Source organism: Hydrogenophaga sp. GW456-12-10-14-TSB4 (assembly GCF_059424305.1).
Genome location: NZ_JBWKZH010000046.1, coordinates 1 through 47,916 on the forward strand (window position 1 = coordinate 1; position 47,916 = coordinate 47,916).

General features: G+C 65.6%; 48 protein-coding genes. 28 read left to right on the plus strand and 20 right to left on the minus strand.

All coding sequences use genetic code 11. The annotated features are described in order from the left end of the window. The first annotated feature begins 176 nt into the window (after window positions 1-176). From parA to AC07ZS_RS20320, 5 genes are all read left to right on the plus strand, one after another. A complete protein-coding gene (gene parA, locus AC07ZS_RS20300; RefSeq protein ID WP_494800339.1) occupies window positions 177-815 on the plus strand; it encodes a ParA family partition ATPase in 639 nt (212 codons plus the stop codon). Beyond that, window positions 812-1,084, plus strand: coding sequence for a chromosome partitioning protein ParB (locus AC07ZS_RS20305; protein WP_494800340.1), 273 nt, complete (start codon window positions 812-814; stop codon window positions 1,082-1,084). The genes parA and AC07ZS_RS20305 overlap by 4 nt, the downstream gene beginning before the upstream one ends. Next, the gene (locus tag AC07ZS_RS20310) at window positions 1,081-1,662 is read left to right on the plus strand and encodes a DUF2840 domain-containing protein (RefSeq protein ID WP_494800341.1); all 582 of its coding nucleotides are present in this window, start codon (window positions 1,081-1,083) and stop codon (window positions 1,660-1,662) included. The genes AC07ZS_RS20305 and AC07ZS_RS20310 overlap by 4 nt, the downstream gene beginning before the upstream one ends. After that, window positions 1,659-2,222 carry a S26 family signal peptidase gene (locus tag AC07ZS_RS20315; protein WP_494800342.1) on the plus strand — a complete coding sequence of 188 codons (564 nt, stop codon included), beginning with the start codon at window positions 1,659-1,661 and terminating at the stop codon, window positions 2,220-2,222. Before AC07ZS_RS20310 ends, AC07ZS_RS20315 begins: the two co-directional genes overlap by 4 nt. A 271-nt stretch (window positions 2,223-2,493) precedes the next feature. Next, window positions 2,494-4,452: a DUF3363 domain-containing protein gene (locus AC07ZS_RS20320; RefSeq protein WP_494800343.1), complete on the plus strand. Its 1,959-nt coding sequence runs from the start codon at window positions 2,494-2,496 to the stop codon at window positions 4,450-4,452. A 305-nt stretch (window positions 4,453-4,757) separates the two neighbouring features. On the opposite strand, the gene AC07ZS_RS20325 is transcribed toward AC07ZS_RS20320, so the two are convergent. From AC07ZS_RS20325 to AC07ZS_RS20380, 12 genes are all read right to left on the minus strand, one after another. Continuing rightward, window positions 4,758-5,762, minus strand: a complete 1,005-nt coding sequence (locus AC07ZS_RS20325; protein ID WP_494800344.1) for a branched-chain amino acid ABC transporter permease — start codon at window positions 5,760-5,762, stop codon at window positions 4,758-4,760. Window positions 5,763-5,764: 2 nt separating this feature from the next. Then, on the minus strand, window positions 5,765-6,637 hold the full coding sequence (locus AC07ZS_RS20330) for a branched-chain amino acid ABC transporter permease (RefSeq protein WP_494800345.1): 873 nt from the start codon (window positions 6,635-6,637) through the stop codon (window positions 5,765-5,767). 17 nt (window positions 6,638-6,654) lie between these two features. Continuing rightward, complete coding sequence (locus AC07ZS_RS20335; RefSeq protein WP_494800346.1) at window positions 6,655-7,371, minus strand: ABC transporter ATP-binding protein; 717 nt, start codon at window positions 7,369-7,371, stop codon at window positions 6,655-6,657. Further along, window positions 7,368-8,135 (minus strand): ABC transporter ATP-binding protein, encoded by a 768-nt coding sequence (locus AC07ZS_RS20340; protein WP_488835968.1) that lies wholly within the window; start codon window positions 8,133-8,135, stop codon window positions 7,368-7,370. Before AC07ZS_RS20340 ends, AC07ZS_RS20335 begins: the two co-directional genes overlap by 4 nt. 16 nt (window positions 8,136-8,151) lie before the next feature. Further along, on the minus strand, window positions 8,152-9,342 hold the full coding sequence (locus AC07ZS_RS20345; protein WP_494800347.1) for an ABC transporter substrate-binding protein: 1,191 nt from the start codon (window positions 9,340-9,342) through the stop codon (window positions 8,152-8,154). 43 nt (window positions 9,343-9,385) lie between these two features. Next, a complete protein-coding gene (locus AC07ZS_RS20350) occupies window positions 9,386-10,168 on the minus strand; it encodes an SDR family NAD(P)-dependent oxidoreductase (RefSeq protein WP_494800348.1) in 783 nt (260 codons plus the stop codon). Window positions 10,169-10,198: 30 nt separating this feature from the next. Further along, window positions 10,199-10,999 carry an enoyl-CoA hydratase/isomerase family protein gene (locus tag AC07ZS_RS20355; RefSeq protein ID WP_494800349.1) on the minus strand — a complete coding sequence of 267 codons (801 nt, stop codon included), beginning with the start codon at window positions 10,997-10,999 and terminating at the stop codon, window positions 10,199-10,201. After that, the gene (locus tag AC07ZS_RS20360; protein ID WP_494800350.1) at window positions 10,996-12,177 is read right to left on the minus strand and encodes a thiolase family protein; all 1,182 of its coding nucleotides are present in this window, start codon (window positions 12,175-12,177) and stop codon (window positions 10,996-10,998) included. Before AC07ZS_RS20360 ends, AC07ZS_RS20355 begins: the two co-directional genes overlap by 4 nt. Window positions 12,178-12,204: 27 nt before the next feature. Then, a complete protein-coding gene (locus AC07ZS_RS20365; protein WP_494800351.1) occupies window positions 12,205-13,872 on the minus strand; it encodes a long-chain-fatty-acid--CoA ligase in 1,668 nt (555 codons plus the stop codon). Next, entirely contained in the window at window positions 13,869-14,939 is a 1,071-nt protein-coding gene (locus AC07ZS_RS20370; protein WP_494800352.1) for a CaiB/BaiF CoA transferase family protein, read from the minus strand. The genes AC07ZS_RS20365 and AC07ZS_RS20370 overlap by 4 nt, the downstream gene beginning before the upstream one ends. Next, the gene (locus AC07ZS_RS20375; protein WP_494800380.1) at window positions 14,936-16,081 is read right to left on the minus strand and encodes an acyl-CoA dehydrogenase family protein; all 1,146 of its coding nucleotides are present in this window, start codon (window positions 16,079-16,081) and stop codon (window positions 14,936-14,938) included. The genes AC07ZS_RS20370 and AC07ZS_RS20375 overlap by 4 nt, the downstream gene beginning before the upstream one ends. 146 nt (window positions 16,082-16,227) lie before the next feature. Then, window positions 16,228-17,259 (minus strand): helix-turn-helix domain-containing protein, encoded by a 1,032-nt coding sequence (locus AC07ZS_RS20380; RefSeq protein WP_494800353.1) that lies wholly within the window; start codon window positions 17,257-17,259, stop codon window positions 16,228-16,230. A gap of 289 nt (window positions 17,260-17,548) precedes the next feature. Here AC07ZS_RS20380 and AC07ZS_RS20385 point away from each other — a divergent pair, with 289 nt between their 5' ends. After that, on the plus strand, window positions 17,549-18,247 hold the full coding sequence (locus AC07ZS_RS20385) for an SDR family NAD(P)-dependent oxidoreductase (RefSeq protein ID WP_494800354.1): 699 nt from the start codon (window positions 17,549-17,551) through the stop codon (window positions 18,245-18,247). 22 nt (window positions 18,248-18,269) lie between these two features. Here AC07ZS_RS20385 and AC07ZS_RS20390 read toward each other — a convergent pair whose 3' ends face one another. Continuing rightward, window positions 18,270-19,298 (minus strand): AraC family transcriptional regulator, encoded by a 1,029-nt coding sequence (locus tag AC07ZS_RS20390; protein ID WP_494800355.1) that lies wholly within the window; start codon window positions 19,296-19,298, stop codon window positions 18,270-18,272. Between the two features lie 473 nt (window positions 19,299-19,771). Between AC07ZS_RS20390 and AC07ZS_RS20395 the strand changes: the two genes are divergently transcribed. The 20 genes from AC07ZS_RS20395 to AC07ZS_RS20490 all read left to right on the plus strand — a co-directional run bounded on the left by AC07ZS_RS20395 (window position 19,772) and on the right by AC07ZS_RS20490 (window position 40,030). Next, window positions 19,772-20,473 (plus strand): nitroreductase, encoded by a 702-nt coding sequence (locus AC07ZS_RS20395; protein WP_494800356.1) that lies wholly within the window; start codon window positions 19,772-19,774, stop codon window positions 20,471-20,473. Window positions 20,474-20,630: 157 nt separating this feature from the next. Beyond that, on the plus strand, window positions 20,631-22,412 hold the full coding sequence (locus tag AC07ZS_RS20400; RefSeq protein WP_494800357.1) for an acyl-CoA dehydrogenase: 1,782 nt from the start codon (window positions 20,631-20,633) through the stop codon (window positions 22,410-22,412). A gap of 24 nt (window positions 22,413-22,436) precedes the next feature. After that, window positions 22,437-23,186, plus strand: a complete 750-nt coding sequence (locus tag AC07ZS_RS20405) for an electron transfer flavoprotein subunit beta/FixA family protein (protein WP_494800358.1) — start codon at window positions 22,437-22,439, stop codon at window positions 23,184-23,186. Window positions 23,187-23,206: 20 nt separating this feature from the next. Further along, complete coding sequence (locus tag AC07ZS_RS20410; protein WP_494800359.1) at window positions 23,207-24,889, plus strand: electron transfer flavoprotein-ubiquinone oxidoreductase; 1,683 nt, start codon at window positions 23,207-23,209, stop codon at window positions 24,887-24,889. A gap of 33 nt (window positions 24,890-24,922) precedes the next feature. Beyond that, a complete protein-coding gene (locus tag AC07ZS_RS20415) occupies window positions 24,923-25,864 on the plus strand; it encodes an electron transfer flavoprotein subunit alpha/FixB family protein (protein ID WP_488835980.1) in 942 nt (313 codons plus the stop codon). A 45-nt stretch (window positions 25,865-25,909) separates the two neighbouring features. Further along, the gene (locus tag AC07ZS_RS20420) at window positions 25,910-26,842 is read left to right on the plus strand and encodes a LysR family transcriptional regulator (protein WP_494800360.1); all 933 of its coding nucleotides are present in this window, start codon (window positions 25,910-25,912) and stop codon (window positions 26,840-26,842) included. Next, a complete protein-coding gene (locus AC07ZS_RS20425) occupies window positions 26,839-27,108 on the plus strand; it encodes an EexN family lipoprotein (RefSeq protein WP_494800361.1) in 270 nt (89 codons plus the stop codon). The genes AC07ZS_RS20420 and AC07ZS_RS20425 overlap by 4 nt, the downstream gene beginning before the upstream one ends. Window positions 27,109-27,352: 244 nt before the next feature. Further along, on the plus strand, window positions 27,353-29,374 hold the full coding sequence (locus AC07ZS_RS20430; RefSeq protein WP_494800381.1) for a conjugal transfer protein TraG: 2,022 nt from the start codon (window positions 27,353-27,355) through the stop codon (window positions 29,372-29,374). Next, window positions 29,371-29,871, plus strand: coding sequence for a CopG family transcriptional regulator (locus tag AC07ZS_RS20435; protein ID WP_494800362.1), 501 nt, complete (start codon window positions 29,371-29,373; stop codon window positions 29,869-29,871). The genes AC07ZS_RS20430 and AC07ZS_RS20435 overlap by 4 nt, the downstream gene beginning before the upstream one ends. Continuing rightward, complete coding sequence (gene trbB, locus AC07ZS_RS20440; RefSeq protein ID WP_494800363.1) at window positions 29,868-30,932, plus strand: P-type conjugative transfer ATPase TrbB; 1,065 nt, start codon at window positions 29,868-29,870, stop codon at window positions 30,930-30,932. Before AC07ZS_RS20435 ends, trbB begins: the two co-directional genes overlap by 4 nt. Further along, window positions 30,929-31,345: a TrbC/VirB2 family type IV secretion system protein gene (locus tag AC07ZS_RS20445; protein ID WP_488835986.1), complete on the plus strand. Its 417-nt coding sequence runs from the start codon at window positions 30,929-30,931 to the stop codon at window positions 31,343-31,345. The genes trbB and AC07ZS_RS20445 overlap by 4 nt, the downstream gene beginning before the upstream one ends. Continuing rightward, entirely contained in the window at window positions 31,342-31,623 is a 282-nt protein-coding gene (locus AC07ZS_RS20450) for a VirB3 family type IV secretion system protein (protein WP_494800364.1), read from the plus strand. Before AC07ZS_RS20445 ends, AC07ZS_RS20450 begins: the two co-directional genes overlap by 4 nt. Window positions 31,624-31,633: 10 nt before the next feature. After that, the gene (gene trbE, locus AC07ZS_RS20455; RefSeq protein WP_494800365.1) at window positions 31,634-34,081 is read left to right on the plus strand and encodes a conjugal transfer protein TrbE; all 2,448 of its coding nucleotides are present in this window, start codon (window positions 31,634-31,636) and stop codon (window positions 34,079-34,081) included. Beyond that, the gene (trbJ, locus tag AC07ZS_RS20460) at window positions 34,078-34,860 is read left to right on the plus strand and encodes a P-type conjugative transfer protein TrbJ (RefSeq protein WP_494800366.1); all 783 of its coding nucleotides are present in this window, start codon (window positions 34,078-34,080) and stop codon (window positions 34,858-34,860) included. The genes trbE and trbJ overlap by 4 nt, the downstream gene beginning before the upstream one ends. An 18-nt stretch (window positions 34,861-34,878) precedes the next feature. Then, window positions 34,879-36,249, plus strand: coding sequence for a P-type conjugative transfer protein TrbL (trbL, locus tag AC07ZS_RS20465; protein ID WP_494800367.1), 1,371 nt, complete (start codon window positions 34,879-34,881; stop codon window positions 36,247-36,249). Between the two features lie 13 nt (window positions 36,250-36,262). Beyond that, window positions 36,263-36,967 carry a conjugal transfer protein TrbF gene (trbF, locus tag AC07ZS_RS20470; protein WP_494800368.1) on the plus strand — a complete coding sequence of 235 codons (705 nt, stop codon included), beginning with the start codon at window positions 36,263-36,265 and terminating at the stop codon, window positions 36,965-36,967. Continuing rightward, window positions 36,964-37,977 (plus strand): P-type conjugative transfer protein TrbG, encoded by a 1,014-nt coding sequence (trbG, locus tag AC07ZS_RS20475; protein WP_494800369.1) that lies wholly within the window; start codon window positions 36,964-36,966, stop codon window positions 37,975-37,977. The genes trbF and trbG overlap by 4 nt, the downstream gene beginning before the upstream one ends. Window positions 37,978-37,979: 2 nt before the next feature. Further along, window positions 37,980-39,299, plus strand: a complete 1,320-nt coding sequence (locus AC07ZS_RS20480; protein WP_494800370.1) for a TraB/TrbI/VirB10 family type IV secretion system protein — start codon at window positions 37,980-37,982, stop codon at window positions 39,297-39,299. After that, window positions 39,296-39,571, plus strand: a complete 276-nt coding sequence (locus AC07ZS_RS20485) for a DUF2274 domain-containing protein (RefSeq protein WP_494800371.1) — start codon at window positions 39,296-39,298, stop codon at window positions 39,569-39,571. Before AC07ZS_RS20480 ends, AC07ZS_RS20485 begins: the two co-directional genes overlap by 4 nt. 144 nt (window positions 39,572-39,715) lie before the next feature. Further along, window positions 39,716-40,030 carry a helix-turn-helix domain-containing protein gene (locus AC07ZS_RS20490; RefSeq protein WP_494800372.1) on the plus strand — a complete coding sequence of 105 codons (315 nt, stop codon included), beginning with the start codon at window positions 39,716-39,718 and terminating at the stop codon, window positions 40,028-40,030. On the opposite strand, the gene AC07ZS_RS20495 is transcribed toward AC07ZS_RS20490, so the two are convergent. Both AC07ZS_RS20495 and AC07ZS_RS20500 read right to left on the minus strand, forming a co-directional pair. Beyond that, window positions 39,951-41,183 (minus strand): tyrosine-type recombinase/integrase, encoded by a 1,233-nt coding sequence (locus AC07ZS_RS20495; RefSeq protein WP_494800373.1) that lies wholly within the window; start codon window positions 41,181-41,183, stop codon window positions 39,951-39,953. The two genes, AC07ZS_RS20490 and AC07ZS_RS20495, sit on opposite strands and share 80 nt — an antisense overlap. A gap of 295 nt (window positions 41,184-41,478) precedes the next feature. Further along, window positions 41,479-41,991 (minus strand): OmpA family protein, encoded by a 513-nt coding sequence (locus tag AC07ZS_RS20500; protein ID WP_494800374.1) that lies wholly within the window; start codon window positions 41,989-41,991, stop codon window positions 41,479-41,481. A gap of 51 nt (window positions 41,992-42,042) precedes the next feature. Here AC07ZS_RS20500 and AC07ZS_RS20505 point away from each other — a divergent pair, with 51 nt between their 5' ends. After that, window positions 42,043-42,663, plus strand: coding sequence for a gamma-glutamylcyclotransferase (locus AC07ZS_RS20505; RefSeq protein WP_494800375.1), 621 nt, complete (start codon window positions 42,043-42,045; stop codon window positions 42,661-42,663). A 44-nt stretch (window positions 42,664-42,707) separates the two neighbouring features. Then, on the plus strand, window positions 42,708-43,343 hold the full coding sequence (gene pdxH / locus AC07ZS_RS20510) for a pyridoxamine 5'-phosphate oxidase (protein ID WP_494800376.1): 636 nt from the start codon (window positions 42,708-42,710) through the stop codon (window positions 43,341-43,343). On the opposite strand, the gene folK is transcribed toward pdxH, so the two are convergent. Genes folK through AC07ZS_RS20535 form a run of 5 tightly spaced genes read right to left on the minus strand, consistent with a single transcriptional unit; the run spans window position 43,340 to window position 47,906 of the window. After that, complete coding sequence (folK, locus tag AC07ZS_RS20515) at window positions 43,340-43,819, minus strand: 2-amino-4-hydroxy-6-hydroxymethyldihydropteridine diphosphokinase (protein ID WP_494800377.1); 480 nt, start codon at window positions 43,817-43,819, stop codon at window positions 43,340-43,342. The genes pdxH and folK overlap by 4 nt on opposite strands. Continuing rightward, a complete protein-coding gene (pcnB, locus tag AC07ZS_RS20520; RefSeq protein ID WP_494800378.1) occupies window positions 43,797-45,446 on the minus strand; it encodes a polynucleotide adenylyltransferase PcnB in 1,650 nt (549 codons plus the stop codon). Before pcnB ends, folK begins: the two co-directional genes overlap by 23 nt. Beyond that, window positions 45,443-46,111: a histidinol-phosphatase gene (locus AC07ZS_RS20525; RefSeq protein WP_494800379.1), complete on the minus strand. Its 669-nt coding sequence runs from the start codon at window positions 46,109-46,111 to the stop codon at window positions 45,443-45,445. The genes pcnB and AC07ZS_RS20525 overlap by 4 nt, the downstream gene beginning before the upstream one ends. Continuing rightward, complete coding sequence (gene hda, locus AC07ZS_RS20530; protein WP_494800382.1) at window positions 46,108-46,794, minus strand: DnaA regulatory inactivator Hda; 687 nt, start codon at window positions 46,792-46,794, stop codon at window positions 46,108-46,110. The genes AC07ZS_RS20525 and hda overlap by 4 nt, the downstream gene beginning before the upstream one ends. Before the next feature lie 17 nt (window positions 46,795-46,811). Next, window positions 46,812-47,906 carry an AI-2E family transporter gene (locus AC07ZS_RS20535; protein ID WP_494800383.1) on the minus strand — a complete coding sequence of 365 codons (1,095 nt, stop codon included), beginning with the start codon at window positions 47,904-47,906 and terminating at the stop codon, window positions 46,812-46,814. Window positions 47,907-47,916: the final 10 nt, after the last annotated feature.

Sequence of the window (47,916 nt, forward strand, 5' to 3'; positions counted from 1 at the left end):
TCTTCACCTTCGTGTCTCTGGTGTCTCGATACATGCAAACCTCGCGCCACCTCTCAACTTGTTCAGCGTAGCCCTAACAAAATCCATCTAACTGGTGGTGAGAGCGCGCTGTTTCGGTGGACAAGTGCCAAACGGCACGCAGCTGTCGCCATGCTTCGAGCAGAAGGGACCACGCCGTGATCCTCGCCCTGCTCAACCAGAAAGGCGGCGTGGGCAAGACGACGCTGGCTACCCACATTGCGGGCGAACTCGCGTTGCGCGGTCATCAGGTGGTGCTGCTCGATGCCGATCCGCAGGGCTCGGCACTCGACTGGACCCAACGCCGCAGCCAGCAGGGCCTGCCCCGGCTGTTCAGCGCCGTGGGCCTGGCCCGAGAGACCCTGCACCAAGAAGCGCCCGAGCTGGCCCGGCGGGTTGATCACGTCGTCATCGACGGCCCGCCGCGCATCGCGGCGCTGGCGCGCTCCGCGTTGCTGGCGGCCGACCGCGTGGTCATTCCGGTGCAGCCCAGTCCCTACGACCTGTGGGCCAGCGCCGAAATGGTGGCGCTGATCCGGGAGGCCCAGGTGTTCCGCCCGGCGCTGCGCGCGGCATTTGTCATCAACCGGCGCGTCAGCACCACCGTCATCGGTCGAGAAGCGCGCCAAGCGCTGGCCGAGCAGCCGCTGCCCGCGCTGCGCTCGGAGGTGCACCAGCGCATCGTGTTCGCCGACAGTGTGGCCGCCGGCCGGCTGGCCTGCGAAACCGCACCCGAAAGCGCGGCCGCACGCGAGGTGACCGCCCTGGTCGATGAACTGCTGCGGTGGCCGTCATGACTGCGGAACACCCGCCGCGCGGCAAACGCATCGCCATCGGCGCACGCCCACCCGCCAACCCGCAGGCCGATGCCTGGGTACGCCAGGGTGATGGCGAGGCGCTGCAGAAAGGCGATCTGTTCACCGCCCGCCTGACGCTGGATGTGACGCCCGCCATGCGCGCACGCATCAAGGTCTCGGCGTTCACCCAGGGCACCACCGTGGCCGAACTGCTGCGCGCTCTGTTGGAGCGCGAATTCCCGGAATCCCGTTCGGAGACATCCCCATGAACATGCACACCACGCCCGATGGCACGGTTGCGCCCAGCGCAGCGCATTCGCCGCTGCCGCGACCTCTTCCGCTGCAACACAACCCGGCAGGAACCCCGCCGCAGACCCGCGTCTCGCTGGCCTACGTCCACCAGCGGTTCAACCTCTACCTGCGCTTTGGGCAGCCCGAACGCACCTTGCAACTCGACCACTGGCGTCGCTGCGCAATCTTCAATCCGTCTGCCATCTTCTGCCGGGTGCGCTGGCAGGCGAACGACCATGGCACGACGCTGTGGCAGTTGATGGTGCTGCAGGCCGGCACGCCACTGGACACCATGCAGCGCTTACCCGGCGTGCGACCGGGAGCACGCGTGTTGCTGCACGTAGAAGGCGAACTGAAGGTGCGCGCCGTGCTGCAGCAGATCGACGCCATCGAGGCTCAAGGCATCGACGCCTGCACCGTCGCCGCCGCGTACTGGGGCACGCTGGGCAACCGCCTCGCAGCATGGACATCCGGACCGTCGGTCGCTCGACTTCAACTGCCTGCATACAGCGCCAACCGCCACGCCGCAACACGGGCAGCGAGGGACTTGCCATGAGCAGCTCGCGTGCTTCCACACTTGCGCTCGGCAGCGCAGCGGCCGTCGCATTGGCTGCACTCGCGTGGGCCTCGTTCGCAAAGCCCTTGCCGCGCCTGGTCTACAACCCATCTGACAGCGTGCCCGTGGGCTGGTACCGCATCGATCCGATGCTGCAACAGCCTGCGTCTGACACCACACCGAAGCCCGCACCGCTGCAGGTCGGCAGCATCGTGCTTGTCCGCCTTCCTGCCCACGCCGCTGCACTGGCTGCGCAGCGCGGCTACCTGCCGCTGCAGGTTCCGTTGCTCAAACGCGTGGGCGCTGTGGCGCCACAACGCGTGTGCACCATTGGCCAGGCCTTGCGCATCGACGGCCACACTGTGGCAACCACCTTGCGCGCGGACCGCCTGGGTCGCCCGCTGCACGGCTGGCCGCAATGCCGCCGCTTGCGGGCTGACGAAGTGTTCCTGCTCAGCGCAACAAATCCGGCGTCTTTCGACAGTCGCTACTTCGGGCCGGTGCGCAGCGTTGATGTGATCGGCATCGCGCATCCCCTGTGGCTGGAGGCCCAGCCATGACGGCCGCGCGACGGCAGTCGCCGCAGCCGCCAGTGCATCGCCGCACCGTGCCCGCCGTCCCGGTGTACGGCACAGGTGCACGGGGAAAGATGCAGGGCAAGATAAAAGGTCGCGGCACCCGGCCGCTCGGAAAGCCAGTCTGCACGTGGGGGTGGCGCGGCACGCGCCAATGGGTAGCGAAGTGCCGCGAGAGTGCGCAATGCCATGTCAGCATTGGTGAAAGCGCGTGTTTCACTCGCCGTACTGCGATAGCTTTGGATGGAGCCTCCCCATGAGCAGCCGCGACGAAGATCGTTTTCGCATCCGGCCTGGTGCGCCGAAACAGCGCGGCGACGCCTTCATCAAGAAGGTGCTGCGCGAGACCAACAAGGCCGGTGCCAAGCACGAAAAGTCGATCGGCAAGGCCGGCCAGCGCCCCGGCTCCCGGCTGGGGCGTGGCCACGTCGCGGCCCGCTTCGCCGGAGCCTCACTCACCCCCAATGCCCGGCGCGTGACTATCAAGGCGCGGCTGCTCAATCTGGCCAAGGCCGGACCGCGTTCGACCGCCTCGCACCTGCGCTACATCGAGCGCGAAGGGGTTAATCGCCACGGCGGTCCGGGCCACGCCTACGGCCCGACAACCGACGCGGCGGACACCGCCGCATTCGCGGAACTCGGGCGCGAAGATCGGCACCAGTTTCGCTTCATCGTCTCACCCGAAGACGCCGAACAGATCGACGACCTAAGCGCCTACACCCGACACCTGATGGCGCACATGGAGGCCGACCTGGGCACTCGGCTGAACTGGGTGGCGGTGGATCACTGGAACACCGACAACCCGCACACGCACGTCGTCCTGCGCGGCAGGGACGACACCGGCAAAGACCTCATCATCTCCCGCGACTACATCGCCGAGGGGATGCGCCACCGGGCCGCTGAACTGGCGACCGAGTGGCTGGGCCCGTGCACCGAGCTGGAGATTCAGCGTGCCATGCAGCGCGAAGTCGACCAGGAGCGGTTGACGGGGTTGGATCGCACCTTGCAGCGCGAGGCCAAGGACGGCTTGGTGATGCCGGAGACACTGGCCGTACCCCGGCTGCAACGTCAGCGACAGATGCTGATTGGCCGCCTGCAGCACTTGCAGCGCATGGGCCTGGCAACCGAACAACAATCCGGCACATGGGCCATCCACGCAGACGCCGAATCCACGTTGCGAACCATGGGCGAGCGTGGCGACATCATCCGCACCATGCAGCGCGCCATGGGCGGCAGGCAGCGCGAGCTGGCCATGTTCCAGGCCGACGAGGATGGTCGCGCCATTGTCGGTCGTGTTGCCGGCAAGGGGTTGGCCGACGAGCTGTACGACAAAGGCTATCTGGTAATTGACGGGATCGACGGCAAGGCGCACTACGTCGCGCTACCGCGGCGAGCGGACCTGGAGCAGTACCCGGCCGGGGCCGTGGTGGAAGTGAAAGGCTCGACCGGCGCGCGCACATTCGACCGAAACATTGCTGCGCTGGCCGTCGATGGCGTGTACCGTACCGATCAGCACTTGGCCGTCGCGCGAGCGCAGGCTACTCCCGAACGCCCCCCACGAGAGATGGTGGCGGCGCATGTACGCCGACTGGAAGCCCTGCGCCGCGCTGGCATCGTTGAGCGAGAGGCTGAAGGCGTCTGGCGCGTTACTGGCGACTTGGCAGAGCGAGGCCTCCAGTACGACGCGCAACGCCTCGGCGGTGGCGTGGTGGTGGATCTGAAATCGCATCTGACCATTGAGCAGCAGACCCGCGTGATCGGCGCAACCTGGCTGGACCAGCAGTTGATCGGCAGTGGCAAAGGGCTGGGTAACCAGGGCTTTGGTGGCGAGGTCAAGGACGCGCTGCAGCAGAGGGTTGATTTTCTAACCGAACAGGGGCTGGCCGAGCGGCGGGGGCAGCGGGTGATCTTGGCGCGCAACCTGCTGGCAACGCTGCGTAGCCGGAATGTAGCGCATGCCGCGAAAGACTTGGCCGCCGAAACTGGCCTGGAGCACCGGCCCATGGCCGACGGCCAGCGCGTGGCGGGTATTTACCGCCGCAGCGTCATGCTGGCCAGCGGGCGCTACGCTATGCTTGATGACGGCATGGAGTTTCGCCTGGTGCCATGGAGTCCTGTCATCGAACAACGACTCGGTATGCTGATTTCTGCGCAGGTACATGACGGCCGCGTATCCTGGCAAATCCGACGGCAGCAAGGTTTGTCTGTTGTCTGAAGCCGACAGCATATCGAACACCCACTGCACAGATCCATCTACAAGCCCTCTCGATGTAGACGACCGGAATGCGCCCGATGCAAATGCTGCGCAGCCCTACCTGTCTGGGGATCAGCACCTCGCCGGTAATCACGCCAGCGGCGGCGTTTCCCATGTAGGCCCCCTGCAGTTGGGACGGAGTGATGCCCGCATCGGCGCGGCCTCGCCGATCGCATTGGCGGCGAGCGATTTGAGGCTGCGGTCAATATGCTTGCCGAAACGGGTCATGCCCGTACCCCCGACGAAGACGGCTGCATGGAAAGCGCCTAGGGCTGGGTGGATGAGGAATTTGCACGGCTGCGCCAGAGGCCGGTGATCCAGCCGCTCAAGCCATTGGGGGCTAGGAAGACCATTGCGAGCAGTGCGAAGCCGAAGATCATCCACGGGGCGGATTGCGACAGGCTCTCGGCCAAGTTGGGCGTGAGCACGATGAAGGCGGCTCCCAGGAAGGCGCCCCACAGGCTCCGCACCCCACCCACGAAGCTACCCACCAACAGGGACACTGAGAGCAGGAAGGGAAAGTTCTCGGGCGCCACGAACTGGCCCGCCACCACGCTCAGAGCACCGGCCAAGCCAGTGAACGACGCGCTGAGGCCGAACATCTGCGTGCGCAGAGCGGTAATGTCGAGCCCGCCCGCCGCCGCCGCGAGCGGTTGGTCGCGCGAGGCGTCCACAAGGCGGCCGAACTGCGAGCCGAGGATCCGCCGAGCCAGCAGGAAGGCGCACAGCGCGCAGGCAGCAACGCAGGCCATGATGGCCCAGTCCGCCCGGTCGGCCAGCGCCCCTGGGAACACAGGCTTTTCAAGGACGATCCCCGCGACGCCGCCGGTCAGCCACTCGATCTTCCTCCACTTGAGCGCCTGCGGCGTCACTACAGCCACCGCGAAGGTTGACAGTGCCAAGTAGAGCATAGGCAGCCGCAGCGCCGGGAAGCCGAAAAGAAACCCAGTCGCGAAGCACAGCACCATCGCCACCGGCACGCCCACGTAGAACGGCCAGCCCAGCTGGTGCGAGAGCACCGCCGCCGTATAGGCACCGATGGCGAAGAAGGCGCTGTGGCCGAGCGAGATCTGGCCCGTGTAGCCGGTAAGCAAGTTCAGGCCCATGATGGCAATGCCGTAGATCAACACTTGCGTCATCACATACAACTGGTAGCTTTGCCAGCCAAAGGACCAGCCCAGCAGCGTGAGCCCGGCCGCCAAGGCCGCCCAGCGCAACCAAGCGGGCGATGCCGCCGGGCAGGTGGTGAGTGGGGTGTTCAGGGTGTTCATGCTCACACCCTCACCTGAACCGTCTTGCCGAAGATGCCGGCGGGCCGCAACACCAGCATGGCGATGATCAGAAGCATGATGCAGGTCAGCTTCAGATCGTTGCCAACCACATATGCGCCCAGCAGGTTCTCCAGCACTCCGATGGCGAAGCCCCCGGCCACGGCCCCCACGGGGCTGGCAATACCACCCAGCAACGCACCCGCCAGCGCGTAGATCAGCGGGCTCATCATCATCGACGGCTCCAGGAACACGATGGGCGCGGCCATCAGCCCTGCTACGGCACCGGCCACCGCCGCAAGGCCCCAGCCTACGGCCAGCACCTTGTTGGTGCTGATGCCCGATAGCTCTGCCGACGGCGCGTTCACCGCCACCGCACGCATCGCCAAGCCGAAGCGGGTGAAGCGAAAGAACACGAACACCGCTGCCAGCTCGGCAAGGGTGAAGAGCAGAACGCCGACCTCATGGGCAGAGAGAAAGGGCTCGGCGCGGCGGAGGACACCACCGAACGGCGTGGCGGACTCCTGCATCTCATGTCCGAACAGCCAGCCGACCAGGCTATTGAGGATGATGAGCAGCGCGATGCTGGCAGCAACGACCGAGAGCACCGGCTTGTGCCGCAGGGGCTGGAAAATGACCCGCTCCAGTACGAGCCCGAGCAGGAAGGCACCCACGACAACGATGGCGAAGGCCACCCACCACGACACGCCAGCCTGAACCAGTGCCCAGTTCATGTAGGTAGAGAACATCGCCAATTCGCCCTGTGCGAAATTTATGGACGAAGTGCAACGGTAGATAAGCACGAGCGCGATGGCGAGGCTAGCGTAGATGCCGCCTGCCGCTAGGCCCGAGGCGATCTGGTGAAGGAATGCTTGCATGGTGAATCTCTGGTGGATTAGTGGCCGAGGTAGCTGCGACGAACAGCATCGTCTTCGCGAAGTTCGGCGGCGGTGCCTTGCGCGGTAATGCGCCCGCTTTCGAGCACATAGGCCCTGTTGACCAAGTTAAGCGCGACTTGGGCGTTCTGCTCCACGATGAGCGCCGTGAGATGCTCGCTTTCCCGCAACTGATGCAGGAGTTCGTAGATTTCCTGCGTCACGCGCGGAGCGATGCCGAACGAAGGCTCGTCCAGCAGCAGCATCTTGGGGCGCATCATCAGCGCGCGGGCGATGGCCAGCATCTGCTGCTCGCCGCCGCTGAGCGTGCCCGCCGTCTGCTTGGAGCGGCTGGCCAGCTTGGGAAACAGCGTCTGCATCCGGGCGATGTCCTGCTCGATGCAGTCCTTGTCGCGGCGGTGGATTGCACCTACGCGCAGATTCTCCAGCACCGTCAGATCCGCGAAGGTGCCGCGACCTTCCGGTACGTGCGCGATGCCCAGCGAGGCGATAGCGGGCGCGGGCATGTCGATGATGTCCCGGCCCTCGAAGCGCAGTGCGCCCGTGGCCGTCACCTGCTGGTGGCTGATCGCGCGCAGGATGGAGGTCTTGCCCGCGCCGTTGGCGCCGAGCAGCGCCACCATCTCGCCCGCCTGAACGTGCAGATCGATGCCATGAACCACCGCCGTTCGGCCGTAGGCCACCGCAAGGCCACGCATTTCAAGTCGTTGGGTCACAGAACACCCCCCAGATAGGCGTCGATCACGGCGGCGTCGTTGGCGATATCCTCGGGCGAGCCCTGGGCGAGCTTGCGACCAAAACTCAACACCGCGAGGTCGGAGCAGGTCTTCATCACGAAGCGCATGTTGTGCTCCACGACCACTATGGTCAGTTTCAATTCCTCATGCAGGCGCAGCAGCACCTCACGCAACTCGTCCACCTCGCCAGCGGTGAGGCCAGCGGCGGGTTCGTCGAGCAGCAGCAGCTTGGGCCGCGTCACCAGCGCCCGTGCGATTTCCACGCGGTGCTGGATACCCACCGGCAGTTCGGCCACGCCCCGGTCCGCATAAGCGGACAGCCGCAGCGTGGCCAGCGCCGCGTCGGCCGAGTGCGCAATCTCCTCCTCGGCCGCGCGGACGGCGGGCGAGCGCAGCGCGGCACCCAGCATGGAAACGGGCAGCCGCGCGTGCGCGCCCACCATCACGTTCTCGCGTACCGGGAGAGACGGGTAGAGCGCCACGTTCTGGAAAGTGCGGCTGAGGCCCAGCCGGGCGACGCCGTGGCGCGGCAGGCGCGTCAGTTCGGTGCCACCGAAGCGCACGCTGCCGCGCGTGGGCCGGTACAAGCCGCTAATGCAGTTGAAGCAGGTCGTCTTGCCGGCCCCGTTAGGCCCGATCAAGCCAAAGATGCTGCCCTCGGGTACGTCCATCGAGAAGGCGTCGAGCGCAACGACGCCGCCAAAGCGGATAGTCAGATCGCGTACGGAAAGAATGGGGTTCATCGCTGCGCTCGCCTCGTCAGGACGGCATCACCTTCCAACTCGTACCGTCGAACTGCTGGATGCGCATGTCCGGTATCGGGTGAGGGCGGGCGTCGCTGGTCTTGATGCGCAGGCCCGGCAACATCATGGGCAACTCCATGTCCAGTCTGAGCGACTGCCGCATGATGTTTTCGCGCGAGAGGTCTTTACCACACTGCTTGAGCAACTGCACCACCGTTTGTCCAATAGAAGCACCGAGTACCGCAAGGTACTCCTTTGCCGCGCCTTTGTTGTATTTGTCCATGAAAGCATGCCAGGCCTGGAGCCCGGAGTCGTCCTTCCAGGTCGGATCGCCCGGATCCTTGAGGAACGCGGCGCTCATGACGCCCTTGACCTTGTCCAGCCCCACCGGAGTCAGCACCATGGGCACCGAAGATGCACTCGGGTTGATGTAGATCGTCGGCCGCCAGCCGATGTCATGGGCCTTGCGCAGCGACTGGAGGGTGGCTTTGGGCGAACCCCACGCCACAAGAACGTCCGCGCCCGAGGCTTGCATGGAGACGATCTGCGAGTCCACCGTCGGATCGGACACCTCGTGCGATTCTTCGCGCACGAGCGGCTTTCCGGCGGCTGCCAGAACCTCCTTCATGCCGCGCAGCACATCCTTGCCTGCATCGTCGTTCTGGTAGAACATGGCGATCTTCGCGTTCGGCCGCGTCCGCAGAATGTGTCTGGCCAAAATGCGCCCCTCGTCGGTGTACAGGGGCAGCCAGCCCATGCTCCAGGGGAACTTGGCCGCATCGTCCAACCACGTGGCGGCACCGGACGTAACAAAGAGCTGCGGTACTTTGGCGTTGTTGAGATAGCTGCGCGCCGCCAGCCCGGTGGACGAGCCTATCTGACCCGCAATGAAAGCCACCTGCTCACGCTCCACCAGGCGGCGCACTTGCTCCAGGGTTTTCGGCGGGCTGTAGCCATCGTCGGCCAGCACTAGCTTGAGCTTGCGCCCATTCACGCCACCTTCAGCGTTTACCAGATCAAACCATGCAGACATGGCCTTGCCGACGGCGCCATAGCCTGCGGCCGGGCCGCTAAGCGGGAGGGTCGAGCCGATCTTGATCTCGCTGTCCGTCACGCCTTGGATGCCCGCGCCCTGCGCGCGGGTCAGACCAGAAACGCCCGCCAGCATGGCGCTGGAAAGCATGGTGATGAATTGTCTTTTCTGCATGATGTCTCCTGTTGTGGTTGGATGGGTCAGGTAAATTGATACGTCAGCGCGGCGCCATCCGAATGGCACCATCCACACGAATGGACTCGGCGTTCATGTAGCCGCAAGTAACGAGAAATTCGACGGCCTGCGCGAATTCACCGGGGTCACCCAACCGCTTGGGAAAGGGCACGCTGGCCGCCAGCGCCTGTTTGACGTTGTCTGGCAGGCTCAACAGCAACGGTGTACCGAAGATCCCCGGCATGATGGTGTTGATCCGAATCCCTTCGTCCATCATGTCGCGCGCGATTGGAAGGGTCATACCCACGATTGCAGCCTTGCTGGCCGCATAGCTGGCCTGGCCGACCTGGCCGTCCTGCGCGGCGGCCGAAGCGGTGTTGACGATGGCGCCGCGGTCGCCATCGGCGAGCGGCGCGAGCGTCAACATACCCGCAGCTGACTTTGCGATGCAGCGGAAGGTGCCCACTAGGTTGATCTGAATGATGCGATTGAAACGGTCTGCCGCGCATGGGCGGATTTCGCCGGTTTTCTTGTCGCGGCTGACAGTCTTGACGGCATCGGCAGTGCCGGCGCAGTTGACCAGAATGCGTTCCTGCCCGATCGCGGCGCGGGCCTTGGCGAAGGCTGCGTCCACCTGCTCCTCGGACATCACGTCCACATTGCAGTAAACGCCGCCAAGCTCGCTTGCCATAGCCTGGCCGACGGCTTCGTTCATGTCGAAGATGGCGACTTTGACGCTGTGGCTCGCCAAGAGTCGGGCCGTGGCAGCTCCCAGACCGGAAGCCCCCCCGGTGATGACGGCAGAAATGTCGGAATTCAGTTTCATGGCTTTTCCTTGATAGAGGACAGACAGGCGTTATTGGCCAGTGAAATTGGGGGCACGCTTGCCCAAGAATGCCGCTTGCCCTTCCAGGTTGTCGGCCGAACGCAAAACGACGAAGAAATTGCGCTTCTCATGCTCCAGGCCCTGCGCGAGCGGCGTTTCAAAGCTGGCCAAAGCCGCGTCTTTCGCCAGAACCACGGCCAGTGGCGAATTGGCCGCAATCCGGCTGGCCATCGCCAACGCCGTCGGTAGGGCTTGGCCGTCGGCCGTCACTTCGGCGACGATGCCGACGTCGCAGGCTTTGCGGGCGTCAATGAAATCGCCGGTCAGCAGCAGGGCCATCGCCTTGGACTTGCCGATGGCATGGATCAGGCGCTGGGTACCACCGGCGCCGGGAATGGCGCCCAGCTTGACTTCCGGCACGCCGAACTTGGCGGACTCGCCGGCGATCACGATGTCGCAAGCCAGCGCCAGTTCCGTGCCGCCGCCCAGCGCGACCTTTTCGACCGCCGCAATGACAGGCTTTGGAAATCTCCCCAATTCCGAAAAGAAGTCCCAACCCGTCGGTCCGCGATCGCCCATCAGTGGCGCGGCGCGCAGCACCTCGAACGCCGTGATGTCAACTCCTGCGCAAAACACGCCCTCGGCACCGGTGATGACGACGGCTCGCACAGCATCGTCGTCGCGCAGTTGCGCAAGCTGTGCGCGCAGGCCATCGAATACCGTGCGGTTCAAGCTGTTCTTCGCACGGGGGCGGTTGATGGTCAACGTGACGATGGCGCCTTCGCGGCTGACGAGCACTTCGCTGGATTCGCTCATGTTGGCCACGCTCATGCCAGTCGCTCGACGATGGTTGTGTTGGCCGTGCCCGAGGCCTCGCAGATGGTTTGCAGGCCATAGCGGCCGCCCCGGCGCTCCAGCTCGTACAGCAGGTCGGTGAGCATGCGCGCGCCGGTGGAACCCAGCGGATGGCCGATCGCCACCGAGCCGCCGTTGACGTTGAGGCGATCGTCCGGAATGCGGAATTCCTGCTGGAACATCAGCGGCACTCCGCCAAAGGCTTCGTTGACTTCAAACAGGTCAATGTCGGCCAGGCTCAGACCCGATTCCTTCAGCGCCTTGCGGGTGGCATCGAGAACAGCGGTGAACTGGATGACGGGGTCGGCTGCCGCCACGGCAGTGCTGACGAAGCGCGCACGCGGCACCAGGCCATGCTGTTTGGCATAGGCGCGGCTGGCGATCAGCAGCGCAGCGGCTCCATCGCTGATCTGCGACGAGTTGGCGGCCGTGGTGGCGCCGTCTGCGGCAAACACGGGCTTGAGCGTGGCCATCTTTTCGGGGTTGGGGTCCGCGCGCATGCCCTCATCGGTGGTGATGATCGGGCTGTCCGGGTCGGCCGGGTCCTCGTTCAGTCGCACCAGTTGGTCTTTGACGCGGCCAGCCTGCGATGCCGCGATGGCGCGCCGATGGCTGCGCACGGCGAAAGCGTCCAGGGCCTCTCGCGTAAGGCCGAAGCGCTTGTTCATCAACTCCGACGAGACGCCTTGCGGCAGCAGCGGGTTTTCCTGGTAGCGCGCCAGCTCGCGCGGGCTGTATTGCGAGCCCAGCGGCGCGCCGGGCTTGAACGAAGGCGGCATGGGAGCCTGCGACATCGACTCCACCCCGGCACCGATAACCAGTTGGTAGGCACCAGCCTGGATACCGTGCACGGCAAAGCTGACCGCTTGCTGGCCGGAGCCGCATTGCCGGTCAACCGTCACAGCCGGGACGGATTCGGGCAGTCCCGCTGCCAATACGGCATGACGTCCCAGGTTGCCGTGCTGTTGATCCCACTGCAGCACGCAGCCAACGATCACATCGTCCAGATCTGCGGGGTTGACGCCGGAGCGCTCGACCAGTTGGCGTAGCGTCTCGCCCAGCAGATCGACGGGGTGCCATTTCTGCAAGCGCCCACCGCGCTTTCCCACGGGGGTGCGCAGAGCACCGACGATGACGGGTTCTTGGTCATTCATGTTGTTCTCCTGTAGCAAAAGGGTGGCTCACTCTGCGTAGCGGCCCGCATGCTCGGCGCGTATGCGCTTCTTGTCGAGCTTGCCGACGCTGGTCTTGGGGATGGCTTCGACGAACAGGACCTGATCGGGCAACTGCCACTTGGCGAAAGCGCTGGTCAGGTGTTCCTGCAGTTGTTCCTGGGTTGCCTGCTGGCCAGGCTTCAACACCACCAGGGCCAGCGGCCTTTCCTGCCACTTCGCATGAGGAATGCCGACCACCGCGGCATCACGCACGGCGGAATGGCCCATGAGCAGGTTTTCCATGTCGATGGAAGAAATCCATTCGCCGCCGCTCTTGATCACGTCCTTGATACGGTCAGTGACCTTGAGGTAGCCGTTCTCGTCCACCGTGCCGACATCGCCCGAGCGCCACCACCCGCCCTCCAAGAAGCGATCGCCAGAATCGGGCATGTCGTGGTAGCTGGTCGTGATCCAGGGGCCGCGCAGGCAAATCTCTCCGGCCGACTGGCCGTCGTGCGGCAGGTCCTGGTCGTTGGCATTGAGGATGCGGATGTCCACGCCGGTCAGGACCAGGCCCTGCTTGCGCTTGAGATTCCACCGCTCGTCCTGGGTCAAGCGTTTACTCAACGTGGGCTTGAGACGGTTGACGGTCACCAGCGTCGTGGCTTCGGTGGCGCCGTAGGCGTGCACCACCTCAGCGCCCGTGAGGTCGTAGAAACCGATCATCATCGACAGCGGCGGCTCGGAGGCGCCAGACAGCATGCGCATGCGGCCAAAGTCCGGCTTGACCGGCATCGTCTCGATGTACTGCAGCATCGGTTGGAAGATGGCCGGCGCGCCATTGGTGATAGTCACACCCTCGGCGATCATGGCGTCAACCAGCGGCTTGGTGTCTTCGGCAGCGTAGCGGCCCGGCAACACGATCTTGTCGGCCAGCAGCGTGGCGGCCTGTGGTAGGCCCCAGCACTGCCCGTGGAACATGGGCGTGATGAGCATGACGCAGTCGTCCAGCGTCATGCCCAAATTAGTGGCCATGGCCGTGGAGTGCAAGTAGATGCCGCGGTGCGAGTAGTACACGCCCTTGGGCTTGCCTGTGGTGCCGGTGGTATAGCAGGCGCTGTAAGCCGAGGTTTCGTCAATCTCGGGCCAGTCGATCTTCGTGTCGGCAGCGGCCATCAGGTCTTCATAGTGCAGCAGCGGCTTCAGCGTGGTCTTGATCTGGTCCAGCGGCTTGTCGGTCATGACGATCCAGCCCTTGATCTGGGGGGAGTTCGCTGCAACGGATTCGGCGATCGGCAGCAAGGACTCGTCCACGCAGACGTAAGACACCTTGCTGTGGCCAACCACATAGCCCAAGTCCTCAGCGCCCAGGCGCAGGTTCATCTGCAGCATGACCGCGCCCAGGCCGGGGATGGACCAGTACAGCTCGAAGTGGCGCCGACTATTCCAGTCTAGGATGCCGACCCGGTCGCCCGGCTCGACGCCTAGTGCGCGCAGTGCATTGGCGCTGCGGCAGACGCGCGCGTAGCACTCGGCATAGGTGTAGCGATCCCAGCCGCCATCGGGTGTGCGGTAGACGATCTCCTGGTCCCCGTGGGTGCGCGCGGCGTGCCGGATCAGCGTCGTAGTGTTGAGCTGGCGCTCGTTACCCGTGGTGGACGGGCATCCGCGAACGAGCTGGGTGGTAGCTGTCATTTCTTTGTCTCCTGAGTGGTTGCGTTGAGAGCCTGGAACCGTGGGGCCGGAGCCGCTTCGATGGCGCCGGAGGGGGTGGATTGGTAGATGCCCCTTGCCGCGTTGTGCGGATGCCGAACTGACTCGGCCAAGCTGAGCACAGGCGCAAAGCAGGCGTCGCTGCCTTCGAGCAATTCGCACCAGTGCGCCCGGGGCCTGCTGCGGATGAGGGCCACGATGCGTTCCTTCAGCGCTGGCCACTTCGCAGTTTCGTACTGCTCGGCAGGGTTGACGTCCGTCAGGCCCAGCTTTGACAGCAGCAGTGCGTGGAATGCGGGCTCTACCGCCGCGAGGCTGATGAAGCCGCCGTCGGCGCAGGCATACACGTCATAGAATGGCGAATCGTGAAACGGACTCGGCTGCGCGCCATCGATCTGCCCATTGGCGCGAATCCAGTGCACCAGCGTGCCCAGCATGGCCACGATGTCGACTATGGCCGCGTCCACGACCCTGCCTTGACCGGTGGCGCGCGAATCGACCAACGCGCAGGCGACGCCAAAGGCAAGGCCCAGCGCCCCCGCCGCGTCCCCGAGTACCGAGGGCGGCACGATAGGCACCTGCCCCCTCCGCGCAGACAGCGACAGCAAGCCCGTCAACGCGACATAGTTCAGGTCATGGCCAGCGGCCTGGGCGAGCGGGCCGTCCTGGCCCCAGCCCGTCATCCGGCCGTAGACCAACCGGGGGTTGCGCGCAGCGCATTCGGCGGGACCGAGGCCCAGCCGCTCCATCACACCTGGGCGATAGCCCTCGATCAAGGCGTCGGCCTGGGCGATCAGCGCCAGGGCGCGCGCCTTGCCGTCGGCCGACTTCAGGTCGATGACCTCGACCGTCTTGCCGCGGTGCAGCGGATTCTTCGCCGCTCCGCCCAGCAGCTGCGCTCCAGCAGCCTGCTCGGCCCGTGTCAGCACGATCACCTCGGCGCCCATGTCGGCCAGCATCATGGCGGCCAGCGGGCCCGGCCCGAGGCCCTCGAACTCCACCACGCGGATGCCGTTTAGCGGCGTCCGCAGCGTGTGCGGCGCGTTCACAACTTCCTCGCGATCAGTTCCTTCATGACCTCGTTCGCGCCGCCGTAGATCTTCTGCACGCGCGAGGCCGCGTACATGCGCGCGATCGGGTACTCGGCCATGAAGCCATAGCCGCCGAACAACTGCAAGCATTCGTCGGTCACACGGCACTGCTGTTCTGTGCACCACCACTTAGCCATGTACGCGACCTCGTCGTCGAGCGTTCCGTCCAGCAGCCGCTGCGTGCAGTCGTTGACGAAGGTGCGCACCACGTGGGCGATGGTGGCCAGCTCGGCCAGCTTGTGGCGCGTGGTCTGCATGTCGAACAACGGCGCGCCGAAGATCTTGCGCTCCTTTGTGTATTCGATGGTCAGCTCCAGGGCTCGGTCGATGACGGCCGCCGCTGGCACCGCGATGGACATCCGCTCGTAGGGCAGCTGGCTCATCAACTGCTTGAATCCATGGCCTTCGACGCCCCCCAGCAACTGGTCAACCGGCACACGCACCTCGTCGAAGAAGAGTTCGGCCGTGTCCGACGCCGGCATGCCAATCTTTTCGAGTAGGCGGCCCACGCGAAACCCGGGTAGGTTTTCGGTCTCCACCACGATCAGCGACAAGCCCCGGCTCCCCGCTTCGCCGGTGCGCGCAACCACGATCAGCAGGTTGCAGGTGAAGCCATTGGTGATGAAGGTCTTGGCGCCGTCGATCACGTAGTGGTCGCCATCGCGACGCGCGCGGGTGGCGATGGCCTTGAGATCCGTTCCACAGCTTGGCTCGGTCATCGCGATGCCGGCCAGCATCTCACCGTTGTTCAGCTTGGGCAGCCAGCGCTGCTTCTGTGCCTCGGTGCCGAAGTCCATGATGTAGTGCGAGGCGATGCTGTGCACCGTGACATTGTTGGGCATTTCGGCCTTGGTCAGCTCGTCCTGCACCACCAGTTGGTAGGCGATGCTGGCACTGGCGCCGCCGTAAGCCTCGGGCATTTCGGGCAGCAGAAAACCCATTTCGCCGAAGGGCCGCCAGGTTTCGCGCGGGATGTAGCCCTGCTCGCGCCAGCCAGGCAACTTCGGCGCCATTTCGGCGGCGATATAGCGACGAACCTGGTCGCGAAAGGTCTCAATATCGCTGTCCATCCAGGGTTGGCGGTGCAGTTGCGGCAGCATGGAAGCGCTCCTCAGAAAGTTGGTACGGTGAAGGTTTGAAAACTTGGCCAGCAATGTGGCCCCGGGTCATGCCCGCACATCCACAAGGGGGCAGCGAAGCGTCGAATCTCTGCGTTCTCAGGCTGTCTAGGGCATATGGTCGGTATTTAGCCCGTGCGCGTCTTGCCCGCCAGTGCATGGCAAGTTGACTTTGCGTGTGCAAGGGAAAACCCGGCCGACTCGACCATGGCAATGGCGGAGCCGTGAGCAGTCATTTCCCGTGCATCGCTGGGCGACACCCCAAAGCGTTGTTTGAACGCGCGACAGAAGTGGCTGGTTGAGTTGAAGCCCCAGTGAAAGGCGATCGTCGAGACCTGCAGATGCCGGCAGGCCGGGTCGACGAGTGACCGCCAGCACGCTTGCAATCGGCTTTCCAGGATGTGGCCGACCACCGTGGTATCGCCCTGCGCAAACAGCGCATGAAGGTAACGCAGTGAAATGCCGTGCGCCGCGGCGATGCGTGCCGGACTCAGGTCATCCTCTTGAAAATGCTGGGCGATGTAGGCCAGTGCTCGTTCGCGCAACGCGGCCATGGCCGTGAATCGAGTGGTGCTCTCCGGCTCTGGCAACGCGAGGTCCAGAAGCCCGATCACCATGCGGCATAGGGCGACGTGGGCAGAGGGCGGCACGGCGCCGATCTCCTTGGCCAACCCCATCAGGTGTTGGCACAGCAGTGAGCCCACGCCTGTGTGGCTGTCAATTCGGCAGGCTGCGGGCGGCCGCTTGCGGCCCGGTAGATGCTCACGCATGAGCTGCCAGGGAATCATCAACGACACGCTGTGGGTTCGTTCCAGCACCTCATAGGCTTGCCGCTGATCGGTACGCCAGAGGAACATGTCGCCCTCGCAGATTGGCGCGTCCCAATGCTGCAGCTGCACTCGGCCGCCCAGGTTAAGCTGCAGCCCCAGGCAGAACTGATTGTCGAATGGCGAATGCCCAGGAGGAGACTGGGCGACACAAGGACCAGTGACGGTGCATACCAAGGAGGCCCCGGCGAATTCGTGCCCCCGCAACTTCGTCCGGAATGCAGCTGCCTTCGCCGGGGAGGAAAGACTCCAGCGCTGGAAGGAATCCTTGAGGATCGCTTCCGTCGCATCTATCCTGCCCTCAATGGGCGCACGGTCGATGGACCATTCCATGGGTGACTGTTGCTGCACTTATCGTCTCCTGAATCTGCTCTTGGACGCCGCAGTCCATCGGGACCGGAGCGTCGACACCGTGGCGTGCATTCGTGCGGCGCTCAGGGTGCCCAAGGCATAAAGGCAATCGTAGGCAGCGGTGCTTGGCGCGGCAATGACGGATGGTCTCGATCAACTGACAAGGCGCCTCTTTCGGCGGATGTGGGGGGGGCGAGGCAACCCCGCAGCCGAGCGACCCTGCGCTGACCTCCCGGCATCGACGGCGAACTGAAGATGCAAGGAGACGATGATGGATCTGGGTGCAATGCTGGCAGGCAAGCGAGTGCTGGTCACGGGGGCCTCGTCGGGCCTGGGCGAGAACTTCGCCCGGCTGGCTGCTGGTTGCAAGGCCAAGGTGGTGATTGGGGCGCGGCGCAAGGCGCGGCGCGACAAGCTCGCCCAAGAGCTCGAAAAGCTCGGCTCGCCTCAGGTCTCGATGCTGGAAATGGATGTGGCTTCCGAGCAGTCCATCGACGACGCCTTGTCGCTCACGCTATCGGCGTCCGACTTCGACTCGCTGATGGAGCCCAACGTGCGCGGCGTGTGGCTGGTGGCCACGCGTGCCGCACAGCGCTGGGTGGATGCGGGGCGGGGAGGCTCAGTCGTCAACATCGCATCGATCCTGTGCGAGCGCGTGATGCTGGGCGCCATGCTGTATGCCACGTCCAAGGCTGCAGTCGTGCACATGGCCAAGAGCCTGGCACTCGAATGGGCGCGCCACGGCATTCGCGTCAACGCCATCGAGCCGGGCTACATCGACACCGAGATGACCGATGCCATGTGGGATACCGACCATGGCAAGGCGCTTATCAAGCGCATCCCGATGCGCCGCCCGGGTAAGCCGGAGGAGCTCAACGGTCTTTTCCCGCTGTTCGCGACCGAGGCCGGGTCGTGGATGACCGGCGCCTGCGTACCAGTGGATGGCGGGCATCTGTGCTCGCCGCCTTGAGTGCGAACGCGTCGAAGCAGTGCTACGTCTTTTGGGTGCGGGAACGATAGACACCTGGCGTGCTGCCGGTCCATGACTTGAAGGCCCGCTGGAAGGCAGTGCTGTCCGCGAACCCCAACTCGGCGGCGATGGCGCTCAGCGCGGCATCGGTGCTGGTCAACCGAATGATCGCCATGTCGCGCCGTAACTCGTCCTTCAGCACCTGAAAGGACCTACCCTCCACGGCCAGATGCCTCTGCAGTGCGCTGACCGACATATGCAAGCGCTGCGCGGCAATAGTCAGATCGGGCCACTCTGGGTACGCTCGCTGCAATAGTGCGCGCACCCGCGCGCTAGCCGTCCGCTCAATCAGGCGCGGGCCGATCAGGTTGCCCGGTGCGGCGTGCAAAAAGGTCTGGAGCGCGGCGGTGTCACGGCGCATCGGCTGCGCGAATGCGGATGCCTCGAACCAGATCGCCGACCGCGCCTGCCCGAACCGCAACGTGCCTGAGAAGATTTGGGCATAGTCCGCAGCACACGGCGGTGTCTCGAAGGCGAAATCGAGCCCTCTGGGCACCAGCCGACCGCCGTGCAGCCATACCAGCAGACGCCAGAAGACGCGCAACAGCAGCCCTTGCAGGAAGTCGGAATGTTCGCCCGCAGCGCAGCGCACGTCCAGCGCAGCACCCTTGAGCAAGCCATCAGAGACGGGCACAAGCGACAGGTCGTCCTGCAGCAGGGTGAAGGATGCGCTCAAGCGCTGCAAGGCGGCTGCCAGCGTCTTGGCCCCGAGCGTAGAGCGAGCCATCAGCGCAAAGCTGCCGCAGCGGAACGGCCGACCGTGTAGATAGCCTAGGCATTCGTCGTCCAAGCTGTCCTTCACAGCACTGAAGAGTGCGATGTATTGCTCCATGGTCACACGCGACTGCTCCAGATGCAGCAGCGACTCGGCGATGCGGGCCTGCGCCAGAACGCCATCCAGCCAGGACTCGGTGGCCAGTCCTTTGCTGCGCGCGCCGTCGAGCAGGCCATGCACGGCGAAAACAGGAACCGTTACGACGGGTTTCAACATAGTTAAAGGGAGCAACGATAGCTTGCGCTGAATTCGAATTTACACCAAGAAAGCGGCCCGCAAACCGATGGAACGTCGCTATGCCCCCGATCATCTTGCGCTTAGCACAAGCTATGCACTACCAAAGTCATGGCATGGTTTGGCGATGGAATGACTCGAAGCCTTCACCGAACAAGTTCGACTCGGGATGCAGCCAACAAAGCGCTACTCATGATGCATCGCGTGGCCGCTCGCCACCCTTTCATGCGAACGTCCGACCGCTGTCAGCCGGGTTTTGCCTTGTACATACAAAGTCAACTCGCCATGCACTGGCGGGCAAGACGCGCACGGGCCGAGTGCCCAGAATACCGCTTGTTAGTACACCCAGGAGACGCCCCATGGACGTTCGGCATCGATGCATTCGCACGAATGCTTCTTTAGCAACGGCATGTCGGTGTGCTTACCCGAATAGCTCAGCAACCAGGAGAGAGTGAATGTCTGTCTGCGCAGCGCCTTTGCGCGACATGTTGATTGATGCGGTGATCCGCGAACGTCGTTCCGTGCGTGCCTTTCTGCCGACCCCCGTGCCGCAAGAAGCGGTAGCCGAGATTCTGTCGGTGGCAGCCAGCGCGCCCAGTGGCACCAACACCCAGCCGTGGCAAGTTATTGCTGTGGCGGGCGATGCGAGGAAGCGCTTGTGCGACCGTGTACTGCACGCCTTTCACCATGAAGAGGGAGAGCACCAGTCCGAATACGACATTTACCCGGCCGAGTTCTTCGAGCCCTACCTGACCAGGCGGCGCCGATGCGGTTTTGCTCTCTACGCCGCGGTCGGTATCTCCAAGGGAGATACGGATGCCATGCGCGCTCAACATGCACGCAACTTTGCCTTCTTCGATGCGCCGGTCGGTTTGATCTTCACCTTGGACCGGCGCATGGTCCAGAGCAGTTGGGTGGACTACGGGATGTTCTTGCAGAACATCATGTTGGCGGCCCGCGCACGAGGCCTGGATACATGTTCGCAGATGGCTTGGAGCCTTTACCCGCGCCTTCTGGCTGAAGCCCTGCAAATCCCAGACAGGCAAATGGTGCTGTGCGGCATGGCACTGGGCTATGCCGACCCCGCGGCCGTGGTGAACCGCGTGCGCACAGAGCGTGAGCCGGTCGACAACTTCGCACGCTTCAGCGGCTTTTAGAAATCTTGTCATACCAAGTACTTGCGTCGAAAGCCGCCTGATGAATTCAGCCGCCCTGAAGCGGTTGATCGACCGGGCCTTGTCCTAGTGGGTAGGGTCAAGCATGGATGTATGCCTTATGGGGCTGACGGGTTGAACCCACAAAGAGGAGTAATCAATGTCTACCTACGCCGCGCCCTTGCGCGACATGCTGTTCACGATAAGGGAAGTCGGTGGCCTGGATGCGATCTGTGCCCAGCCCGGCCATGAAGAAACCACGCTCGACCTAGTCGAGGCCATCCTGCAGGAGGCTGCCCACTACGCCACCGGCGTGCTCGACCCGCTGAACCGCACAGGCGACGTGCAGGGCGCGCGCTGGCACGACGGCCAGGTCACGTCAGCCGATGGCTTTCGCGAAGCCTGGGCCAGCTTCTGCGGGAACGGCTGGAACGGCATGCCCGCTGCCACCAAATGGGGCGGCCAGGGCCTGCCCACGCTGGTGTCCACAGCCGTGCTGGAGATGTGGAAGTCGTCCAACCTCGCGTTCAGCCTGTGCCAGATGCTCACGCTGGGCGCGGTGGAAGCCATTGCGCACCATGGCAGCGACGCACTCAAGCGCCGCTTCCTGGAGCCCATGGTCGCGGGCCGCTGGACCGGCACCATGAACCTCACCGAACCCCAGGCAGGCTCCGACTTGGCCGCGCTGCGCAGCCGCGCCGTGCCCGAAGGCGACCATTACCGCGTCAGCGGAAACAAGATTTTCATCACCTGGGGCGAGCACGACATGGCCGAGAACATCGTCCACCTCGTGCTGGCGCGCCTGCCCGATGCACCGCCAGGCGTGAAAGGCATCTCGCTGTTCCTGTGCCCGAAGTACCTGGTCGACGACGACGGCTCCCTGGGCGAACACAACGACCTGGCCTGCACCTCCATCGAGCACAAAATGGGAATCCACGGCAGCCCCACGGCGTCGATGAGCTTTGGCGACGGCGGGGGCGCGATCGGCTACCTGGTCGGCGAGCCGAACCAGGGGCTGGCCTGCATGTTCACAATGATGAACCATGCGCGGCTGAACGTTGGCCTCGAAGGCGTGGGCATCGCCGAGCGCGCATACCAGCGCGCACGCGCATACGCGCTGGAGCGGGTGCAAGGCAAGCCACTGCTCAGCGGCAGCACCACCATTGCCGGCCACCCAGACGTGCGGCGCATGCTGATGGACATGAAGGCCCGCACCGAGGCTATGCGCGCACTGGCCTATTTCTGCGCCGGCCAGATGGACCGAGCCGCAGGCCACGCCGACGCGCAAGAGCGCGAACAAGCACTGGCCCTGGTCGGCCTGCTGATCCCGGTGGTCAAGGGCTGGTGCACCGACAGCGCACAGGGCATCACGTCCGATGGTGTGCAGGTGCATGGCGGCATGGGCTACGTCGAGGAAACCGGCGCCTCCCAGCACTTGCGCGACGCGCGCATCACGACCATCTACGAAGGCACGACGGGCATCCAGGCCAACGACCTGATTGGCCGGAAGCTGGCGCGCGAGGGCGGGCGCACGCTGAAGGCGCTGCTTGGCCGCATCGACCGCGATGCGCGGCGGTTGGCCGAGATGCCGGATGCCGCGTTGGCGCGGATCGGAAGCGTGTTAGCGGCTTCGGCACATGCGCTGGAGGAAGCGGCCGACTGGCTGCTGGCCCACGACGACCAACCCGCGCAGTGCGCGGCGGGCGCCGTGCCCTTCTTGCGACTGGCGGGCACGGTGATCGGCGGCTGGCTGTCGGCGCGCATGGCCGAAGCCGCCACTGCGCAACTCGCGGCGAGATCGGGCGATGCGAGCTTTCTCGGCGCTAAGCGTGCCACGGCCAGCCACTACGCGGCGCATGTCCTGGTGCAGGTGCCGATGTTGCGCGACATCGTCACGGGCGGCGCCGCCAGCACGCTGGCCCTGGCGGATGATCAACTCTGAATGATCCTGAAAGGAGGATCTCCGATGAAAATCCTGGTTCCCGTCAAGCGGGTGGTTGACTACAACGTCAAGGTCCGCGTCAAGAGCGATGGCAGCGGCGTGGACATCGCCAGTGTCAAGATGAGCATGAACCCCTTCGACGAGATTGCCGTCGAAGAGGCCGTTCGGCTCAAGGAGAAAGGCGCGGCAACGGAGATCGTCACCGTCTCGTGCGGCGTGTCCCAATGCCAAGAGACGCTGCGCACCGCCATGGCCATCGGTGCCGACCGCAGCATCCTGGTCGAGTCCAATGAAGAACTACAGCCGCTGGCTGTGGCTAAGCTGCTCAAGGCTCTTATCGACAAGGAACAACCCGGCCTCGTGATCCTGGGCAAGCAGGCCATCGACGACGACTGCAACCAGACCGGCCAAATGCTGGCTGCCTTGGCCAACCTGCCCCAAGCCACCTTCGCCAGCAAGGTCGAAGTGGCTGGTGACAAGGCCAAGGTCACCCGCGAAATCGACGGCGGCCTGGAGACGCTGGAAGTGAGTCTGCCGGCGGTCGTTACCACCGACCTGCGCCTAAACGAGCCGCGTTACGTGACGCTGCCCAACATCATGAAGGCCAAGAAGAAGCCGCTGGAAACGATCACGCCAGCCGATCTGGGCGTCGATGTGGCCCCGCGCCTGAAGACCGTGAATGTCGCCGAGCCCGCCAGGCGTGGCTCGGGGATCATGGTTCCAGACGTGGCTGCCCTAGTGGACAAGCTGAAGAACGAAGCGAAGGTCATTTGAATCTTCAACCAGACCAAAGCATGAGCCCCCAAGACATCTTGAACCGCTATGGCCCGCGCGAAGCGATGGAATACGACGTGGTGGTCGTCGGTGGCGGGCCGGCCGGCCTGTCCACGGCCATCCGTCTGAAGCAGCTGGCCGCCGAGAAAGGCAGCGAGATCAGCGTCTGCGTGCTCGAGAAAGGCTCCGAGCCGGGCGCGCACATCCTCTCGGGCGCCGTGATGGACCCCAGGGCCATCACCGAACTCTTTCCCGACTGGAAGGAGATGGGTGCGCCGCTGAACCAGCCGGTCACACACGACGACCTGCTGGTCCTGACCGAAACCGGTGCCCAGCGCACCCCCGAATGGCTGATGCCGCGCAACTTCCACAACGAAGGCTGCTACGTGATCAGCCTGGGCGCGGTCACGAAGTGGCTCGGCGAACAGGCGGAAGCCCTGGGCGTGGAGATCTTCCCCGGCTTCTCGGCCGCCGAAGTTCTGTACAACGACGACGGCTCTGTCAAAGGTGTCGCCACCGGCAACCAGGGCGTGGGCAAAGACGGCGAGCCGATGGACAGCTTCCAGATCGGCATGGAGCTGCACGCCAAATACACCGTGTTCGCCGAAGGTGCCCGCGGCCACCTGGGCAAACAGCTCATCGCCAAGTTCAAACTGGACGAGGGCAAGGACGCGCAGACCTTCGCCATCGGCATCAAGGAGCTGTGGGAAGTGCCGGCCGACAAGGCCAAGCCCGGTCTGGTCGTGCACACGGCCGGCTGGCCGCTGAACGACGACGCCTTCGGTGGTGGTTTCCTCTACCACCTCGAAGGCAACAAGGTCACACTGGGTTACGTCATCGGTCTGGACTACCAGAACCCCTGGATGAGCCCGTTCGAGGAGATGCAGCGCTGGAAGACCCACCCGGCCATCAAGGCCCACATCGAGGGCGGCAAGCGCCTTGGCTACGGTGCGCGTGCGCTGAACAACGGCACGCCGCAGGCCCTGCCCAAGACGGTGTTCCCGGGCGGCGCGCTGGTCGGCTGCGATGCCGGCTTCCTGAATGCCGCGCGCATCAAGGGCAGCCACGCCGCCATCAAGAGCGGCATGCTGTGTGCCGAGGCCGCCTTCGAGGCCGTGACCGCCGGCCGCCAGTCCGACGAGCTGACCGGCTTCGAGACGGGCTTCCAGGCCAGTTGGCTGCACGAGGAGCTCTGGACCTACCGCAACTTCAAGAACTGGTTCAAGAAGGGGCCGCTCATGGGCAAGCTCATGACCGGCGTCGAGCACTGGTTCCTGCCCAAGGTCGGCGTGAGCGTGCCACCCTGGACGATCCACAACACGACCCGCGACCACACCAAGCTGCGCCCGGCCGCCGAGATGCCGCAGATCAGCTACCCCAAGCCCGATGGCGTGATCAGCTTCGACCGGCTCTCCAGCGTGTTCATGTCCAACACCAACCACGAGGAGAACCAGCCGGCGCACCTGACGCTCAAGGAAGCCTCGGTGCCGGTGAAGGTCAACCTGGCGAAGTACGCCGGCCCCGAGAGCCGCTACTGCCCGGCCGGGGTGTACGAGTTCGTAAACAAGGATGGCGCCGACCAGCTGGTGATCAACGCGCAGAACTGCGTGCACTGCAAGACCTGCGACATCAAGGACCCGACGCAGAACATCGTCTGGGTCACCCCAGAAGGTGGCGGCGGGCCTACCTACGCCGGCATGTGATCAAGCCCCAACAACTTAAGCCAGCAATCAATGATGACAATACTTGTAGTTGCCGAACACGACAACACCTCTTTAAAGAGTCCCACACTCAACACAATCAAAGCTGCAGCAGAGATTAGTTTCTTCGGAAATGGGGAGGTACATGTCCTTGTAGCAGGACACCAAGCTCATTCAGTAGCCAAGATCGCTGCGGACATTCAGGGTGTCAGCAAAGTCATCCATGCCGACGCCGACGGCTTCGCCCACGGCCTGGCCGAAAACGTCGCCGCCCAGGTGCTGGCCATCGCAGGCAACTACAGCCACATCCTGTTCCCCGCCACCGCCAGCGGCAAGAACGTGGCGCCCCGCGTCGCTGCCAAGCTCGACGTGGCCCAAGTCAGCGAAATCAGCAAGGTCATCAGCGCCAACACCTTCGAGCGCCCGATCTACGCCGGCAACGCCATTGCCACCGTGCAAAGCGCGGACGCCACCAAGGTCATCACCGTGCGCACCACCGGCTTTGATGCCGCGGGCCAGGGCGGCTCGGCGGCGGTGGAGTCCGTGGCCGCGACGTCAGGCAACGGCAAGAGCGCCTACCTGGGCAGCGAAATCGCCAAGAACGACCGCCCTGAACTCACCGCCGCCAAGATCATCGTCTCCGGTGGCCGTGCGCTGGGCAGCAGCGAGAAGTTCAACGAAGTGATGACCCCGCTGGCCGACAAGCTGGGCGCGGCCATCGGTGCTTCGCGTGCGGCGGTGGACGCCGGCTACGCCCCGAACGACCTGCAGGTCGGCCAGACCGGCAAGATCGTGGCGCCGCAGCTGTACGTGGCCTGCGGCATCTCGGGCGCCATCCAGCACCTGGCGGGCATGAAGGATTCGAAGGTGATCGTGGCGATCAACAAGGACCCCGAGGCCCCGATCTTCAGCGTGGCTGACTACGGCCTGGAAGCTGACCTGTTCTCGGCTGTGCCGGAACTGATCGCTGCGATCTAAAAACAATAGTCATCGAGTCAAGAATGAAAACATTCAGGGAAAGCAATGGAACTGAGGCACCTTCGGTGCTTCTTGGCGGTCGCTCAGGAACTGCACTTCGCCAGAGCCGCTGAGAAGCTACACATTGAGCAATCGCCACTTTCGAGGGCGATCAAGGAGCTAGAAGAAGAGCTGGGGGTCCGTCTCTTCGACCGCAACACGCGCAGCACGCGCCTGACCCGTGCTGGCCAGACGTTCATGGAGCACGTGCCACGCGTGTTCGCCGCGCTGACCCAGGCGCGCGACAGTGTGCGTGCTGTGTCCGCAGGCTATCAAAGACAATTGCGAATTGCCCTATCAGGCAGCATTTCGCAGGCCCATCTCACGACTCTCCTGTCACGTTGCAGAGAGGAGGAACCGGATACGGAAATACGGCTCTACGAGGTTCCGGTGGCGCAGCAGATCAAGGGGCTCGAATGCGATTTGTACGATGCAGGATTCGCCCAGTCGTCGGAGGTCGGCGAGGTGCTGTTTGCTGTACCGGCGTGGAACGACCCTATGGTGGTGGCTGTGCCCTCACGCCACCCCTTGCTGGTTCACAAGAAGCTGCCACTGGAAGAAGTTCTCCGCTACCCGCTGGTACTTTGCGACCCGGGCGCCTGCGAGGGCTGCAGCCGCCAGGTGGCCCGCGTGCTGCGCGCGACAGACCTTAAACCAATCGTAGCCGAGCAGGTGGCCAGCCACGACCTGATGGTCACGTTGGTGGCCGCTGGCTACGGACTGGGCTTCTCGACAGAAGCACACGTTTCGACCAGCAACCACCCTGAGATCGTCACACGGCCGTTGGCTGGGCGTACGCCGATGCTGACCACCTACCTGATCAGGCGCATTGGCGAGCCGTCGGAAACCTTGCAACGTTTTGTGGAAAGAGCCCTCGTGTCGGCGCCGGGTCGCGCGGCGGACGAAGCTCTGGACACATCACCAGGGAGTAGCAAATGAAGAAGTGTTCCAGATGGGTGGCTGCGGTCGGCGCTGTTTCGGCCGCACTGCTGTTGTCCGCATGCGGCAAGTCACAGCCCACCGAAACGGTGGAGTCTCTGGCGGCCGATCCTGACCGCTTGAAGCAGTTGCGCGAGCAGTGCAAAACCGAGCGCGCAAAGCTGGGCGACGAGCTATGCGACCGCGTGGCCGAGGCCACAAAGAAGCGGTTCTTTGGGGACGGCAAGGTGCCCTACAACCCTACCAACGAATCGCCAAAGTTCTGAATCTGCGCTTGCCGCCACGCTCAGTGCGGCTCGTTTCGAGTATTGGCTCACTGCGCCGCGCTTCGCCATAGGCTGCGTCAGAACGCTGCGGCAAACTGACACACGCATTGATGCTGACCATGCGGCAAGCCTGCCGATTTGGGACTTTGACCCACCTATAGACCGCTTTCATCCTGACGCCTGCGGCATGCCTTTGTGCCGCACACATGACCCCGCATTGCGGGCCACGGGACAGGAGGTCAAGGTGCAGGCTCAGGGCGCAAGCCATCAGGGGGTTCTCTACGGGCAGATCGCGGCGGTGCTCGGCGTCGTCGTGGTCGGCGTGTGGGGTGCGACCCAGTGGACAGCCGCTGCGCTGGGTCACCAGGCGCGCCTGGGCGCGCCGTGGTTCCTGGCCTTCGATTACCCGGTGTACCACCCCTGGCGCCTGTTCGAGTGGTGGTTCTTCTTCGATGCCTACGCGCCGGATGTCTTCGATGTGGGTGGTGCGATTGCGGGTGGCAGTGGCCTCGTCTCGGTAGGCGTGGCGGTGGGAATGTCGGTATGGCGTTCTCGGCAGTCGCGTCTGGTCACCACCTACGGCACGGCACGCTGGGCCACGACCGATGACGTGCGGAGGGCGGGCCTGAACCGCGCCGGCGGTGTGTTCCTTGGCCAGCATGGTGAGCAGTACCTGCGCCATGACGGGCCGGAACACGTGCTGGCGTTTGCACCCACCCGCTCGGGCAAAGGCGTGGGCCTGGTGGTGCCCACGCTGTTGTCGTGGTCCGGTTCAGCTGTCATCCACGACATCAAGGGCGAGAACTGGCAGCTAACGGCCGGCTGGCGCGCATGCTTCTCGCATTGCCTGCTGTTCAACCCTACCGATGTGCGTTCGGCCGCCTACAACCCTCTGCTGGAGGTGCGGCGCGGCGTGCACGAGGTGCGCGACGTGCAGAACATCGCCGACATCCTGGTGGACCCTGAAGGCGCACTGGAACGGCGCAACCACTGGGAGAAGACCTCGCACGCCCTGCTGGTCGGGGCCATCCTGCATGTGCTCTATGCCGGCAAGGACAAGACGCTGCGCGGCGTGGCCAACTTTCTGTCCGATCCGGCCTGCCCTTTCGAGGTGACGCTGCACCGGATGATGAGCACGCCGCATCTGGCAAGCGAGCAAGGCGGTGGCCCGCACCCCGTCGTCGCATCCGCTGCCCGCGAAGTGCTCAACAAGAGCGAGAACGAACGCTCAGGCGTGCTGTCCACGGCCATGAGCTTCCTGGGTCTGTACCGCGACCCGACGGTGGCCGAGGTGACCTCGCGCTGTGACTGGCGAATCGCCGACCTGATCTCCACCGAGCATCCGGTGTCGCTGTACCTGGTGGTGCCGCCGTCGGACATCAGCCGCACCAAGCCGCTGATCCGCTTGATCCTGAATCAGGTGGGACGGCGCCTGACCGAGTCGCTGGATGGCTCGGACGGCATCGCACGGCGACACAAGCTGCTGCTGATGCTGGACGAGTTCCCGGCGCTGGGGCGACTGGACTTCTTCGAGACCGCGCTGGCCTTCATGGCTGGCTACGGCATCCGCAGCTTCCTGATCGCGCAGAGCCTGAACCAGATCGACAAGGCCTACGGCCAGAACCATTCGATTCTGGACAACTGCCATGTGCGCGTGACCTTCGCCACCAACGACGAACGCACGGCGAAGCGCATCAGCGAGACCCTGGGTACCGCAACCGAGTTGCGTGCGCAGCGCAACTACGCCGGTCACCGGCTGGCGCCGTGGCTCGGGCACCTGATGGTTTCGCGCCAGGAGACGGCACGCCCGCTGCTGACCCCTGGCGAGGTGATGCAGTTGCCGCCCGACGAAGCGGTGGTGATGATCTCCAGCGTGCCGCCGGTCAAGGCCCGCAAGCTGCGTTACTACGCCGACGCAAACTTCAAGCGACGCGTGTTGCCGCCGCCCTTGCTGATTGCAGGCACCTACCCCGATGCGCCACCGGTGCGGGCGGACGACTGGGGCGAGCTTGCTGTACCGGCTCCGCCCACTGCATCCAACCCAGCCTTCATGGCCGGTATGGATGCCGATGAAGGCGGCCCCCGCCTGCAGTCAGAGCTGACGGAGATTGCGACGCACAACCCCGCGATCGACGCACTGACCAATGACCTGGCGCTGCTCGATGACGACGACGCGCCCCTGCCCCTTCCCCGCCAGCTCGATCCGGCCATGCAGCGCACGGCGCGCCTGGCCGCACTCGACCCCGACGACGGCATCACGCTATGAGCCAGTACCGCCTGAACCTGTTCATTCCGCCTGAGCATGCGCGACGCCTCGAAGAGGTGGCGGCCAAGAAGGGCGTTTCCAAGTCGTCCATCGTCGCGGCAGCGCTCGCCTCTTGGCTATCGCCTGATTCAGGCGACCAGCGCGAGGCGGCCATCGCCAAGCGGCTGGACCGACTCTCCCGCCAGTTCGAGCGGCTGGAGCGCGATCAGAACATCGAGATCGAGACGCTGGCGCTGTTCATCCGCTATTACCTGACTGTTAGCACGCCGGTGCCCGAGGGACACCAGGAGGCGGCCCGTGCGCAGGGCAAGGCCCGCTTCGAGCAGTTCGTCGAACAACTGGGCCGCCACCTGCTGCGTGGCCGCAGCCTGGTGCGCAATGTGATTGAGGAGCTTCACCCGCAGGAACAGGACCTGAACCGGCAGCTGGACGATGCAGCAGGCAAGACAGTGGACCCGGTGAGTTCCGGGCAAGCCGACGAAGGGCCGACGGTATGACGGCCGCACCACCCAGCCCCGAAAGGACCAGGCTTGACCGCCGTGTCCGCATGCTGCGCACGGCCATGGGGCCAATGATCGCAGCCGCGCTGGAAGAGCCGGACGTGGTCGAGGTGCTGCTCAACCCGGATGGTTCGCTGTGGCTGGACCGGCTCTCCACCGGGCGGGCGCCGACGGGCGTGACCTTGTCGGCGGCCGATGGGGAACGCATCATCCGTCTGGTGGCTGCCCATGTCGGTGCCGAGGTACACCGGGGCCAGCCACTGCTGACGGCTGAGCTGCCCGAAACGGGTGAGCGCTTCGAGGGGGTTCTGCCCCCAGCTGCGCCGGGCCCCGCCTTCGCCCTGCGCAAGCGCGCCGTGGGCGTGATTCCACTCGACCGCTACGTGGACGACGGGATGATGACGGCAGAGCAGGCAGACTATCTGCGCCTGGCCGTGCACGAGCGTCAAAACATCCTGATCGCTGGCGGCACCAGCACCGGCAAGACCACGCTGGCCAACGCGCTGCTGGCCGAGATCGCCACCACGGGCGACCGGGTGCTGGTGCTCGAAGACACCATCGAGCTGCAATGCTCCGCTCGGGACCACGTTCCGCTGCGTACGCGCGCGGGCACCGTGTCCATGGCCGAACTCGTGCGCGCCACGATGCGGCTGCGCCCCGACCGCGTGGTGGTGGGTGAGGTGCGTGGCGGCGAAGCGCTGGACCTGGTCAAGGTCTGGGGAACCGGGCACCCCGGTGGCATCGCCACCATCCACGCCGGGTCTGCCCTCGGTGCGCTGCTGCGGCTGGAGCAGCTGATCCTGGAGGTGGCGGTGAATCCGCCAAGGGCGCTGATCGCCGAAGCGGTCAACGTGGTGATCTACATCGCCGGTCGTGGCCGCAAGCGCCACATCGAAACGATTGCTCGCGTCACTGGACACGACAGCACGGGCTACCACCTCGGAGCGTTGGATGCGTCCTTCCCGGAGTTGCCAGCGCCACCGCCACTTGCGCCTCCTCCCTCCCCGCCTCCTGCGGCGGACTCCACTTCCTCAACCCTGCCTGGAGAACTTCCATGAGCCCTTCGCTTTCCCTGCGCCGCCTTGCCGATCTGCTGACCCAATCCGTCTCCCAACGGCTCCCGTCCACCGGCGTGGCCGGCCTGCAGCGCATCCGCCGATTGATCCAGCCTGCCGGTCAGGGGCTGCTTTCCGCTGCCGTCATGCTGAGTCTGGCAGGCACGGCCAAGGCGGCCGGTTCCAGCATGCCCTGGGAGGGCCCGCTGCAATCCATCCTGGACTCGATACAGGGTCCTGTGGCCCGCATCGTGGCCGTGATCATCATCATTGCCACCGGCCTGGCCCTGGCCTTTGGTGACACCTCGGGTGGCTTTCGCAAGCTGATCCAGATCGTGTTCGGCCTGTCGATCGCCTTCGCGGCCTCGTCCTTCTTCCTGAGCTTCTTCAGCTTCTCGGGCGGGGCCCTGGTATGAGCGGCGCTACCGAGCACGCCAGCCTCGCCAGCGGCTTCGAGATCCCGCTGCACCGGTCGCTCACCGAGCCCATCCTGATGGGTGGCGCACCGCGCACCGTGGCCATCGCCAACGGCACGCTGGCCGCCGCCGTGGGCCTGGGCCTGCAGTTGTGGATTCCGGGGATCGTGCTGTGGATCGTGGGCCACTCGCTGGCGGTCTGGGGCGCTCGGCTCGATCCGCAGTTCATGGCGGTGTTTGCCCGGCACATCAAGCACAAGCCGTTGCTGGACGTGTGAGGAAGACACCATGCTCAACCTCAGCGAGTATCGGCAACGCCCCGCCCTACTGGCCGATTGGCTCCCATGGGCTGGACTAGTGGCACCCGGTGTGGTGCTGAACAAGGACGGCTCGTTCCAGCGCACCGCGCGCTTTCGGGGGCCGGACCTGGACAGTGCCACACAGGGCGAACTGGTAGCCACCACCGCGCGCCTGAACAACGCGCTGCGCCGTCTGGGTTCGGGCTGGGCGCTGTACGTGGACGCCGAGCGCAGACCGGCTGCCGACTACCCGCATTCGGTGTTTCCAGAAGCCCTGTCCTGGCTGGTGGACCAGGAGCGGCGCGCCGCATTCGAGGAATCGGCCAGCCACTTCGAGAGCCGTTACCACTTCACGCTGCAGTACCTGCCGCCTGAGGAGTCGCACGCTCGGGCCGCCAACCTGCTCTACGAAAACCGGGCCAGCACCGGTGTGGACTGGCGCGAACGACTGGGTGCCTTCATCGCCGAAACCGACCGGGTGTTCGACCTGCTCGACGGCGTGATGCCCGAGCTCGCCTGGCTGCAGGACGCCGACACGCTGAGCTACCTGCACGCCACGGTGTCGCCACGTGCGTACCCGGTGGCCGTTCCCGAGGTGCCGTTCCACCTCGATGCGCTGCTGGCCGATGCCCCGCTGCTGGGTGGTCTGGCGCCCATGCTGGGTGACGCGCATCTGCGGGTGGCCACGGTGCGCGGGTTTCCCACGTCCACCTGGCCTGGCGTGCTGGACGACCTGAACCGGCTGGGCTTCGGCTACCGCTGGTCCACGCGCTTCCTGTGCATGGACAAGGCCGAAGCTGAGAAGGAGCTGGGCCGCCTGCGCCGCCAGTGGTTCGCCAAGCGCAAGAACGTGATCGCCCTGCTGCGCGAGGCGCTGTTCCAGCAAGAGTCGCCGCTGGTGGACACCGACGCAGGCAACAAGGCCGCCGATGCCGACGCGGCCCTGCAGGAGCTGGGCAGTGACCAGGTGGCTTTTGGCTACGTGACCGCCACGCTCACCGTGCTCGATAGCGACGCCACCGCCGCCGATGAAAAGCTGCGCATGGCCGAGCGGGTGATCCAGGGCCGCGGCTTTGTCACCATCCCCGAGACGCTGAACGCCGTGGAAGCCTGGCTGTCGTCGATCCCCGGCAATGCGTATGCCAACGTGCGCCAGCCCATCGTCTCGACGCTGAACCTGGCGCACCTGATGCCGGTCTCGGCCGTATGGGCGGGGCCAGAGCGCAACCGGCACCTGGACGGCCCGCCATTGGTCGTGACCCGCACCGAGGGCTCGACGCCCTTCCGGCTGGTGACCCACGTGGGTGACGTCGGCCACACGCTGGTGGTGGGGCCGACGGGCATGGGCAAGTCGGTGCTGCTGGCCTTGCTGGCGCTGCAGTTCCGGCGCTACCACGGCTCGCGTATCTTCGCGTTCGACATGGGTCGTTCGATGCGAGCCACGGTGCTGGGCCTGGGTGGAGAACACTACGACCTGGGCCACGACGGCGACATCGCCTTTCAGCCGCTGGCCGGCATCGACCAAGAGGGCTACCGCAGCTGGGCCGCCGAGTGGGTCGAAGGTCGGCTGGCGCACGAAGGCGTGGCCGTGGGGCCGGACGAGAAGGCTGCGATCTGGTCAGCGCTGGGCAGCCTGGCTGGCGCGCCGCGCGAGCAGCGCACGCTCACCGGCCTGTCGGTGCTGCTGCAGTCCAACGCGCTGCGCCAGGCGCTCGCGCCCTACGTGCTGGGCGGCGCTCACGGCAAGCTGCTGGACGCCGACCACGACCGGCTGGGTGCGGCCGACGTGCAGTGCTTCGAGATGGAAGAGCTGATGGGCAGCCGCGCGGCGGTGATGGCCGTGCTCGGCTACCTGTTCGCACGCTTCGAGGCCCGTTTCGACGGTGCACCCACCCTGCTGATGTTGGACGAGTCCTGGCTGTTCCTGGACGACCCGGTGTTCGCCGCACGCATCCGCCAGTGGCTCAAGACACTGCGCAAGAAGAACGTGTCGGTGCTGTTCGCCACGCAGAGCCTGGCCGACATCCAGGGTTCGAGCATCGCGCCGGCCATCGTGGAAAGCTGTGCGAGCCGCATCTTCCTTCCCAACCCACAGGCCACCGAGCCGCAGGTGCGCTCAATCTACGAGGCCTTCGGCCTGAACCGGCGGCAGATCGAGATCGTGGCCACCGCTGTGCCCAAGCGCGACTACTACTACCAATCCCGGCTGGGCAATCGCCTGTTCGACCTGGACCTGCGCGCCGTGGCCCTGGCCTTTGCCGGAGCCTCCTCGCCGCAGGACCAGCGGCTGATCGACGAGGTGCTGGCCACCTGCCCGCCCGAGGGCTTCGCTCCGGCCTGGCTGCGCCACCGTGGCCTGGACTGGGCCGCCGATCTCTTCCACCAACACCCCCATCACCACACCGGGCATGCCCGACCTTCAGGAGAAACGCCATGAGCCTTCGTGCACCGCTTCGCTCGTTCCGGTCTTTCAAACCCCGTCTCGTCGCGCTGGCCACCGCGGCCGCGCTGACCCTGGGCGCCACCCAACCCGCACACGCGCTGTTCGGCGTGGGTGACATCGTGCTGGATCCGGTCAACCTGGTGCAGAACACCATGACGGCCGCGCGCACGCTGGAGCAGATCAACAATCAGATCCGCCAGTTGCAGAACGAGGCGCAAATGCTGATCAACCAGGCGCGCAACCTGGCCAGCCTGCCGTTCAACGTGGTCAACCGCCTGCGTTCGACGCTGGACACGACCCGGCAACTGATCGCTCAGGCCCAGGGCCTGGCCTACCAGGTGTCGCACCTCAACACCGAGTTCGCCCGGCTCTACCCCGAGCAGTACGCCGCCACCGTGGGCGGCAATCAGATGTTCCAGGACGCGCACCAGCGTTGGAAGAACACGCTCAACGGCCTGCAGACCGCCATGCAGATGCAGGCCCAGGTGTCTCAGAACCTGAGCCAGGACGAAGGCGTGCTGGCCGACCTGGTGAGCCAGAGCCAGTCGGCCACCGGCGCGCTGCAGGCCATGCAGGCGACCAACCAGCTGCTGGCCCTGCAGGCCAAGCAGTCCATCCAGTCGCAGCAGCTGATGCTGACACAGGACCGCGCCGCCTCTCTGGAGCTCGCGCGGCAGGCTGCGGCCATCGAGCGCGGCCGCGAGGTGACGCGCCGCTTCATCGGCAGCGGCACGGGCTACACGCCGCAGGGCGTGAGCTTCTACGGCCACTGAAGCACCGGAGGCTCTGCCATGGACGACGTCGCCGTCATCGACCGCTTCCTGAACACCTTCTCCACCTACATCGACTCGGGCTTCGGGTTGCTGAACGGCGAGGTCGCCTTCCTGACCGCCACGCTGGTGGCCATCGACATGACCTTGGCCGGCTTGTTCTGGGCCATGGGCCACGCCACCGGTCAGGGCGAGGATGTGCTGGCCCGGATGCTGCGCAAGGTGCTGTACGTCGGCGCTTTCGCCTACATCATCGGCAACTTCCACAGCCTGTCGGGCATCGTGTTCCGCTCGTTCGCTGGGCTAGGTCTGCAGGCCAGCGGATCGGGCATGAGCCTGGCCACTTTCCTGCAGCCCGGCCACCTGGCCAAGGCCGGCATCGATGCGGCGGCACCCATCCTGCAGCAGATCAGCGACCTCTCGGGCTTCCCCGAGGTGTTCATCAACATCGCGCCCATCGTGGTGCTGTTCCTGGCATGGCTCACGGTGATCGTGAGCTTTTTCGTGCTGGCCGTGCAGCTCTTCGTGACACTGATCGAGTTCAAGCTCACCACGCTGGCGGGCTTCGTGCTGGTGCCCTTTGCGTTGTGGAACAAGACCACCTTCCTGGCCGAGAAGGTGCTGGGCAATGTGGTGTCCTCCGGCATCAAGGTGCTGGTGCTCGCGGTGATCGTGGGCATCGGCACCGGTCTGTTCTCGCAATTCCAGACCGTACCGGCCGAGCCCTCCATCGACCACGCACTGGTGGTGATGCTGGCCTCGCTCTCCCTGCTCGGGCTGGGCATCTTTGGGCCTGGCATCGCGACCGGCCTGGTGTCCGGCGCGCCGCAACTGGGTGCTGGTGCGGCGGCTGGAACGGCGCTGGGTGCCACCGGCCTTGCGGTTGCAGGAGGCGCTGCCGTGGCCGGTGTTGGTGCGGCCGTGGCCGCCGGTGCACGCATGGCGCCGGGCGCGGCACGCGCTGCGATTGGCGGTGGCGCATCGGCGGCCCGATCGGCCAGCGGCCTTGCGGCGGGTGCGAGGTCGGCCTACGAGGCAGGCGCTGCCGCGTCCTCGGGCGGACCGCTGCGCGCCGCTGGTGCGGGCATGGCCAACGTGGCTCGCACGGGTGCCGGCGCCGTAGGCCACAAGCTGGCCGACGGCGCCAAGGCCGTGAAAGACAAGGTGTCGGGTTTTGTGACCGAGGCCGCTGCGCCTGCTGCGGCATCGAGCGCTGAATCGGCCATGTCGAGCTCAAACACATCGGCACCCGCCAACGAGCCTGCCTGGGCCCAGCGCATGCGTCGGCGCCAACAGATCGGCCATGCCGCCGCGACGGCCGCACACACCCTGCGCGGTGGCGATGGCGGTGGCTCGGGCAGTGGTCCCAGCCTTCGTGATTCGGATTCCTGAGGAGAACCCCCACATGCGATTCAAACGACCGCAGGTGCGCTACGCCGACACGCCGCAGCCTGCCACCCCCTACCAATCGGCCGCACAGGCCTGGGACGAGCGCATCGGCTCGGCCCGCGTGCAGGCCCGCAACTGGCGACTCATGGCGTTTGGCTGCCTGTCACTGGCGCTGCTGATGGCCGGCGGCTTGGTCTGGCGCTCTGCGCAGTCCATCGTGACACCCTACGTCGTGGAGGTGGACCAGGCAGGCCAGGTGCGAACCGTCGGCGAAGCCGCCTCACCCTACCGCCCCGGCGATGCGCAGATCGCGCACCACCTGGCCCGCTTCGTGACGCTGGTGCGTTCGTTGTCAATCGATCCCATCGTGGTGCGGCAGAACTGGCTGGACGCCTACGACTACACGACCGATCGCGGGGCCGCCGTGCTCAACGAGTACGCCCGCACCAACGACCCGTTCGTGCGGGTGGGCAAGGAGTCGGTGACGGTGCAGATCACCAGCGTGGTCCGCGCCAGTGACGCCTCGTTCAACGTGCGCTGGTCCGAACAGCGTTACGTCAACGGCGCGCCGGCCGGCACCGAGCGGTGGACCGCCGTGGTCTCCACCGTGTTGCAGACGCCGCGCACCGAGCAGCGCCTGCGCAAGAACCCCCTGGGCATCTACGTCAACGGCCTGTCCTGGAGCCGCGAGCTGGATGCGAACGAAGGAACCAAGTCATGAAAAACCATTGCCCTCTTCCACGTCACGCGGTTGTTTTATTTGCCCTCGCGGCCGCCCTGGCTGGATGCGCCTCGCAGGGCGTGCCGCCGCCGGTGATCCCGCTCGACGAACCAGTGATGGCCCAGCCACTGCCCGAGCCACCCCAGCCCGTGGAGGTGGTCGCCGTGCCGCAGGTGTTGCCCATGCCCGCCCAGATGAAGCCGTTGCCTGAGGCACTGGACAAGTCGACAGCACCCGAACCGGCCGACGAGCGGCTGCGGGTATCACGTGCCAACGCAGAAGCCCGGGTGGCGCCCACGCGGGAAGGCTACGTCAATGCGATCCAGGTCTGGCCCTACTCCGACGGCGCGCTGTACCAGGTCTATGCCGCGCCGGGCCGCGTGACAGTGATCTCACTGCAGGCCGGAGAAGAGCTGGTGACCGTGGCAGCGGGCGACACGGTGCGCTGGGTCGTTGGCGACACGTCCAGCGGCTCGGGCGATGTGCTGCGCGTGAACGTGCTGGTCAAGCCGGTGCGCACGGGTCTGAAGACCAACCTGGTCATCACCACCAACCGCCGCACCTACCTGATCGAGCTGACTTCCACCGAAAAGGCTTGGATGGCGTCGGTGTCCTGGGACTACCCCAAGGACCGCATGTTGGCGCTACAGCGGCAAGCCCAGGCCGCTCAGACCTCTGCGCCGGTGGATGCAGGACTGTCGCTGGAGCGCATCCGCTTCCGCTACGCAATCAGCGGCAGCACGCCGCCCTGGAAGCCACTGCGCGCCTTTGACGATGGCGAGAAGGTCTACATCCAGTTCCCGGCTGGCATCGCACAGGGGGAGTTGCCGCCGCTGTTCGTCATTGGTGCGCAAGGTGACGGGCAGTTGGTGAACTACCGCTTCCGCTCGCCTTACTACATCGTCGATCGCCTGTTCGGCGCAGCCGAGTTACGGCTGGGCGCCGACAAGGGCGACTTGGTCCGCATCGAGCGCACGGACGGTGTGCCGCCCACCGCTCGGAGAGACTGAGAATGGCCACGAACGATTCCACCCCATTGGGTGCCAGCGGCCGCCCCACAGCGGCCAAGGTGTCACCCGAGTCGGTTGCCTTGCGGGCGCAGCCGCAACCGGTGACCCGTCTGAATCGTCGCAGCCTCGCGCTGATGGCGGGCCTACTGGCCTTTGGGGTGTTGGGGGCGACCGTGTGGTCGCTGCAACCGGACGCGCGCCGCGAGGTGAACGATTCCGCCGAACTGTTCAACGTGGATCGGGTATCGCGTTCCGAAGGCCTGGGAAAGTTGCCTACCGACTACTCGAAGCTGCCGCCGCCGCTACCTGCGGCCGTGCCCGAACTCGGGCCACCCTTGCCTGGCGATCTGGGACCCGCCATCGTGAAGTCGCAACAGCCAGTGGTGCCGAGCTATTCGCCGCCGGGACACGACCCAGCCGCGTCGGAGCGTGATGCTCGACGCAAAGAGGCCGAGCAGGCAGCGACGGCATCGGTGTTTTTTCGGAGCGGTGGGCAGCGCGCTACCGCTGCTTCCCCAACTGCTGCAGCGCCCGGTGCTGCCGGCGCGACGCCGAGCAACCTGGCGGGCTTCGACCCGATGGCGGCCGGTCCGACGTCCACACCAGCGCAGGCTGGCAGTGCGGACGCCACGACGGCACAAAACCGACAAGACCAGAAAGAGGCTTTCCAGAAATCCGGCTCCACGGAAACACGCAATTCCGGATCTCTGCAACTGCCTGCCTCGCCGTACCAGGTGATGGCGGGCACGGTGATCGCCGGGGCCTTGGTCACCGGCATTCAGTCGGACCTGCCTGGCGACGTGATCGCCACGGTCACCGAACCGGTCTACGACACCGCCAGCGGCAAACACCTGTTGATTCCCCAGGGATCGCGCATCCTCGGCCGCTACAACAGCCAGGTGAGCTACGGCCAGAGCCGTGTGCAAGTGGTGTGGGACCGGGTCATCCTGCCCGACACATCGTCGTTGACGCTGGACAACCTTGTGGGCTCCGACCCGGCTGGCAGAGCTGGTCTTGAAGACGGCGTGGACTGGCACTGGGATCGGGTGTTCGCGGGCGCCGCGCTGACCTCGCTGCTCGGCATTGGCGCCGAGCTGGCCGCGCCCGAGAACCGGCAAGACGGCAACCGCATCGTGATCGCCGGCCGCGACAGCCTGCAGGACAGCGTGAACCAGATCGGTCAGGAAGTGACCCGCCGCAACCTGAACATCCAGCCGGCACTGACAGCGCGGCCAGGACTGCCTATGCGCGTCATCGTGAATCGCGACCTGGTCCTGCGGCCCTACCAGCCGTTGTTCTTCGTCCGAGGAGCGCCACAATGAGCACAAACCGAAAACTGCGACTGGGACCTCTGCCCAAGACCGAAAGCGTCAAGCTGACCTTCTCGTGTTCGATCACTTTGAAGGCTGAACTGGATCGGTACGCCGCGCTGCATGCGCAGACCTATGGCGAGGCGGTCGATGCGGCGACGCTGATCCCGCACATGCTGGAGGCCTTTATGGCCAGGGACCGTGGATTCAGGCGAGTGGATGCCAAACGCAAGACTCCATTGGCGTCGGACAAGTCGTCCGATGTTGTCGAGGCAATGGAGTGACTGAACCCCATGGCAGTCATGTCGGGAGGACTCCATGTGTAACCTAGCCCAGAGTAGGCAGATCAAGCCTTTCACCGAAGTCACCGGTTATGGCGAAAACGATGTGCGTGAGAACTGCGAGCACCATCAGAGAGACGGTTCAGCATGACCGCCGAAACGATCAACGCCGAACAGTGCGCCGAACTCCTGCACTGCACCGAGCAGCGAATAGAGGAACTGACCCGAAGCGGCGAGCTGCCGGGGATGAAATTCGGTCGCGGTTGGATCTACGTGAAAGCCGACCTGCTGGCCTACATCGCCGAGCGCGCCCGGAAAGAGGCTGAGGAGCGACGCCAGGACCTCAACGCGCGAAGGTCGGTCCCGCGCCTGGACATGGCGATCAGGCCACGGCGGCAGACACCGCCACCGCTTCCGGTGCCGGTGCCGGCCAAAGCCTTTGCGCAAGGTCCACGCCCCTGAAGCTGGCATAGCGTTGGGCCATCACCGAGCCTGGCTTCCATCCCATGATCCTATTCAGTTCCTCCAGACGGAACATGTCGCGCCCGTCTTTGTCTTTCAGTTCTAGCCATCGGCAAGTCGCTTCGTGTCTCAGGTCGTGTTCATGGAGGCCAACGATGTCCATGTACTCGAAAGCGATCCTGAAACGGAATGACAGCCGTTGACTGGTACGCACCAAGCCCTTTTTCCCTTCCTCGATCCCTTCTTCGTGGAGGAACGGGAAGATGTGCGCGTCGGGTTCAAACGGCGGTCGCGATGCAAAGTACGAGGACAGCGCCTGATGCACTTCGGGGCGCATCGGCACATCCCGATAAGAAATCTTCCCACGCCACTGCTTGGTCTCCTTGGCATGGATCACCTTGTTCTCCATGCCAATCTGGCCCCTGGTCAGGGTGTACGCCTCCCTGAGCCGCAGTCCCGTGTTCAGGATCAGCAGGTACAAGGTCAGTAGCGCATCGCCGCCCTTGAGTTCGAGACCGCGCGAGCGATCCGGTCGCTCATAGCCCGACAGCACCGCCACGATCTTCTCGTGCTCTCCTGGCAACAGGCGCCTGTCGCGCGCCACGTTCACCTTCACCTTGCCTCCCTTGGCTTTTGCCATCTGAGCATCGACGTCTGTGTAAGTCGAGTAGCCCTTGGGCAGCAGCTTCACCGGGTTGCTGATCTTGACGTTCACGTTGTGACGCAGGTACTCGTCAATGGCCCGGCTCAGCGCCTGAATGCGGTGCTTGATGGATGAAGGGGACAGGTTCTTCTCCACCTTCAGGGAACGGAGATAGCCGGTCAGCCATTTGTAGTTGGCGTCCAAGAACCGCACTGAACCCACCTCGCGCGTCAGCGTCGAGAGCGTGAGAATTTGCGAAGGGGCCGCGAAGCCACTGTCCGACCACTCACCAAGAATGCGCACCAAGCGCACACTGTCGCCAGTGGACGTGGGGGTGGTCAGCTCTGCCGGCGGCGGGATGTCCGCATGCTTCATCAGCTTCCACTGCTGCCCGTAGGCAATGGCCTCAGCCTCGGTGTCGAAGGTGAAGTACTTGCGCCCGTTCGGAAGCGATGGGTGCCTCAGCCCTATTTCCCACTTCCCGGATGGCTTCAGTCTGGGTTTTGCCATGCCACATCTCCGTCGTGTCAACGAGATGGATCATCGCATGATCTGATCGAGATTTAGCCGCCATTTTGTGGCGTCTGCAGGTACTCCTGAGGCGTTTCTCCGCCTCTATGAAATCAATAAGTTATTGATTTATATAGTCTTCAAGAACAAAGGCAAACGCAACGATCAGCTACAAGATCGAGCTGATCCAGCGCGCGGAGAAGGACGCCGGTCAGGGCCTGCGTTGAACCCCGCCTGACCACGGACGCAAAAAAGCCCGGCATGCCGGGCTTTTTCATGGGCGTTCAGACCGTGCTCAGGGCGCGATCATCACTTCCACACGGCGCGCTTCGGCGTTGTTGCCGGTGCCGGTGGTCTGCTCGGGCTTCTTCAGCTCCAGCGCGCCTTCGGCCACGCCCGCGCCCACCAGGGCGTTGCGCACGGCGATGGCGCGCTGCTTGGCCAGCTCGGCGTTGAAGGCCGGGTCGCCGGTCGTGTCGTGGAAGCCCGACAGCACCAGCTTCTTGCCGGCCTTGGCGGCGGCGATCGCTTCGCCCAGCGCGTCGAGCGCACCGGCGGCCAGGTCGGCCTTGCCGGACGCGAAGTAGAACTTCACCACGCCGTTTTCCACCACCACGCTGGCGTCGTCGCCCACCGGGGCCGCGGCGGTGGCGGCAGGGGCTGCCACGGCGGCCGTGCCGGCGCTGGGCGCCGAACCGCGCGACTTGTGGATACCGATGCCCAGGGCAAGGCCTACCGCCAACACCACCACGCTGACCAGCAGCAGGGCCACAACGCGGTACTCGGGTTCGTCATCCTGAGAGGACATGGGAAACACTCCGTGAAGAATAATGAGGAAAGAACTCGACAAAGATTGTAAATGGCCGACCGTGACACCCTGAGGGCGCGCGCGCTCCACGACCCTGCCCTGAGAAACGGCGCGCAGATGATGGCCGACACGCTGGCGCAGTGGCGCGCGCAGGGGCCGCGCCCCGATCTCTGGGTGTTCGCCTACGCCTCGCTGGTCTGGCGCCCCGAATTCGAGGCCGCCGAGCAGCGCCCGGCCCACGTGCGCGGCTACCACCGCTGCCTGCAGATGTGGAGCCGCGTCAACCGGGGCACCTACGAATGCCCGGGCCTGGTGTTCGCGCTGATGCCCGGCGGCAGCTGCGCCGGCCTGGCCCTGCGGGTGCCGCACGATCAGGTCGAGGCCCTCATGCCGGTGCTGTGGGCGCGCGAGATGCCCAACCCGGTCTACGACCCGAGATGGGTGCATTGCGACACACCCCAGGGCCCGGTGCGCGCGCTGGCCTTTACCCTTTCGCGCCGCAGCCCCAGCTACACCGGCACGCTGAGCGACGAGCGCTACCGCGAGATCTTTGCCCGCTCCTGCGGGCGCTACGGCACCACGCTGGACTACGCGCGCCAGACCTTCGAGGGCCTGCTGCACCACGGCATCCACGACCGGGCGCTGCAGAAGCTGCTGGCCCTCGCCGATTGACCCAGCACAAGGCCCCACCCGGGCACCGCTTCTATACTGCCCGCATGAACATCGCCGACCTGCGCAAGAGCTACGAAAAGGCCGAACTCAGCGAGTCGGCCTCGCACGCCGACCCGCTGCAACAGTTCGACCAGTGGCTCAACGAAGCCATCCGCGGCGAGGTGCCCGAACCCAACGCCATGACGCTGGCCACCGTGGGCCCGGACCTGCGCCCGAGCACGCGCATCGTGCTCATCAAGGGTTACGACGAGCGCGGCATCGTCTGGTACACCAACTACCAGAGCCGCAAGGGCCGCGAGCTGGCGGGCAACCCGTTCGCCGCGCTGCAATTCCACTGGGTCGAGCTCGAGCGCGTGGTGCGCATCGAAGGCACGGTGGAAAAGGTGAGCGACGAAGAAAGCGACGCGTACTTCCACAGCCGCCCGCTGGACAGCCGCATCGGCGCCTGGGCCAGTCCGCAGAGCGAGGTGATCGAGAGCCGCACGGTGCTGGTGACCAATGCCGCGAAGTACGGCGCGCAGTTCCTGCTGAAACCGCCGCGCCCGCCGCACTGGGGCGGCTACCGCCTCAAGCCGGAGAACTGGCAGTTCTGGCAGGGCCGCAAGAGCCGCCTGCACGACCGGCTGCGCTACACCGCGCAGGCCGGCGGCGGCTGGCTGCGCGAGCGGCTGGCGCCCTAATCCCGCTTTTCGATGCGCTGAGCCGCCACCGCATCCAGCATGGCGGCGCTCACGCGCTGTGGGGCGATCTCGGCCAGAGGCACCAGCACGAAGGCCCGCTCACCCATGCGGGGATGCGGCACGGTGAGCCGCGGGGAGTCGATGCGGGCCTCGCCGTAAAGCAGCAGATCCAGATCGAGCGTGCGCGGGGCGTTGCGGTAGGGCCGCTCGCGGCCGGCCGCCAGCTCGATGGCCTGCAAGGCACCCAGCAAGGCCGGCGCGCTGAGCGTGGTGGTGATCTCGGCCACCGCATTGAGGTAGTCCGGCCCGCTGGAATCCACCGGCGCCGTGCGGTACAGGCTGGAAACGCTCTGGACCCGCACACCGGCCACGGCATTCAGGGCCGCGAGCGCCTCGCGCAAGGCCTTCGCGGCATCGCCGAGATTGGCGCCCAGGGCCACATAGGCCGTGACCTCAGCCGCCCGCCTCGTCTGCACCACCGCCCTCCACCGGCCCGGTGCCGTTGGGCTTGCGGCGACGGCGGCGGCGCTTCTTGGCCGGGGCCGAGCCGTCGCCCGACGGCGTGTCGTCGGACGGCGCATCCTCGCCCTCTTCGCCTTCAACGCGGCGGAAGCGCGGGTCCACGTCACCCACCTCGTCGGCGGCGGCCGCCGCGGCCGGGTGGTCCGCGTCCGTGCGCTTGACGCGCCGCGCCTTGCTCGCACCGGGCTTGGCCTGGTTATCGCGCCGTTGCGCGTCCACCATGTCCTCGCGCATGGCATCGCTCGCCGTGCTGAAGGTTTCCCACCAGTGCGCGAGTTCTTCCTCGACCTCGCCCACCTGCCCACGCAGGCGCAGGAAGTCGAAGCCGGCGCGGAACCGCGGCTGCTCGACCAGGCTGAACGGCGAGGTGCCCACGCGCTTGTCGAAGCGCGGCTGCATCATCCAGATCTCACGCATGTCCGCGCCCAGCTTGCCGCGGCCCGACACGTCGCCGATGCGGGCCTCGAAGGCATCGTCCACCGCCGCCTGCAGGGCCGCGAAAGGCGCCGGCGGGCGCTGGTTCGGGCGCGGCGTGAGGTGCTGGTTCCAGGCCTTGCGCACGTCGGCCCAGAGCACGCAGGCGAGCAGGAAGCTCGGCGCCACCGGCTTGCCTTCGCTCACGCGGCGGTCGGTGTCCTGCAAGGCCAGCTTCACGAAGTCGTCGTCGGCGCGCTGCACGACGATGTCGAGCAGGGGATAGATGCCGGTGCCCAGGCCCACGGCCTTGAGCTGCTCGATGCTGGCCAGGGCATGGCCCGTCTGCAGCAGCTTGAGCATCTCGTCGAACAGGCGGCTCTGCGGCACGTCGGCCAGCAGCGTGCGCGAGGAGGCCAGCGGCGCCAGCGTCTTGGCGTCGAAGGTGAAACCCAGGCCGCTGAGCTTGGCCGCGAAACGCACGGCGCGGATGATGCGCACCGGGTCTTCGCGGTAGCGCGTGGCGGCGTCGCCGATCATGCGCAGCGTGCGCTTCTTGGCGTCGCGGATGCCGTGGTGGAAGTCGACCACGGTCTGCGTTTCCGGGTCGTAGTACATCGCGTTGATGCTGAAGTCGCGCCGGGCCGCGTCCTGCTCGATCGGGCCCCAGACGTTGTCCCGCAGCACGCGCCCGCTGGCGTCCACCGCGTGCTTCATGCCCGCGAGTTCACCCTTGCTGGTGCGTTCGTTGCCCGCCACCTGCTCGGCGGCGGTGTTGTCGAGGTAGGCACGGAAGGTCGAGACTTCGATGACCTCGTGCTCGCGCCCCCGGCCATAGACCACGTGCACGATGCGAAAGCGCCGGCCGATGATGAAGGCGCGGCGGAACAGGCCCTTGACCTGCTCGGGCGTGGCGCTGGTGGCCACGTCGAAGTCCTTGGGCCGCAGGCCCAGCAGCAGGTCGCGCACCGCGCCGCCCACCAGGTAGGCCTCGAAGCCGGCCTGCTTGAGGGTGTGCACCACGTCCAGCGCGCGCTGGTCCACCAGCGAGCGGTCGATGCCGTGCACGCTGGCCGGCACGTCTTCGCGCTTGCCGAAGGGATTGGCACGGCGGCTGGAAGGGGCGCTGTTCTTGCCCAGCAGCCGATCGATGAATTTCTTGATCATTCGAATAGGTTCAGTGTGCGCCAGCCCCGTTCAAGGGCAATGGCGCGGAGCCGGGCATCCGGGTTGGTGGCCACGGGCTCGTTGACTTTTTCCAGCAGCGGCAGGTCGTTGATCGAGTCGCTGTAGAAAGTGCTGTGCTGCACGCGCGACCAGTCCAGTCCCCGTGCGGCCAGCCATTGTTCCACACGGGCGATCTTGCCCTCGCGGAACGACGGTGTGCCCCGGATGGCGCCGGTGGGTTCGCCGCGCGCGTCGCGTTCGAGTTCGATGGCGATCAGCTCGTCCACACCCAGGGCCCGGGCGATCGGGCGGGTGACGAATTCGTTGGTCGCGGTGACGATGACGACGGTGTCGCCGGCCGCCTGGTGGCGCCGCAGCAGCGCGCGCGCGGGCTCGTGCATCGCGGGCTCGATCACCTCGCGCATGAACTGCTCGTGCGCCTTCTGCGACACCGCCATGCCGTGCTCGCGCACCGCCTCGATGGCGAATCGCACGTAATGGTGGATGTCGAGCGTGCCGGCCTTGTAGTCGGCATAGAAGCCGGCGTTGGCCTGCGAGAAAACCTGGGCATCGCGCCAGCCGAGCGAGACGGTGAACTCGCCCCAGGCGTAATCGGAATCGAGCGGGATCAGGGTGTGATCCAGATCGAAGAGGGCCAATCTCATTCGTTTTCCAACATGGATTTGATCAGGGGAATGGTGATGGCGCGCTGCGTGCGCAGCGCGTAGGCGTCGAGCTGGTCGAGCAGCATCATCAGGCTGGAGAGGTCGCGCGAGAAGCGGCGCAGCATGAAGTCCATCACCTCGTCGCTCAGGAACACGCCCCGGTCGTCGGCGGCGCGGCGCAACACAGCGCGGCGCTCGGTTTCGCTCAGGGCCTGCAGCTGGAACACGTGGCCCCAGCCCAGGCGGGTGCGCAGGTCCTCGCGCAGGCGCAGGTCGGCCGGCGGGCAGGTCGCCGCCGCCAGCACCCAGCGCGACGTGCCGTGCGCCGGGCTCTGCGCGTTGACGAACCAGTTGAAGGCCGCCGCCTGCTGGGCCGCCGTGTAGAGGTGGCAGTCGTCGAGCAGCACCGCGTCCCACTGGTCGTCGAACTCGGTCGGGTCCAGCACGCTGGCGTCCAGCCAGCCCACGCGGCTGCCCTGCTCGCGCAGGGCTTCGCGCACGGCGCGCAGGAGGTGGGTCTTGCCGCTGCCGCTCTCGCCCCACAGGAAGGTGGGGACCGGTGAACGCAGCGGGTTGCTGGCCCACAGGCGCAGGTGCTCGATCGCGGACTCGTTGCCGGCCCCGACGAAATTGGACAAGGTGGGCAGCGGCGCAAAACCGATGTCCAGCGCCATCTGCCTCATGGGGGTGGGTCCGGTGCTCATGCCTCAGGGCTTCCTGGCGCCGCGCGCGGGCCGTCAAGGTACAGGGCGCTGGCCATGTAGCGCTGGCGCAGGCGGCGGATCGCCACCAGCAGCACCGCGCTCGCGGGCAGCGCGATGAGCACGCCCACGAAGCCGAACAGGTGGCCGAAGGCCAGCAGCGCAAAGATCACGGCGATGGGGTGCAGGCCGATGCGCTCACCCAGCAGGCGCGGTGTGAGATACAGGCTTTCCACCACCTGGCCCACGCCGTACACGGCGGCCACCAGAGCCACGCCCAGCACGGTCTGGAATTCGAGCAGCGCGGCCAGCAGGGCCAGCACCAGGCCCAGGCCGAAGCCCAGGTAGGGCACGAACACGGCCAGGCCGGTGAACACCCCGATGGGCAAGGCCAGGTTCAGGCCGACGAGCGCGAGCGCCACGGTGTAGAACACCGCCAGCACGCCCATCACCAGCAGCTGCCCACGCAGGTACTGGCCGAGCACGCCGTCGGTCTCGTCCAGAAAGCTCTGCACGCTGTCGCGCCAGCGCGGCGGAATCAGCGACTTGGTGCGCTCGACCAGGTTGTCCCAGTCCAGCAGCAGGTAGTAGGCCACGATGGGCATGAGGAACAAGTTGCCGAACACCGCCGCCAGCGCGCTGCCGCCGATGCGCAGGGAGGCGAGCAGGCTCTCCAGGATCTCGCCCTCGTGCCCGGACACCAGCTTGGTCAGCCAGCCGCGCACCAGGTTCACGTCCACCGACAGGCTCACGCCAAAGCGCCCGGCCAGCGGCGTGAGCCAGGCATTGAGGCGGTTGAGCAGCTCGGGCACCTGCTCGCGCAGCAGCGGCACCTGCTTGGTGATGACGGGCACGATGAGCAGCAACACCGCCAGCAGCACCAGCATCAGCAGGGTGATGGCCAAGCCGGCGCCCAGCCAGCGCGGCACGCCCTTGCCGTGCAGGCGCTCGACCAGCGGGTGCAGCGCGTACGCCAGCACGGCGGCCAGCAGAAAGGGCATCAGCACAGGGGCCAGCAGCGAGAGCAGCAGCCAGATGACGACCGCGATCGACGCCCACAACAGGGCTCGGATCTGGTTGGAAGTCAGGGGCATGGGGCGGGGG

What these genes read in the sequence shown, in the direction of transcription:
- AC07ZS_RS20505 (WP_494800375.1), top strand. Translation starts at nt 42,043, where the DNA reads ATGGCCGACCGTGACACCCTGAGGGCGCGCGCGCTCCACGACCCTGCC.
- AC07ZS_RS20535 (WP_494800383.1), bottom strand. Translation starts at nt 47,906, where the DNA reads ATGCCCCTGACTTCCAACCAGATCCGAGCCCTGTTGTGGGCGTCGATC.
- trbL (WP_494800367.1), top strand. Translation starts at nt 34,879, where the DNA reads ATGGACGACGTCGCCGTCATCGACCGCTTCCTGAACACCTTCTCCACC.
- AC07ZS_RS20305 (WP_494800340.1), top strand. Translation starts at nt 812, where the DNA reads ATGACTGCGGAACACCCGCCGCGCGGCAAACGCATCGCCATCGGCGCA.
- trbE (WP_494800365.1), top strand. Translation starts at nt 31,634, where the DNA reads ATGCTCAACCTCAGCGAGTATCGGCAACGCCCCGCCCTACTGGCCGAT.
- AC07ZS_RS20480 (WP_494800370.1), top strand. Translation starts at nt 37,980, where the DNA reads ATGGCCACGAACGATTCCACCCCATTGGGTGCCAGCGGCCGCCCCACA.
- AC07ZS_RS20450 (WP_494800364.1), top strand. Translation starts at nt 31,342, where the DNA reads ATGAGCGGCGCTACCGAGCACGCCAGCCTCGCCAGCGGCTTCGAGATC.
- AC07ZS_RS20355 (WP_494800349.1), bottom strand. Translation starts at nt 10,999, where the DNA reads ATGAGCGTGGCCAACATGAGCGAATCCAGCGAAGTGCTCGTCAGCCGC.
- AC07ZS_RS20375 (WP_494800380.1), bottom strand. Translation starts at nt 16,081, where the DNA reads ATGCTGCCGCAACTGCACCGCCAACCCTGGATGGACAGCGATATTGAG.
- hda (WP_494800382.1), bottom strand. Translation starts at nt 46,794, where the DNA reads ATGAGGCAGATGGCGCTGGACATCGGTTTTGCGCCGCTGCCCACCTTG.
- AC07ZS_RS20325 (WP_494800344.1), bottom strand. Translation starts at nt 5,762, where the DNA reads ATGAACACCCTGAACACCCCACTCACCACCTGCCCGGCGGCATCGCCC.
- pdxH (WP_494800376.1), top strand. Translation starts at nt 42,708, where the DNA reads ATGAACATCGCCGACCTGCGCAAGAGCTACGAAAAGGCCGAACTCAGC.
- AC07ZS_RS20435 (WP_494800362.1), top strand. Translation starts at nt 29,371, where the DNA reads ATGAGCCAGTACCGCCTGAACCTGTTCATTCCGCCTGAGCATGCGCGA.
- AC07ZS_RS20500 (WP_494800374.1), bottom strand. Translation starts at nt 41,991, where the DNA reads ATGTCCTCTCAGGATGACGAACCCGAGTACCGCGTTGTGGCCCTGCTG.
- AC07ZS_RS20360 (WP_494800350.1), bottom strand. Translation starts at nt 12,177, where the DNA reads ATGAATGACCAAGAACCCGTCATCGTCGGTGCTCTGCGCACCCCCGTG.
- AC07ZS_RS20405 (WP_494800358.1), top strand. Translation starts at nt 22,437, where the DNA reads ATGAAAATCCTGGTTCCCGTCAAGCGGGTGGTTGACTACAACGTCAAG.
- AC07ZS_RS20395 (WP_494800356.1), top strand. Translation starts at nt 19,772, where the DNA reads ATGTCTGTCTGCGCAGCGCCTTTGCGCGACATGTTGATTGATGCGGTG.
- AC07ZS_RS20320 (WP_494800343.1), top strand. Translation starts at nt 2,494, where the DNA reads ATGAGCAGCCGCGACGAAGATCGTTTTCGCATCCGGCCTGGTGCGCCG.
- AC07ZS_RS20390 (WP_494800355.1), bottom strand. Translation starts at nt 19,298, where the DNA reads ATGTTGAAACCCGTCGTAACGGTTCCTGTTTTCGCCGTGCATGGCCTG.
- pcnB (WP_494800378.1), bottom strand. Translation starts at nt 45,446, where the DNA reads ATGATCAAGAAATTCATCGATCGGCTGCTGGGCAAGAACAGCGCCCCT.
- AC07ZS_RS20340 (WP_488835968.1), bottom strand. Translation starts at nt 8,135, where the DNA reads ATGAACCCCATTCTTTCCGTACGCGATCTGACTATCCGCTTTGGCGGC.
- trbB (WP_494800363.1), top strand. Translation starts at nt 29,868, where the DNA reads ATGACGGCCGCACCACCCAGCCCCGAAAGGACCAGGCTTGACCGCCGT.
- AC07ZS_RS20330 (WP_494800345.1), bottom strand. Translation starts at nt 6,637, where the DNA reads ATGCAAGCATTCCTTCACCAGATCGCCTCGGGCCTAGCGGCAGGCGGC.
- AC07ZS_RS20365 (WP_494800351.1), bottom strand. Translation starts at nt 13,872, where the DNA reads ATGACAGCTACCACCCAGCTCGTTCGCGGATGCCCGTCCACCACGGGT.
- AC07ZS_RS20485 (WP_494800371.1), top strand. Translation starts at nt 39,296, where the DNA reads ATGAGCACAAACCGAAAACTGCGACTGGGACCTCTGCCCAAGACCGAA.
- AC07ZS_RS20415 (WP_488835980.1), top strand. Translation starts at nt 24,923, where the DNA reads ATGACAATACTTGTAGTTGCCGAACACGACAACACCTCTTTAAAGAGT.
- AC07ZS_RS20400 (WP_494800357.1), top strand. Translation starts at nt 20,631, where the DNA reads ATGTCTACCTACGCCGCGCCCTTGCGCGACATGCTGTTCACGATAAGG.
- trbF (WP_494800368.1), top strand. Translation starts at nt 36,263, where the DNA reads ATGCGATTCAAACGACCGCAGGTGCGCTACGCCGACACGCCGCAGCCT.
- AC07ZS_RS20495 (WP_494800373.1), bottom strand. Translation starts at nt 41,183, where the DNA reads ATGGCAAAACCCAGACTGAAGCCATCCGGGAAGTGGGAAATAGGGCTG.
- trbG (WP_494800369.1), top strand. Translation starts at nt 36,964, where the DNA reads ATGAAAAACCATTGCCCTCTTCCACGTCACGCGGTTGTTTTATTTGCC.
- AC07ZS_RS20420 (WP_494800360.1), top strand. Translation starts at nt 25,910, where the DNA reads ATGGAACTGAGGCACCTTCGGTGCTTCTTGGCGGTCGCTCAGGAACTG.
- AC07ZS_RS20425 (WP_494800361.1), top strand. Translation starts at nt 26,839, where the DNA reads ATGAAGAAGTGTTCCAGATGGGTGGCTGCGGTCGGCGCTGTTTCGGCC.
- AC07ZS_RS20445 (WP_488835986.1), top strand. Translation starts at nt 30,929, where the DNA reads ATGAGCCCTTCGCTTTCCCTGCGCCGCCTTGCCGATCTGCTGACCCAA.
- AC07ZS_RS20315 (WP_494800342.1), top strand. Translation starts at nt 1,659, where the DNA reads ATGAGCAGCTCGCGTGCTTCCACACTTGCGCTCGGCAGCGCAGCGGCC.
- AC07ZS_RS20350 (WP_494800348.1), bottom strand. Translation starts at nt 10,168, where the DNA reads ATGAAACTGAATTCCGACATTTCTGCCGTCATCACCGGGGGGGCTTCC.
- AC07ZS_RS20490 (WP_494800372.1), top strand. Translation starts at nt 39,716, where the DNA reads ATGACCGCCGAAACGATCAACGCCGAACAGTGCGCCGAACTCCTGCAC.
- AC07ZS_RS20525 (WP_494800379.1), bottom strand. Translation starts at nt 46,111, where the DNA reads ATGAGATTGGCCCTCTTCGATCTGGATCACACCCTGATCCCGCTCGAT.
- AC07ZS_RS20310 (WP_494800341.1), top strand. Translation starts at nt 1,081, where the DNA reads ATGAACATGCACACCACGCCCGATGGCACGGTTGCGCCCAGCGCAGCG.
- trbJ (WP_494800366.1), top strand. Translation starts at nt 34,078, where the DNA reads ATGAGCCTTCGTGCACCGCTTCGCTCGTTCCGGTCTTTCAAACCCCGT.
- AC07ZS_RS20380 (WP_494800353.1), bottom strand. Translation starts at nt 17,259, where the DNA reads ATGGAATGGTCCATCGACCGTGCGCCCATTGAGGGCAGGATAGATGCG.
- AC07ZS_RS20345 (WP_494800347.1), bottom strand. Translation starts at nt 9,342, where the DNA reads ATGCAGAAAAGACAATTCATCACCATGCTTTCCAGCGCCATGCTGGCG.
- AC07ZS_RS20385 (WP_494800354.1), top strand. Translation starts at nt 17,549, where the DNA reads ATGGATCTGGGTGCAATGCTGGCAGGCAAGCGAGTGCTGGTCACGGGG.
- AC07ZS_RS20410 (WP_494800359.1), top strand. Translation starts at nt 23,207, where the DNA reads ATGAGCCCCCAAGACATCTTGAACCGCTATGGCCCGCGCGAAGCGATG.